The sequence below is a fragment of the Enterococcus aquimarinus genome (assembly GCF_001885765.1).
Taxonomy (GTDB): domain Bacteria; phylum Bacillota; class Bacilli; order Lactobacillales; family Enterococcaceae; genus Enterococcus_I; species Enterococcus_I aquimarinus.
Genome location: NZ_JXKD01000004.1, coordinates 57,672 through 115,342, shown reverse-complemented (window position 1 = coordinate 115,342; position 57,671 = coordinate 57,672). Strand labels below are relative to the sequence as shown.

Sequence of the window (57,671 nt, the reverse complement as noted above, 5' to 3'; positions counted from 1 at the left end):
TGAAACAACGGGTGGATTGGAGCTCACAATATTAAAAAAACTAAAAGGAGCGACATTCACAATTCCTTGAGCAGACTGGGTCGTGACCAAAGCAACTGGGCGGGGAATAATCGAACCAATCAATAATTTATAATTTTCTTGTTGCGTCAATGTTGCGGGTACAATTTCTTTCATATTTATCCCCCTATCTTGTCGTATCAAAAGGACGAATAACACTTTCGATGTGCGCACGATTTGGCTCTAAAAATGGTGGTAGCGCTAAGCTTTCTCCTAATGTTTCGTAAGGTTCATCTGTCACAAATCCAGGTTCATCCGTCGCAAACTCTACTAGCACATGACCAATTCGAACATATAATGATTCAAAATAAAAGCGATTCACGTAGCCAGAGTTTGGTAATCCCGCTTGATTTAAACGTGTTATCCATAATTTAATCGAAGCCGCATCTTTTAAGCGTAACGCAAAATGGTGTACTTCTCCATATCCTTGTTGTGCGATATTTTGCGTCGCATCTTCAATTAAAACAACTTGTGCGCCGTTGCCTTTTTCACCTACTTCGAGTAAATAACGGTTGCCTTCTTGTGCGATTTCTTCAAAAGAAAGTAATTCTTCAAAAATTTCTTTAAAATCGTTAAAATAGCTCACGGTTATTTCAACCGGACCTAAACCATAAATCGCAAATTTCTCCGGTACTGGACCTTTTTTCCATGGCGTTCCGGGTTTCATTCCCACATTGTTTTCATCCGAAATCAATTGATACGCTTGCTCGTCAAAATCCCAGAACCGCAATACTTTTTTCCCAAATTCAGTGGTAATCGCTTCATGTTTCACATCAAATTTAGCAAAACGTTCTTGGTAGTATTCTAAGCTCGCATCATTTGGTACGCGGAAACTCGTTCGAGTAATCGCGTTCGTTCCTTTGATCCCTTTTGGATTATTTGGAAAATCAAAAAACGTCATGGCTGTACCAGGTGATCCGGTATCATCACCGTAATAGGTATGATAGGTATGAATATCATCTTGGTTGACCGTTTTTTTAACAAGGCGCATACCTAATACTTCAGTAAAAAATTCATAGTTCTTAACAACATCACTCGTCATTGCCGTCACATGGTGAATGCCTAGTGGTAAGTCTCTTTCATTCATTGTGATTTCCTCTTTTCATTTATCTTACTTTTTTGAGTAGTTCCTTCAGTTGGACTAATTCATCTTCCGTTAACTTCCCAAAACAGGTCTCAATTTTCTTGGCGTGTAGGGGGAAAATTTCATCCATCAAGGCTTTCCCTGATTCCGTGATTTCAACATAGGTTACACGCTTATCTTCTTGGCAAATATCTCGGCGGACATGTTCTTTTTTCTCTAATTGATCGACCACGTAAGTTGTACTACTGCTCGCAATTAAAATTTTATTTTTAATTGTTTGTGTTGTTTGGCGTCCTTTATGGTAAAGTAATTCTAGAACAGAAAATTCCGTCATGTTTAATCCGTAGCAGGCCACATCTTTTCGAACAATTTGTTCTAAGGTGCTACTCGTGCGTAAAATACCGATCAATGCTTGTAAACTTTTTTCTTTCCTATTCATTTCGTCACCTCTTTTTATTTCGAATTCGAGATAATTGTACCCGATTTTTTCGGTTTCTACAACCTTAATGCTCAAACCCCTTAAGAAAGTTCCTGTTTTTCTTTCTTAAGGAGTTTGATTTATCCAGATATTTCATTCACTATGGTATCCTTCAACAGTTTTGCTTCATTTTAAATAATAGATGAACCATTTGTCTTCATTGCGCTGACAAAAGAATCATTTCGTATGAGACAAAAAAATAAATATGGCTCACTAACGACACACGGAACCACCCACACTTGATTTTAACGTTTGATTAGCAAAAGACGACTGCGCTCATAGCGGTACTTATGCACCAAGACTAACCACTCCCCTTTTAGTTTCACCAATCGTTTGACACCTCCTATAAAAAGAAAACGCTTTCTAATAAGTATTTTACTATAAAAAAAAGAAAATACTAGCTCTTTTTAAGCAGAACTAGTATTTCAAAGTGTCTTATATTTTTTTTCGTTTCAAAACGTTAATACTCATGACAATTAACACAATAGTCAGCAGCAACGTAACAAGAATACTCGGAAGATACTCCGATAATCGATCCGTACCTTGTAAAATAGCCAGATTTTGTCCAATTAAAGAGACGGGATTCCAGGTCGTCAAGGATTCGAAGACGCCTCCGATATAACCGAGGATCATCACGAAAATGGTTAACAATAATCCTTCGAAGGAACTTCTTGCAACTGTTGAAGTAAAAATAATCAGACTACAAAAAAACAAGCCAAAAATCAAAAGAGGAAAAAAGGCGAGCCAAGGATGAGCGGAGGCGTTATCTGGAAAATAAAAATACGTATAACCAAAAGTAATGACAAATGAAAGACTGAGAATCAACGTCCATTGTAAATAGAGAATGAACCATTTACTTCCGATAATCACCGAACGATTTAACCCTTTCGTCACCAAATGAACGAGCGTCCCTTTTTGAATTTCTTGACTGACCACGCCACTAAAGACAATGGCAAAAAGATAGAGACCGATTTGACTTAGATTTTTATAATATTGCATCCAAGAATCAAGTGACGTTGGCGCGACAATAGGGAACTCCTCACCAAAACTCATTTTTAGAATTTCTGGTGTTAGTTTAGCCACCAATGGACTCATTAAGCCAAATATCATAAAAATGACAAAAAGCAAAACAAGTTTTTTCGTACGCCACGTTTCTAAAAGTTCTTTTTTACTAAAGGCTAGGAATTGAGTCATTTTGTCACCTCCAAATATATTTGCTCAAGAGAAGGGGCGATATGAGAAATACTTTTAGCGGTAAATGCTTCTTGAAGTAAAATCTCTACTACGTCATGAAAGGCTTGTGAATAGGTTCCTTCATAAGACCACAATACTTGCGAATCGATACATTGAATCTTTTTATCTGATAACTTTGCCGCAAATTGTTGCGCCTCTATTTGCGTTTCAAAATTCAATTCAATTTGAGGCTTCGCGTAGCGTTCTTTTAAAGACTCCAGCGTGCCTACCACTTGTAAGGCACCTTGGTCCAAGATTCCCACGTAATCACAAATTCGTTCGACATCACTTAAGATATGTGTCGAAAATAAAATCGTCACTTCGTCCTTTAAAGAGGCTAATAACGCCAAAAATTCATTACGCCCGGTAGGATCAAGCGCGGAAGTAGGTTCATCGCAAATTAAAAAGGCTGGTTTGTTTAATAATGCTTGCGCAATTCCCAATCGTTGTTTCATTCCTCTAGAGAAGCCTTTAATTTTTCTTTTATCTTGGGTTAATCCAACTAATTGCAACATTTTTGCTACACGATTTACCCGCTCATTTTTGGGAATAGCGGTAATCTCACTACAAAAAAGTAGGTATTCACGTGCAGTCATATAATCATAAAATTCTGGAACATCCGGTAAGTATCCGACCGAATGATTTGTCGCCGGTTTCCCGAAGGTTACTTTTTGACCATTGAGATAAATCTCCCCTTCATCGACTGTCTCCAGACCTAAAATCAATTTCATCGTCGTTGTTTTTCCAGCACCATTTTTCCCAACAAACCCAAATATACTGCCTTGTGGAATTGAAAAAGTGAGATTGTTTAAGACAACATTTGACCCGAACTGTTTCTTGACTTGTCTGACTTCTAAAAGATTCATTCTTCGTCTCCTTTACCAAAAACGAAATACAGAACGGGACCAAAAAATTGGAAAAACACTACGACAATCAGCCAAAACACCTGATTACCAAAACGATATTTAGGATGTTTTAACACATGGATCACGGCTGTAATCATTAAACCAAGATTTAAGAGGATTAATGGAATAAACAAGGGTAAATTGTTAAAAAATAATTCAGAATTATTCATGTTGAGACTCCTTTACTTCTTTTAGTTTTTTTATAATCGTTTCATTTTGATACGGTTTTAATAAGGGATTGTCTACTACTAGCGTCAGAAACTCGTATTTCATATTCTTCGTTGTTCTTGGCATTTGCGGACCTAAATCAAGTTGTGCAAGCCACTCATCAATTTGATCAAAATAGGCATCGCCATGAAGTTCGAGTTCAAAGTCGGTGTGACGCAGCGTGCTTTCAAATGCCTCTAACACTTCAATCGTTTGGGTATGTTTCCCTAATTGCGCGAAACCAAAAATAGCGGATAGTTGGAAATTCATCAAAATAATCGGATGAAGGGTCGTTAATTCAAACGTCTCGGCAATCTTTTTTCCTCGTTCGTACGTCATTTGAAATTTTTCTTCATCGGCCAATAAAAATTGTAAATAATTCGTAAACCCACTCATCAGCACAAAAATATATTGCGCAATACTACTTTGTAAAGTTGCAATTCCCCGTTGGCCTTCTCCTTGTTGCTGAAAAGCACCCGCGATTAAGGTTTCAGTTGGAAAATAAGCAGGAACATATTCACCTAATAACGCGAGGACTTGGTCGGGTTGTTGCAATAACAACAACGTATAGGCTTCTAGATTTCTTGCTTGATTGACAAGTGCGACTTCCTTAGTTGCGTTTTTTACGTGTAAAAACCATTCTCTGGCTTCATTCATATACTTTTGTTGTTTGTTTTCACCTTCCATTGCAGGGAAATAATCAAAATGATTCATGAGAAATAAGCCCATCTGTAACACGAACGGATAACAAGAATAATATCGACGCACCAAGCGACGAAGATTCGTTAAGACAACTTCACCAGAGTCTTTTTCTAATGATTTTTTGAGCATGGTATAGAGTCGCTGAATTTCTTTGGCTGAAAGCTGCGAATGATAGTCTAATAGCTGATCCATTGAAACATCAAAGTAGGCCGCAAGCAAGGGCAGTAAGGTGATATCAGGATAGGTTAAGCCCGTTTCCCATTTCGAGACAGCTGCTTTTGAGACACCGACAAATTCGGCTAATTCTTGTTGAGTAATGCCTTTTTCTTTGCGTTTTTCGCTAATGATTTGACCAATTTTCATCTAATCCCCTCCACGCTTCTTAGTATAAGAGTAAATATAAAAAACATCAAAGGATTACTTGTTAACTTTTGTTGATAAAAGTATCTCTTTAAGATATTTTATAAAGCGAAATATTTTTTTGGAATTGCACCATTCATTCCCAAATACATCTGATTTTATGAGGCAGGCGTTTAGAAAAAGCCATCGTGATGTTTTGGGGTGCTTGTGAGACCACAAAAAAAGGCTGTGAGATATCCCCAGCCCTTTTCTGTTATATGAACGTTTAATTGTAATAAAAGGAGGACAACCGTCTGCTCTGTCACCTGAGCGCCACTCGCGCAATGAAAAGAGCCAATTATGCGAGTGGATCTGTATTTTCTCAGAGCAAAACAACTTTTTTCCTCCCTTCTTCACTATTTGATTTATTTTGTACCAAAAAATTTCTTACTAGGAGTCCCATCTGTATAGCTCACACCTATTCCAGTAATGGCACTAAGCATGGAAAAGATGGGCGAAAGCAGGCTAAAGAAAACAAATGGTAAATAGGTCATGGTTGGAATACCAAAGGTTCCCGCCACAAAGCTACCCGCAATCCCCCACGGAATCAAGTAATTCATCACCGTTCCGCCATCTTCTAATGAGCGACTTAAGACGACTAAATCGATGTGGTTTTCTTTGTAGACTTGCTTGAAGGCATTACCGGGTAGAATAACCGATAAAAATTGCTCGCCAATAAATAAATTCACTCCAATTGATGTCAACAGACTCGCAATAATGACTCCTGATGTCCTTTTTAATTGATGAGCCACAACATTCATCACTGCCCCAATCAAATTGGTTTCCATTAACAATCCGCCTAAAGATAATGTTAACAGAATCAGAGAAACGGTCGGCATCATACTGGCTATTCCTCCACGCGACAGCAGTAGATCAATGGCTCGATTCCCCGTATCGGAGACAAAACCTGATTCGATAAAACTAGCAATTTGAATAATCGGCGTTTCGGGCGTTTGAACAAGAATAAAAATAATGCCTATGCCGATATTCAATAAAAGCGTTAAAATGGCTGGTATTCGACGCCACGCACAGACAAACATCATCACGATTGGGAGTAACGCCCACAATGAAATCGTAAAGTGACTTTCTAATACTTGAACAACAAGCTCGATTTCTGCCAAATCAACGGTACTTTCAGAAATCCCTAGAACTGAAAACAAGAGTAATGAGACAATAAATGCAGGAATCGTAGACCACATCATATTTCGAATATGTTTAAATAAATCAACTTCTGCAATCGCAGCAGCTAAGTTGGTCGATTCAGAGAGCGGCGACATTTTATCACCAAAAATAGCACCCGAGGCAATGGCACCGACAATCAGTGGCGGATGAATGCCTAAGGTTATCCCGATTCCAAAAAAGGCAATCCCGATGGTCGACATTACCGTAAAGGCGCTACCGACCGCACTTCCGACAATCGCACACACAATAAAGATTGAGGGAACAAACCATTTGACGCTAATCATTTTAAAACCGTAGACCATTAATGTTGGAATAATTCCAGCTTGAATCCACACGGAGATTAAGGCACCGACTAATAAAAAGATAAAAATAGGGATAATACCGGGTTTAATGCCATTCACAATTCCTTCGTTGACACGGTCAAACGGGATGCGTTTGATGACCACATAAAGCAACACGAGTGCAATGGAAAATAAAATGGCAATATTCGGCGTCACTTTTAAAACAATGACACTCAGGGCAATACTGGCAATAATGAAGGTTAAGACTAGACTAGCTTCTACAATACTTGGTTGATTTTTTTTATTCATTTCTTTCTGCTCCTTTTAGTTGGTTGTTTATTCTGCAATCAAAAGGCGATAACGAATCATTCTCCCACAGTTCACTGCGAAAACACCTCCTTGAAATCTTTTTTTACAACGTACTCTTCTTAGAGAACGACTTTCTAACTTTAACAGTTTCGATTCTTTCAAAAAAACAAAAAACGCCCTCGGCTATCGCTAGCTAAGGACGAAAGATACTTTCGTGGTACCACCTTTATTCAAAAACAAAAAAACTGTTTTCCTCTGATTGGTATTTAATTGTAATTACGATGTTGTGTAATTCAGTCATTAAGTATTCATCGATTCACAGCAACATCGACTTTCTGGGCAAGGGACTTAACGCTTACTAAAACAAAGACACAAAAAATGTGTAGAAAACGTGATAACTTCCCTACTATACCAATTCCATAAATAAAAGGCTAGTCTTTTCAACGATTTTGTTCCAATCTTCTTTCGATAAGTATCATTGTAAGGATTCGACACTCCTTTTCTATTTTTTAAACTTGTTCGCCGAATGAATTTGTCTATTTTATCACGATTAAAAATAGCGACTTCAACTTATAAAACGGTTTGTTCTTTTTAAAAAAAGATATCAAGAATTACTATTATTATGCTAAAATAGGATTGTTTCATGTTATTTTTAGAAGAAAGAAGGAAAATAAATGCCCGATCACACGATGATCCCCTTAAATTTATACAGCAATTATGAAGAGTATGCTCAATTTTTCCCTAATTCCGAGCTCATTTTTGATGAAATCTTAGTCGCTTTTCCAGAATTAGCATTACGTAGCACTTACCAGAACAGCCTAGAAGTTATTTTACAACGTGCCTATCAATTATCTGCGCTTGGTGTCAAAAAAGGCGATAAAGTGATTATCTTTAAAAGTCCTAAATTTGATACGTACTTACTTGCCGTTGCCGTTTCCTATTTAGGCGCTGTCCCAGCGATGATTTCGTATCATTTCCCAGCTAAAACAATGGAAATTTTTGGCGAGCGACTTGCTCAGCCATTTATTATTTACGATCAACAAACCGAGCCAGTCATTGCGCAATTAGCCAATTATCCAACTGAGAAACAAATCAGTGTCGCACAGTTATTAGCGACTTCATACGAACCCGTTCCTCAAGAAAAGCTCGCATTAGAGGAGATTTCTTATATTACTCATACTTCAGGCACGACAGGCGTACCTAAACTTATTTGTCATTCTGCCCAGTCGATGGGTTGGCGGACAACCTGGCAACGGGAAGTCTTCGGGAAAATCAAAGAAAAAGGACTACTCGCCTTTCATATTTCTCCCGTGCACTCACGTTTTAATATTGGGATTTCTTCGGCAATGGCGTTTGGTTTTTCTTTGATGCCTTTAGCCAGTCCTAAAGTTGATTCTTTAATTACGATGCTCGAAAAAGAACAACCATTAGCGTTAGAAACCCATCCCAATAATTTTGTTCAGTGGCAAGAAGCAACGAGAAAAGCACCGCATGCGTTTTCTTCGATTCGTTATTATCATTCCACTTTCGATGCCATTAACAATCAAACGATGGCAGCCTTTTTAACGGCTAGTGCCGCAAATGATCCTGTTTTCTTACAAGTCTACGGTCAAAGTGAATGCGGACCAATGATCTTAAAGAGCCACCGCCTGTCGACTATTCACGAAAATAACGCACGCGATATGGGATTTGGTTTGGGAGAGTTAACGAAAGCACGGATTGCCGATGAGAATGGACACCCCCTTCCTGCCAACACTCCGGGAAATATTCATTTCCGCTCAAAAGGTCGGGCCTTAACCTATTTCAAAGAAGATGAACGCTTTACAGAAAATTGCTACGATATTTGGTGGGACAGCGGAGATTATGGCGTAATGAATGTAGAAGGCGCACTTTTCTTAAAAGACCGCCAAGTTGATTTAATCCAATCCATTGATAGTAGCTTAGCGTTAGAAGATTTGTTATTAGACAAACTGGACTTCTTATCAGAAGTCGTGATTGTGAAAGATAAAGAACATTACCCACAACCGATTTTGGCACTCGCTGCTGACGCCGAAATGGATTGGGATGCTTGGTGGCAAGCGGTCGAAGATTTGCCTCATTTAAACAAAGCGATTCTTTTAGACTTTGACGCAATTCCCCGGACAGCTACCATGAAAGTCCAACGCCGTAAATTAGAAGCAATGCTTGCGAATTCACTCATTTAAAGAATACAAAAAGAAGCTATGACAGCCGTCACAGCTTCTTTTTGTGATTTCCTGAATCTCGTACAGATATCTTAAAATAATGTGATTCTAGTTACTTCAGTTCCGATTTTTTTTAAAATAAGGCTATGTTAAAGAACTCTGTTGATATTTGATAAAAGAGAACGTTTGTTCTATAATATAAGAAAAGAGTGAGAGCGAGTGGGTTCCGAATGTCATTGAAGGAGATTATCGAAGAGATTCGAAAGTTAAATACAGCCGACCAACATAGATTGAAACAGTTCTTTGTGAACTCGCTTGCATCTTATTCGGCAAGCGAACCTGTCTTCAAAGAAGTGTCTGAACGAAAGCATAAAGAAGGTTATACGTGTACCCATTGCCATTCGACGAAGGTTGTCCGTTTCGGGAAATACTCAGTGAAAATGGATATGCGACTGATTGAACGTCAACGTTATCGCTGTAAAGATTGCGGAAAGACCTTCACCGATGTTACGAATACCCCACTTCATCGAACTCACTTGCCTCACAAATGGTTAGGGTTCATCCAATGTATGATAGAAGGCTACTCCCTTCGAAAAGCCTCTGAATTGATTGAGGTTCATTATGTCACTCTCTTCTATTGGCGACATAAACTGCTTTCTGCGATGAAGCAGATGGACTTTGAGAAGATCGAAGGTATTGTCGAGATGGATGAAACCTATTTCCTGTATTCTGAGAAAGGAAAGCGTAATCTCAAAGGTCGTAAACCAAGAAAACGTGGCGGCTCCTCGAAGAAACGGGGCATTAGTAAAGACCAAGTGTGCGTTCTTGTCGCAAGAGACCGCCAAAAGATGACGTATTCAAAAATCATCGGTCAAGGACGTATCGTAAAGACTCGACTTGATGATGCCATCGGCTCCAAACTTTCTTCAACGAATGTTCTCTGTACAGACGCTTGGAGAGCCTTTAAGACCTATGCGACCGATAAAGGTTTGGAACATTACCGATTCAAATCAGATGGATATCAACGTGTGAAAGGTGTTTATCACATCCAGAACGTTAATAGTTATCATAGCCGACTCAAAGGCTGGATTGACCGTTTCAATGGCGTCGCTACAAAGTACCTCGACCATTATTTGAGTTGGTTCCGATTCCTCGATAGCATCAGACATCGCAACAACGATGCAACCGTCAGCAAAATGATAATAGAAAGTTGTTTATTCTCAACAGTAGAAACCTATGATAAACTTAGATTATCAGAATTTTCCAAATGATAATCTAAGTTGTTCAAGAATAGGGGCTGTATGATTTGGTCTATAAATTATGACCATTTAGGAAGTTTTAATCATATCAAAAGTAGAGAAAAAATATTCAAAGCTATATTTTCTTAAAATTTCCATTAGTCAAAGAGAGGAGATTAACTATGATAGACAAAAATGAGAAAGAGATTTTATTATTGAATAGCGAGAAAAATTTCAAAGAACTACTTGAAATAATTGAATCAGTACCGAAAAGTAAAAGAGGAATTTCTATTGAAACTCCAGAGAGAGATAAAAATTTTAGAGATGTTTTAATGCATCTTTATGAATGGCACGCAATGCTTGAGAGATGGTATAGAGAGGGTATGGATGGGGATATTCCTTTTATGCCAGCACCTGGTTATAAGTGGAGTAGTATTAAACTCCTGAATATACGGATTTGGGAGAACTATCAAGATGTGACATTAAATCAAGCTATAAAAAAATTGAAGTTAAGTCACCAAAGAGTAACAGACTTAATTAAAATACATACGAATGAAGAAATCGTGACAAAAAAATATTATAAGTGGACGAAAACAAGTAATTTGTTCAGTTATTTTACAGCGAACACATCTAATCATTACATTTGGGCTGTGAAAAAATGTGAAGTTATCGCAAAGGCTTTAAAAGAAATAGAAAATGAAAATTTTGTAAAAACGTCTACTTAAACGAACGAGGACTTTAATAGAGTAAACAAAAGGGAACTTCTAAAAATGGAAGTTCCCTTAATTCTCGTAAAAAATCAACAATATAATTTAACATAGCCTAAAATAAAAAAGAACGAAGGCAATAACTTAGCCTTCGTTCTGTAAAATCTATCTATTCAATTAGACAATCTCAAACGTTACTTTCACATTATTACGAACGGCTTTTGAATAGGGACACACTTCATCCGCTAATTTCACAAGTTCTAATGCGCGTGCCTCTTCTACGCCATCGATTTTAACTTCAAGAACCACTTCAATATGGAATCCTTCGACGTCGTCTGCAAACAAGCTGACCCGAGCGGATACTTCACTTGGATGAACGTCATTTTCTCGTTCCATGACGAGTTCTAATGCACCATTAAAACAGGCACTATAAGCAGCTGCAAATAACTGTTCTGGATTCGTCGCATTTTCGACCTTTTTGCCAGGGGAAGTCACCTTGTGTTCAAAGAGATGATCCGGTGAATACACTTCACCTTCGCGTCCGCCAGTGTTCGTGATCTTTGTTTCATAAACTTTTTTCATTGCTGATTCCTCCTACTTTTTTTGCTAACTGATTGATTTGATTCAGTAAGTCAAAATAATTTTCCTCATCTTCAGTGACAACAGCCAAACAACTTGTTACCTTCGACAAAATGGCCTCTTTTGACTCCTTTGCCTTAGACGTTAAGCTAACGACGACTTTTCGTTCGTCTGTTTGACTTCGTGCCCGCGTAACAAAACCGTTTTGTTCCATGCGTTTGATCATGGGCGTCAACGTCCCACTATCTAATGATAACGCCTCGCCAATTTCTGTAATACTTCGCTGATCATTTTCCCACAATACGAGTAATGCTAAGTATTGCGTATAAGTCAGATGGTACGGTTCTAACGCTGCGGTATACATTCTCGAAAATTCTTTTTGAGCATTGTAAATCGCAAAACACAATTGTTCACTTACAACTTGTCGAATCATTTCTCTCACCACATCTCCTCTATTTATATTTTACACAATTTAATTTTATAAAACAAGAATTTCGTCTTTTCGACGTAAGAATGAATCAAAAAAATTTTTCTCGCATCCCCACATTGCATTTCTAAATAAAAAACTCACGATAATCCTACCGTGAGTTTCACCCGTTAAATCATGACGGTCATCGTTGCCGCTAGAATAATGAACCCTAACCCTAATAACGTCACTTTCATTTCTTTGTTCGTCTTCTTTTGTCCAAGGAAATAAATACCCGTTAATGTTCCGACAACCACTGACGTTTGCGATAAGATAAAACCCGTTGCCAAGCCGTTCATGTTGGGTTGTGCGGAGATGAGATACGTGAGGGCTGCAAAAGCAAAAAAGAAACCAGAGATCATTTGCAAATAAGAAACTTTTTCTTTAAAAGGAGAGGTTTCATTTTTTTGCGTTACTGTTAAAAATAGACTATAAAGAGAGGCCACCAAAAGCATTCCAATCGCTTGTGGTAAAAAAGAAGTCATCCCATCGACATTCGTAGCTTGTGGCGCAGCGGAATACGCCCAGTACCCAATCCCACCAATTATTAATAAGAAGACCGCACGTTTTAACCTTGCGCTATCTTGCGCATCTTTCTTTTCTGTCCAGACAGACATTCTCGCACCAATCACAATTAAGACTAAGGCAAAGATGCCAATCAATTTATTCGTCACGCCTGGCCAATTTCCTAGAAAAAAAGCACCCCACAATGACGTCACGAGTAACTGAACAGCAGTCGTAATCGGTAACGCTTTTGAAGTACTGACTAACTCAAAGGATTTAAACGTAATAATTTGTGCCGAGGCCCAGCCAATCCCAGACAACAACGAGAATAGCAAATCTTTTCCTTCAGGCAATGCGGTTTTTGTTGCAAATGAAAAAATCAATGCAAAGACAAAAGTTCCCAATGTCGTCCCTAAAATTTGATTGACTGGACGTCCACCAATTTTTGCTGCCACCGTTGGGAATAATCCCCATCCAATCACTGGACATAATCCAATCAATAATGCTATTGTATTCACAATCATTTCTCCTCTTTATGGGGGAAACCCCATCCATTCTTCTTTTCTCAAAAAAGAAGTTCCAATTGAAAAATATAACACATTTTATCACACTTCTCAATATGAAACAGACGGACTCAAGCGTCATTATTTCTTGACAACCAACGAGGTTTTCTGAGTGTTTCATTGATGGAAACTTCGCACACTTTCTCATAAAAAAAAAACGACCCTCTCCATATTAAAGAGGACCGTTTAAAGTACGATGAAATAGGGTTGGTTACTCGTGGCGTAACGCTTCGACAGGATCGAGACGGGACGCGCAAACCGATGGCAAGAGTCCCGCAATCACACTTAGTAAAATACTGATCACCATTCCCATCACGATGAACTGATATTCCACTAAAAAGATAGTCGTACCAAATTGTTGTTCGACTACTCGATTGCCAATAATTGACAAGATGTAAGCAAAGCCGACACCAAAACTACCGCTAAAAACACCAATTAAAAAGGATTCCGAAACAAAAATCCGACGAATATCTTTCTTTCTTCCACCTGTCGCTTTGATCACACCAATTTCTTGCGTCCGCTCAACCACGCTGATGTAAAGAACGGTTAAAATCATAATCGCTGAAACAAACAATGATAAGCCAGCAACTCCCGCTAAAATATACGTGAAAATATCGATCATATCCGTAAATAATTTCGCAATGGATTCCATCGCAGATCCCTGATAACCCAATGTCTTGATTTCTTCTTTAACACGAGCATTGGCTTGCGCATCTTCTGCTACCAGGTACACAACATTAGGCTGTAACTCGATGTCATTGGCTTGCGCGATGGCTTCAACATCCGCATAATTCATATAAATCGAGTCAAAGACAGCCGTTGGACCGACGGCATCGCTAGAAGCAAAAATCCCACTAATTACCATATCTGTTTCTGTAATGACGCCATCCATCATTAACGTAACGGTGACTTCTTTGCCGATACTGTCTTCACCAATACTATCGGCAATTCCTTGCGTGATTAAGATTTCGCCTTCTTGCGGGAACTCTCCTTCACTCAAGTTTGCCGTCGTAATCATCGAGGACATCGTTATAAAATTCATAAAGGAGCGATAGCGATCGTTATACATAATCGAATTATTTCCTAGTGAAAAAGTCGAATAACCTTTTTCAAGCGATGCTACTCCATCAATGTTCTCTAGGGTTTCTAAATCTGATTGTTCAAAAGGAACGTTATCATTTCGCATCACAGGACTATTTTGAGCGGGATCCATTGGCATACCTGTTGGATCCCCTGTGATTTCGCTCGTTGAAGAATTACTTGTCTCTTGTTCTTCTGGTTCCGGCATTCGAACTTCACTGACGACGGGATTCACTTGCTCTTGCATGAGATTCGTTAAATAGGCATTCACACCCGAACCTAAAGAGAGCATCAAAATAATACTCATAATGCCGATACTACCGCCAAGGGCAATGAGGACACTTCTTGAAAATTTCTCCTTCATATTTAAAAAGGCTAATTTCATCGCGGCGAAAAATGATAAGTTCCGATTTTTTGGACGACTCGTTAAACTAAAGCGACTAAGATGTTCTTTTGAATGATACACTTGATTTTCAGGATATTCTTGATCAGAAATGATCGAGCCATCTGCTATCGTCACAATGCGACTCGAACGTGCCGCGACTCTTTCTGAGTGGGTCACCAGTAACACTAACTTGCCGCTAGCCGCAATTTCGCTAAAGATTTGCAGGACTTGATCAGCCGTTTCAGAATCTAGCGCGCCTGTCGGTTCATCTGCAATAATAATTTCTGGATCATTCACAAGCGATCGTGCAATCGCGACACGTTGTTTTTGTCCTCCCGATAATTGATTCGGTTTTTTATAGTAATGTTTTTCTAAGCCAACCTCAGCGAGAATTTTCTTCGCTCGTTCAACGCGAATCTTTTTACTGACGTTGGATAAGGTCATGGCTAACGCCACATTTTCCAACACATTTAAATGGGGAATCAGATTAAAACTTTGAAACACAAATCCTATCTTCTCTTTATTGTACATCACTCGTTGGTTTTCATTATACGTTCCAATATTTACACCATCGACGAGTATTTCTCCTTCAAAATCGCGATCCAAACCACCAATCAGATTCATTAAGGTCGATTTCCCACTACCCGATTCTCCGATAATGGAGACCAATTCGCCTTTATTAAACGATAAATTAATATTTTTTAGTGCATGAAAACGCAAATCACTACCCGAAAGATAGTACTTATTTACATTTTTTAATGTCATTAAAGCCATGATAACCACTCCTACTCATTCTAAAAAAGCCTGGATTGCTTCCTTCTTATTTTCATGGTGCGTCTTGTTTGAACTTTTATCAAATGAAAAAGAACCTCATATAGACAATTTTATGATTTGAAGCACTTGTGTTGCAATACTCACTGCGCACTAAAAAACTGATTAGATGTTCACTTAATCGATTGGAGATCACAACTGTATTACCTTTTGTACTAAAATCGATTTTTGTACAGACGTGGTCTCATTCCTAGTATGCCAATCCTACTGTTTCATTGTGGTAGTCTCCACTTTCGATGGTTTCTAATAAAAAATGTGCTAAATCTTGTCTTGAAATATTTTTCCCACCTTTTGGAACACCAATCGTCATTTTTCGATAGCTTTTCGTAAGACCCCCATCTGTTAATGAGAGCGGTCGCGCGAGTGTATAATCTAACCCACTTGTCATAATGACCTGTGCTGCCAATCGATGATCATTGATCACGTGTTTATAAAAAAGAGTAAGAATGAAGTTTGTCACCCATGAGAATTCGTTATGAATGCCTGCCGATGAGATGGCTGCAATCCTAGATACATTGCTTTCTTTCATGCTAGCTACGATTACCTCCGTAAGCTTTTGGATTACGTTCGATTGATCATTATCATTGCCACCTAGACAAGATACGACAACATCGTGATCACGCATCGCCGCAGACATTTGGGGGATTGATTCTAAGTTTTCTTGAATAATAGTCAGATTTTCAGCTATTGTTAGCTTTTCCGGTGACCTCACATACGCAGTAATATGATGTCCCTTTGCTAGCGCCATATTTAGAAAGACAGTACCTGTTTTTCCGGTTGCTCCTAAAAGAAAGATTCTCATGTCATTCTCCTTCCATCATACTCAATCACTTTTTCTAATAATGAATGTATCTCATTTTGCCACTGAGCATCTTGATTGGGCCAATAGTTGGCCTCATTCATTCGTTTTGCCACTGTTTCGATTATCATCTGTTTTATTTCCCCTCACCTTTTACTGGTATTATACTTCGAAATGTACCGTCATGAGCAGTTTATTTTGTATTAATAGTATATAGAAGTTTCTCAGCAACACATTCCTGTCAAAAATAATAATGCTCAAGCGGAAAATGACATGCATACGACAATAAACAAAAAAGGCATGTCAGTACACGATACGAATGAGTGATAGAACTAAAAGTATCGTTATTGACATGCCTAACCATGACTAACATTCGCAAAAAATTACAGACCTAGAGAATGATTACACGATCAAGCGCTATTGGAAGTTTTTTTGAGCGACGGAAGGCCCGAGTAATTGTCTTGCTGCATTTGAGAAAAAAAGAATAGAAGTGATGGTTGATTGATTAAATAATTTTAATTGTTAACAATATGCCATTTTGTATCAATAATTAAAGTTTTTCTTAAAAAAGTGCCTATACAAATCTACTATTTAATACTTGGCAAGCCATGACAGAATAATCGCAAGTTGCTTATTATTCATCCTCGAAACTTTGATAAGCAGTTGAGGCACGTGCATCCCCATATTTGTCAATTAACCCACCTACTCTTATAAATCATCTATCGTATATTCAGAATACCCCTCGTAGAAATAGCTGACGTCGATTCCTTTCATATATAACTCGCGATCATCAATCTTATCGGTTAGGGCGTTCGAAATCAAATAGCGTATCTCCAAATCATTAATCGGACTGCGTTCCATTGCCGAAAGATAATCTGATTTATCAATCAAGTTCCAATCGACAACTTTTTGTAATTCCTCTTTTAAAATGATATCCAACCAAATTCTAGTACTCCGGCCGTTTCCTTCTCGAAACGGGTGCGCGATATTCATCTCGACATATTTCTTAATAATTTCTTCAAAAGATGACTGTGGCATTTGATCGATATGCTTCAACGAATGTTCTAGATACATAACCGGCGCAAATCGAAAATTCCCTTTTGCGATATTGACGGATCGAATATTTCCGGCAAACTCGTAAATCTCTGAAAAGAGAAATTCATGAATTTCAGATAAGCCTTTAAAAGTACCAACTTCTATTTCATTTATTTTTCCAGAATCATATAATTCCTTCGCTTTTTGTTTGCTGAGTTTTTCTTCAGTTTTGGCCAACTCGACTTGACTGGTTAAACCCAATTTATTCTCGATAATCATGCGAAATCTCCTTCAATTTTTGACATCAGTTTATGCAACACTCGTAAATCTATTGTACCGCGAATGTAAAAATGCGTCAAAAACGATTAAGTTTCTGACACATTTATTAATAGAGAAGTTCTAAAATTCGTATAGCAAATTTTTGAGTGATTAATGATTTATCGACGAGTTTGTGGAGGGTAAATCGGAAAATGACAAGCGTACGAGAATAAAAAAATCATGTCAATACATGATCAAGCGCCACTAGACGTCTTTTTGAGTAATGGAAAGAACGAGCAATTGTCTGGCTTCATTTGATAAAAAATCTATTGTTACTACTTTTTCCCGTAATAATACACAGGAATCCCTAACAGGGTCAGGCCAATTCCTGAAAGGACAAGTATTGGTTGGGTAACTGTCGTCATGATTAAAATAAATAGTCCACCAAACATCGCAATCAGCGGGGTAATCGGATATAACGGAACTTTATAAGGCCGGATTAAATCAGGTTGCGTTTTGCGTAAAATAAAGACAGCCGCAAAAATTAATATACTAAAGAACCACATGACAAAGACAAGCATATCGGTTAATAAATCAAAACTACCGATCAGAATCATGCCACAGCCAATACCTAACTGTAAAAAAGCAGGCAACAGAGGAACGTAGGTTTTACGGGTTAATTTAATGAACGCCGGACTAAAACGAAAATCATTTTGCATCGCTAACGCATAAGGAACACGGATGCCGGTCATCGTATAACCATTTAGCGCTCCATAAACGGAAATCAAAATACCAATTGTAATGACTTTCCCACCAATGGTACCAAATAATACTGCCGCAGCTTCTGACGACGCGTTTAGATTCCCTGCAATTTGATCGACAGGTAGGACTTTTAGAAAAACAAAGTTAATCGCCCAATATATTAACGTGACAAAGCTCAACCCTAAAATAATTGCTTTGGGTAGGTCTCTAACCGGGTTTTTCATTTCTCCTGCGACATTCCCAACATTTAACCAACCATCATAAGCAAACAACGTCGCTAACAAGGCGCTACTAAAGCCCGCCAACCATGACTTGTCTCCACCGATTTCTAGATTGACTAAAGAGACAGTCACTTCTCCCGGTATGAAAAGACCGACAAGGACAATCGCAATAATCGGTAACAATTTAACGACTAAGGTAAACGACTGAACACGAGCAGCCACCCGGGTGCCTAAGAGATTAATCACCGTCACACTGATTGCAGTCATCATAGCTAGAGGAATTAAGAGCTCATTACTTAAACGCAATAAATTAATCAGTTGGGTCGCAAAAATAATACTTAAAGCGGCAATATTAGCTGGAAAGTAAATAATCGACTGGGCCCAACCAAGTAAAAACGCCGGTAATTTTCCATAGGTGACTTCAATGTATTGAATGGCACCGCCCGTTTTTGGAATAGCTGTCGCCAGTTCTGCTACAGTCAAACCACCACAAATGGTTAAAAAGCCTGCAAGTAACCAAGCAAATAATGCTAGTCCTGCTGATTGCGTGTGGGCAACGACAGCCGCTGCCTTGAAGAACACGCCTGCGCCAATTACGGTCCCCATTACCGTCGATAACGCACCCATCAAGGTAATTTCTCGTTTTAGTTTTTTCGTTTCCAACAAATCCCACTTCCTTTTCTTGTTAAAGAGTTAGCAAGAGTATACTTAATATTTCAGAAAATTTCCATTAAAATATTAACAATTCATCCTAAAAGAAAGATTTTCTACCATAATTTGAAGCGAATTATCAAAAAAACACAACAAATCGTTGATGGGGAGTATCAGACAATTCATTTGAGGCACGTCCTTGGTATTCCGTTTATTGGATCGGAAGTCTCTTTGTCCGGCTCATTACTTTCACTAAAATAAAATCACTTCCGCTGCTTATTTTCCATTAAAATCGTTTGTTTAGAGGAAAAAAGAAAAGAGCGATGACCGTTAACGTCACCACTCCTTTTCTGGATAATTGGAAGAAGGCCAAAAATGGCGCTTCTTATTGATTCGTTACTCGCGAGTATTTTACGCGTTAGTCGATTTTCTCTTCGTTCTGTGATTATACGTATAAATGAATCGGATACGTTAAATAGCTCGCTGTTTCTAATTTTTCGGCAGTCACAAAACCTGCAGGTGCGTGGATTAAAGATGGGATACGGTTAACAATCGTTGCACACGTATGCGCGACAGTATCTGGTTTCTCTAGAGAAAAGACCATGTTTGGTTCACCCATAATTTCCCAATCACACATATCTCCTTCATTTTCGCGGTACACTTTTCCAATACATTCAACCTCTAGTTCAATTCCTTGATAAGTCTGAATCGTAGTCACCGCAGACATGCCAATCGCATCTCCTGCTGGAATGGTTCTTCCTAACGTTTCGGAGTAGACATCTTCTTCTAAAACGAAAGGAACGCTCTTTTGACTAATCGCTTGAATGGTCCAATTCATTTTTGCACAAATTCCTTCAGCGGCATTCCACATGTACGAAGGTAGACTTTCGGCTTGGGCAATCTCAGCTTCGAATTTTGCCAAATCATAGCCTGCTCCATGCGCCTCTGCCAGTGCTAAACCATAATCTTCTACGTTATAACTCACGGCACCTTTGACTTTTTGAATCTGATTCATTCCCGCCATCATCAACGTTGGCATATTAATCCAATACAAGTCTTGCATGCCACTTCCTGTAATCGTTACACCGTTTTCTTTAGCTAATCGATCTAAACGATTGGTCACAGCTGGTGATGTATTCCAAGAATAGATTGCTTCTTCACAAGTAGTGATGACATTGACCTTATTTACCAAACAAGTTTCAAATATTTTTTCCATTTCAGGCATATAACTAAAGACCGTTACAATGGCAACATCCGCATCACAGTTCGCAAAAACTTCTTCCGCATTATCTGAAATCTTAACGCCCGTTTGGTAACCCAGTTCAGCAAATTCACCGATATCTTTCCCTACAACCGCTGGATTATTATCAATCGCCCCAACTACTTCTGCTCCGTGTTGCACTAAGTATTGAATAATTGTTTTTGACATCTTTCCACAACCATACTGCACGACACGTACTTTTTCTTTAAACATTGTTTATTCCTCCGATATAATTGTATTTTACTTCACAATTGAAGTATAATCTCTATAGTAACTATAGAGTCAAGGGAGAGTTATGAAAATGTTTACAAAAATGAAGATTGGTGATTTCGCCAAATACAATCAGATTTCGGTACAAGCTTTACGTTATTACGAATCCATTGATCTGATCCATCCGATTGAAATTGACCCGTTCACGAATTATCGTTATTACCACATTAAACAATCTGCGGTCATTGATAATATTCAATTCTTTCAACAATTAGACTTTAGTTTAACGGAAATTAAGCAAATCATGAACGATACAAAAACACCGACGGAATTAAACCAAGTCATCGAAAACAAAAAAGCAACTCTCCAAGCAGAATTAAAAAGTATTCAGCATCAATTAGCAGAAATTAAAGTCTTTCAAGAAGGGGCTCTCATTTTCCAAGAGAAACAATTTAACAAAGCGATTGAGTTTGTTGATTTCCCTGCTCGTTGGGTCTTTACTTATCCAACAAGACAAAATATTTACCAGATGACCGAAGAAGAATACGAGTTTTCTCTACGTGAATTCAAATCTGACTTAACCGATTTACGCAAATTTAATTGTGTCGGCTCGATTATGCCTCGGACCTCTTTTGTTGATCAGTCTTTTTTATCAAAGGAATTTTTTATTTTTTCTGATCAAAAAACAACGGAGACACGTCTCTTACCAAAAGGAACTTATGCCACTTATTATTGTCACTCCTTCCAAGAAGAGATTAAAATGTTGCCTCTTTTTCAACATGAACTGGCCGATCAAGGCTATCAAATTATCGGAGATTATATTTGTGAAGTCCTCTATGAAAAGAATAAAACCTCTGATGTGAACCGCTCCATGTTTATTCGGATGCAAGTCCCTGTTAGTCGTTCCTAAACGTGCAAAAGGACTGTGACAAAAGCCACAGTCCTTTTTGCGTTCGTTCAGGAAGCCATTCTTTGGTTAGGTATTCTTGGTTCCTGGTCCTTCTCTTCTTTTGCGTGCTGCTTTATCCAATGCCTTGTGGGCTTTCTTTGATCCTCGCAACAAATCTCGTTCTTCTTTTCTTACATGGTAATCGGTAAAGAGTTGGTCTAAGTCATAATCAAGCGGATAGAGTTCCGTAGCGGGTGCCAATAGTTTTACTCGTTTTCTTAAAACCTCAATCACTTCTCCCTTGACAAAGACAGCTATTTTCTCTTGTTGGTGATCATGATAGATCAATCCAATTTGTTTTGTTTCAGTTAATTCAACGCGATCACCTTTTTGAAAGTCAAAATAAGATTCCTTCGGTTCGCTCTTCATTTTGACTATTTGGTTAAAAACTTTTCGTGTTGTCGTAAAAGCTTCTTTATCAATATATTTTTGGGCTTGGTCGATGACTTTTTTCGAAATGGCCATTTTTTGCGCAATCCATAAGGCTTGACTTTCTCCCACTTCACCCACAATTAAGCGATACAAGGGCTTGAGATTTTCTTGATCAAAGGCCATCGCCGCTGTCACAAAATCCTCGTGTTCTTGAGAGAAGCGTTTGACCTCACCGTAATGAGTCGTTGCAACCACAATCCCACCCTTTTGATAAATCTCTTCCATGATAGCAACCGCTAAAGCAGCCCCCTCATTTGGTTCTGTACCGCTCCCTATTTCGTCAAATAAGACGAGCGTGTGTCGCTTAATCTGTGGCAATAGTTCACTGATATTTTTTAGATGACCTGAGAAGGTACTTAAGGCATCTTCCATATTTTGTTGATCACCGATGTCGACAAAAAGTTGGTCAAAGACGGCAAGTTCCGTGCCTTCTTTCGCAGGCACTTGTAGTCCAATCATTGCCATCAACGTGAGTAATCCAACGGTTTTTAACACTACCGTCTTGCCTCCTGCGTTTGCTCCTGTGATGACTAAACCTCGATACGTTTCTCCTAAATGAAAATCTAAAGGAACCACCTCTCCCGGTAGGAACGGATGACGTCCTGCCAGAAGATGGATACGCTCTTCTTTATTCATTAAAGGTGTGACGCCATTCAATTCGCGACTGTATTTAGCTCGCGCAAAGATGCAATCAAACACTGTGATGGTTTCAATCGCTTGGTCAATCACTCGTTCATTCTCAGCTAAATATCCTGTTAGTTCCGCTAAAACTTGATATTCTTCGATGGTTTCTTCCATTGTTAGTCCATTCAACTGCTCATTTAATTTTGCGACAGCACTGGGTTCGATAAAGACCGTTTGTCCTTTACTTGATTCTTCGATTAACGTTCCTGCTACCTTATTCTTATAGCTCGCCTTAATCGGAACGGTATAATGCTCGCCTTTTTTGACGATCATCGCTTCTTGAATCATTTCTTTATTTTTCCCATGGCGAATGAACTTCATTAGTTTATCTTGAATTTCTTTTTGGATTTCCATTTTTCTTCTACGAATTTTAGCTAATTGCGTAGTTGCTGTATCACGTATTTTCTGATTGCTAATTTTGCGATCAATCGCTTCTTCCACTTCAAGCAATTCAGGTAAATAACAACTATAGTTATACAGCAAAGGCGTTTGATATTGATTTTTTTCAAAAAACTTGCGAATGAGACGACTACTTCGTAAAAAATCACCGCATTCGATTAAGTCTCCTGGAGGTAAAATCAACCCTTTCTTGACTTGTTCAGTGAGCAAAGTAATCCGACTCAGCCCCATAAAGGGAACATGTTGCTGACTATCTAAAATCAAGCGTGCTTCTTTCGTTTCCGCTTGGCGTTTATTCACTGTTGCAAGATTATTTTGGGGAAGCCATTCTTCAATGATTGCTTGACTATGCTTGCCAATGGCTTTTTCTTTTATTTTTTGAATCATTTCATTGTACTGTAGTTTCGTTAACGTCGTTTGATTCATTTTTTCTCTTTCCTTTCAAATAAAAAAGAGATACCTCTTTCAAACATCGATTGACTTGTATTTAACCTAGAAAACACAAAAAAAACGATCGTCTACACCATCGCTTGAGCAGTCTATCATCTCATTTGTCGACAGGTATCTTGATAAGCTCGCCAAATAAACCTGCCATTTGCAGTTTTTTTCGACGATTCAACTTATAATTTAGATACCGCTGACACTCACAAATTCGTCCCCGTTTCACTAGGTTACATTTTTATTCCCTCACAATTTATCAAGTTTTCACGCCTTTGTCAAATCATCCGAGAGAAACCTTCCCTAAATAAATCAGACAAGGTACAATTAGAGTATCAATGTTTTAAGAAAGGAACGATTATGACTGCTTTATTAACCATTCATCAACTTTCCTATCAAGTAGGAAAACAACACATTTTATCAAACGTCAACTTAACGGTAGAAGCAGGCGATTGGCTGACCATTGGTGGCCCTTCTGGTAGTGGAAAAAGTAGCTTGCTGAAACTGATTGCCTCCTTACAAACACCCACTTCAGGAGCAATTTTATATCAAGGAAAAGCGCAGGATACTTATGAAATCACCACTTACCGGCAAGAAGTTTCCTATTGTTTTCAAAATCCGACCTTATTTGGTGAGACGGTTTATGATAACTTGCTCTTCCCTTTTACGATCCGTCACTTACCGTTTGATCAAAAGAAAGCCGAAGAAGCCCTTCAATTAGTCGCTTTAAAACCTGATTTTTTACATAAAAATATCAATGATCTTTCTGGTGGTGAACGTCAAAGAGTCGCTCTTTTGCGAAACTTACTTTTTTTACCTAAACTATTATTGCTCGACGAAGTGACGGTCGGATTGGATAGTGAAAACAAGCAAATTGTGCTAGATTTTCTTGAGAAGATTCACCAAAAAGGCGTAACGTTATTACAAATCACTCATGATGAAAGTGAATTAGCCCACAGTAAAAAAACAATTTGGATTCAAAATGGAGGGATTGTCGATGAACGAGTTAGCCGTTAATAATGCATCTTTGTTTTTTTCCTTTGCGCTGGTTTTAATCGCAGTTTTGATTAGTCAAAAGGAAAAATTAACCTTAAGTAAAGACATTCTCTTGAGTATTTTACGAGCAGTCATTCAATTAACGATTGTCGGTTATGTCTTAAAATATTTGTTCCAAGTTAATAACGTAGTACTGACGGCTTTAATGAGCTTCTTTATTGTCGTGAATGCCGCTTGGAATGCCCATAAGCGTAATCCCCATCCAATCAAAAGCTATTGGAATTCGTTATTCGCAATTTTTATCAGCACGTATGTCACGATGGGGGTGCTTGTCTTATCTGGCGCCATTAAATTTATCCCATCTCAAGTGATTCCAATTAGTGGAATGATTGCGAGTAACTCAATGGTCGCGATTGGTCTTTGCTACCGTCATCTCTTTTCAAAATTCCAAGACCAACGGCAACAAGTCTTAGAAAAACTCGCTTTAGGGGCGCCAATCAAACTTGCTTCTCTCCCGATTTTACGAGAGAGTATTAAAACGGCGATGCAACCGACAATTGATTCTGCAAAAACAGTCGGACTTGTCAGTTTGCCCGGCATGATGTCTGGTTTAATCTTTGCAGGAGTTGATCCTGTCCATGCGATTAAATATCAAATCATGGTGACCTTTATGCTGCTTTCAACGACCAGTCTCGGATCGATTATTGCCGGTTATCTTGCCTATAAACACTATTTCAACTCGCACTTACAATTAATTGATACGACTAAAAAAGAGGAGGCATAAAATGAAGATTTTTCTAATCGAAGATGATAAGGCATTAGCCAACTTAATCAGTGCAACGATTGAAAAATATGGCTTTGACGTGATCATCGGAAAAGACTTTCAACATCTTGATCAAGAGTTTCTAGCGATCCAACCTCATTTAGTATTAATGGATGTGAATTTACCTTATTTTGATGGCTTTTATTGGACAAAAATGATTCGCAAACATGCCAATGTGCCCATTATTTTCTTGTCTGCTCGCGATCACCCGATGGATCAAGTCATGGCGATGGAATATGGGGGGGATGATTACTTAGTGAAACCCTTCGTAAATGAAATTCTAATGGCTAAAATTAAAAGTCAATTCCGACGGGTCTACGGAGAATATGCGATTGCCAAAGAGCGAACTGTCGTTTTTCGTGAATTAACCTATTATCCCGAACGGTCAGAAGTCCACTACCATCAGCAAAAAGAACTACTTACTAAAAAAGAAGGGGAGCTATTAGAATTACTGATCGAGGAAGCCCCGAAAATCGTTCCAAGAGAAACGTTACTCATGAAATTATGGGATGATGTCCGCTTTGTGGATGATAATACGCTCTCTGTGAATATGGGACGGTTACGTAAAAAACTAGAAGATTTAGGATTGGTCAATAGCATTGTGACGATTCGCGGCATTGGGTATCAACTGGATTGGCAGGTGGCGTAAATGGCTTATTATATTAAAACGCATTGGATTCCTTTCACTGCTTGTTTGACAATCATTGCTTTTGTCGCGCTAATTACTGGTTTAAGTGACACTTTAGGTTGGCGTTTATCTTTGTATTTTTTAGGCTTAAGTGCCTTCTTATTCCTAGGTTTATTTGCTTATGATTATTATACCAAACGCCATTTATATCGATTTTTATCGGGTCACACGAATCAACTACTACCGGGTGACAGTAGCCCCGTTAGCCAGAAGATTCAAGTCTCATTTGATCACGTTCGAAAAAAAGAAGAGCAACAACTTTTACTCCAAACGAAACGACAAGAACAACAAATTACCTTTATGAATTTATGGGTTCATCAGATGAAAACCCCCTTGAGTGTGCTCGAAATGATGGCTCAAAACAAACAATTGACGCCATCAGCTGTCTTAACAGAAACACAACGATTAAAAAACGGACTGAATATTGCCCTCAATGAAGCCCGGTTAAGTGCTGGATTCCAGACCGACTTCGTACTGAAAAAACTCTCTTTAATCCATGTCGTCTCGAGTGCGATTAATACGCAAAAAACAGCTTTTATTCAGCGAAACATTTATCCTGCTATTTCAATTCCGGAAGAAATGATGATCATTAGCGATGAAAAATGGTTGGCCTTTATGATTGAACAGCTCTTAACGAATAGTTTGAAATATTCTTATTCCGAGGGGAAAATCGATGTGACAGCTATCGCACACGAGGAGACGATTCAACTGACGATAACCGATTATGGTGTTGGAATCCCCGCTTCCGATTTACCTCGGGTGAAACGACCTTTTTTCACGGGCGAAAATGGGCGAACATTTGGTGAAGCCACGGGGATGGGTCTTTATTTAGTCAATCAAGTCGCCGAAGGATTAGATATTCAGCTACAGATTGACTCTATTTTTGGTCAAGGTACAACGGTTACGCTTGTTTTCCCTAAAATCAAACAGTAGTGTGGCAGCTTTTTTCTGTCACACTTTTTATTTTCTTACAACTTTGTAAGGATTTTGTCAGCTTCAGCCATAGGTAAGCCAGATTTTTCTTGCTAAACTAGCTGTATGATAACACTTAGGAGGACACATCTATGTCATTACTATCAATTAAGCAATTAACGAAAAATTATACTGGCGAAGTCACAGTTGAAGTCTTAAAAGGAATTGATTTAACGGTCGAAAAAGGCGAAATGGTCGCAATCATGGGACCTTCCGGCAGTGGGAAAACGACCTTGCTCAACTGCATCGCAACGTTGGATCAACCAACAACTGGAGAAGTCTTACTTGAAAATGAAAATCCGCATCTTTACAACAAAAATCGTTTAGCGGATTTTCGCCGGCACAAACTTGGTTTTGTCTTTCAACAATACAATTTACTTGCCCCACTAACCGTGATTGAAAATATTGTCTTACCGCTGACGTTAGATGGCGAAAAACCGGCATTCATGTTAAAAAAAGCGGAAGACTTGTTAGATGAACTTGGTATTTCTGCTTTAAGAGATAAGCGTATCTATCAATTATCCGGTGGTGAAATGCAGCGAGTCGCTATTTGCCGCGCGTTAATTCATGATCCTGCTTTGATTTTAGCGGACGAACCGACAGGGAATCTCGATTCAAAATCTGCGGATGATGTGATGGCTCTGCTGAGTCAATTGAACTTCGAACGCCACGTCACTACGTTAATGGTGACACATGATCCCTTTGCTGCAAGTTACTGTCATCGGGTAGTCTTTATTAAAGACGGGCGTTTCTACAATGAAATTTACTTAGGGGAAAATCGCGATGAGTTTTATCAAAAGATTTTAACCGTTTTAAGTCACTTAGGAGGTCGTAGTCGTGAACTTCTTCAAGCTGATTACTAATAACGTTATCCGTTCTTCTCGCATTTATGGAGGTTACTTTCTCAGTAGTAGCTTTTCTGTTTTTGTTTTCTTTTTATTTTCCATTTTAAATTTTCATCCTCAACTAAAGTCTGGTCTGGGTGGTAGTAATGGCAACATCGCCACATTAGCTGCGATGGGAATGACTGTCAGTCAAGTGCTGATTGTGGCACTTTCTTTTATCTTTTTATGGTATTCGTTTGGTATTTTCTCAAAAGCTAGAAAACGTGAATTGAGTATCTATGTCATGCTAGGGATTCAGCCTAAAGATCTGCGCAAATTACTGTTCGGTGAAAACATGGTCATTGGCATCGGCGCCATTATCTCTGGGATTACGATTGGATTAGTCTTTATGAAAGCCATCTTAATTATTGTGCAAAACATTTTAAGTTTGACTACGGGACTCGATTTTTACTTTCCAACAGTGGGGATTGTGTTAACCATTGGGGTTTATATCATCTTATTTTTATTCGTTAGTTTCTTTTTGACTTTAAAAATTGAAACCGCCAATTTAACACAACTAGGGAAAAGTGAGGAAATGCCTGACAAAACTCCCAGAGCCAATCCTGTTTTAGTCCTATTGGCGTTTATCAGTTTAGGTATCGGCTATGGTTCTCTTGTTTACTTTGTAAAAAGCCTTTACAACAATAATATTCTTGTCTTACTTTCTTGTGTCATGTTTACCGTTATCGCAACCTTTCTCTTTTTCCATCAAGTGAGTGTTTATTACTACTTATGGCGAAAAAAAAGGGCGGATTATTGGCAAGGAAAACAGTTACTCTTAACTGCAACTAGTATTTATCGTGGGAAAGAAAATGCTAATTTGTTTGCTCTTATTACTTGTACCGCAGCCGTTGCTCTGGTCGGTGTCTCTGTGACCGCCAGTTTAGGCAGTACCGAAGCCAATACAAGAAATAACCTTCCCGCAGCGTTGGTAATCAATCATTCTTTTGATCCGACTCAAATAAGCGAAGCGGAACACCCGATTTTACAATTGGGCCAAGAAATTTTTGAGCAATTAGCAAAAGCAGGCTATGAACCGACTTATGAAAAAATCCAACCAATCCCCTTTGAATATACCCTTAAAGAAGAGAACGTTTCTAATTATACCGGCGTTATTTCGATTAGCGACTATAATCGACTCGCGAAACAATTAGGAATGGAAACCTTGGTAACGAAAGAAAATGAATTACTGCTTCCAGCTTTCGATTTAGAAGAAGCAACCTATTTCAAAAAATTCGGACAATCCTATCCCATTTCAATTGTTGATTTGGAAGGGGATTTTACCTTAACAGAGGTCCCGATTCCTTTTCGTCTTTCGGTTTATAATCAAATTCTGATTGCACCGGATTCTCTTGTGGGATTGATTAAGGGAAAAATGCAAACAGAAGACATGCCTTACAGCGAAATCTATCAATTCATTCATTATCAAAACTGGGACGATGGTAGTGCCTTGAATAAGCAAATACTCACTCGATTAACTCAAAAAGTCGTTGATTTTGAAACGGCAATGGAAGAATACCACTCGATCGATAACGAAGAAACTTCTATCGAAAAATGGGATGACATTATCAATACAAAATACCTGGAATTCGATTCTCTTTATCATAATCTCATTCAAAAGCGCCAAGCAAATGGCTTTATTTTAATGATTGGGTTGCTGATTGGTGGGGTTTTCTTCCTCTTTGCTTCTTCTATTCTTTATTTCCGTCTCTTTGGGGATTTAGATAAAGAAGGACGCTTGCATCGCAGTCTCTATCAAATTGGCTTAACGCCAAAAATGCGTCACCAAATCGTGACACGCCAACTACTAACCATGTATTTCTTACCAATGATTGTCGCGACGTGTCACTCTGCTGTGGCTTTCTGGGGAATTGTTCAATTAGCTGAAGTGAATTTATGGCACTATTTCTTCATTATCATCGCGGTCTACTTTCTTTTACAATTCCTACTCTTTTGGATTTCTCGTTGGCGTTATCTGACTCATCTCGATTTACGGGCAGAAAACCCCCAAGCTTTTTAGACAAAGAGGAACTGTGAGCAAACTCGCAGTTCCTTTTTGCCTTTAAGAACATTGCTCGATAAACGGACCACAACAATCTGCACGTTCTTATCTCTACCCTTGATAAGCGAAATCCATTTCTTTCAACAATCGGTAGGTCTTTTGATACCCTTGACACCCATCTTCTGGTGGTGTGTAATTTGCTGTAATGGTTCGCAATCGTTCGAGTTGCAGAGCTAGCGTTTTTTTATCAAGCATAGCCTCTTGGACATTGGCCTGAATCGCTAAAAATAATTGACGGACTTCCCGTAGCTCTGGATGGTTTTTGCCGTGTACCTTTTCAATCGTCCGCGTCAATTTATCTAAATCTTCCAGCTTATTCGTGACATCGTAATCAGTTTTTTTCATCTTTTTTCCCTCTTTCTTCATTGGATACTCTCATTATACGAAGATTTTCTATGGGATAACTTGATTTATATCAAGAAAGAATCACTTTACTTTGTTTTTTCGGTACTTCCTTGTAAAATAAAACAAAAAGGAGTGACTAATGATGACTCGATCACGAAAAATAATCATAACAAGCGTTTTGATGATGCTGATTACGATTGCTTTATTTATCTTTTTTCTAACTAGAAAACCTTATTTTCATAGAGGATTTGAAGCTCGGTACCCCGAAATCGTACCAGCGCTGTTAACCAATGCTCCTTTCGATCAATATCTGATTCCAGACTTAGAAAATACCGAAACGATTCATACGAAAAGCGGAGAAGTCGAAATCGGGCAAGGAATGGTTCCCCAAGGACTTGCTTTAGCAGAAGATTGGCTCATTATTTCGGCTTATAGTGAAGAAAAAAAATATCATTCCGTGTTATATGTTTTAGAAAAAGCAACAGGTGAACACGTTAAAACCATCGTATTGCCTGACACCCCACACTTAGGGGGCCTCGCGTATGATCCAACCGCGCAAAATCTCTGGTTAACGACTGAAACGCCTGATGATACCGCGCAACTTTCAGCCATTTCTTTGAAACAAATCGCGGAAGATCAATTTGAGAAAACAAAAGAACCAATCCAATATTTAGAAGAAATTGCCCTTTTTGATCTAGAAAAAGCTTCTTTTATGACCTATCATAAAAATAACTTAGTCGTCGGTCGTTTTAAAGAAGAACACGACGGCACACTCGTCAGCTATCCACTTGACAAACAGGGACTTCCTATCCAAGAAAAAGTCAGTGCGCCACAAGAAGTTCGCGGAGCCGATCCAGTTAAAGAAGTTGTTGAAATCACCAAGGAATTACAAGGTGTCACATTCCACGAAGATCAGATTTTATTTTCTCAATCTTACGGAGACAAGTCTTCTAAGCTTTTATTTGCACCAAATAACCTAGCCGCTGACCCTTATGATGTCGATGAAGAAGACTATACGAAAGAAATAACCTTTCCACCTTACATGGAGCAAATTGTCGCAGCTGATGACCGTCTCTATGTTTTGTTTGAATCAAGTGCCGCCCCTTACCGGTTAAAAGAAAATGCTTTTCCCATTGACCGCGTCCTTGTTTTTGATTTGCCAAAACTGATGAAACTAAAATAACAATAAAATCCGCACTGTCCTCATGAATCCTATCATGCGGGTAGTGCGGATTTTGTAGTAGTCGTGTCTATTTATTTTTCCATTAATTTGACTAAAATTGCTTTTTGAACATGAAGGCGATTTTCTGCTTCATCAAAGATGACGTTTGCATACTTCTCAAACACTTCGGTCGTGATTTCTTCTTCACGGTGAGCAGGTAAACAGTGTAAAACAATCGCATCGCTCTTGGCATTCGCCATGACCTCATTGTTGATTTGATAGCCCACGAAATCTTGTTGGCGTTTTTGCTCTTCTGCTTCGTCTCCCATTGACGCCCAAACATCGGTAACCACGACATCCGCCTCTTTGGCAGCCGCTAAAACGTCCGTTGTCTGTTCAAAATTAGGATTGTCTTTCACAAAAGCAGCTATTTCTGGATGTAATACATAACCGGCAGGAGAAGCAAGCGTAAATTTCATGCCAACTTTCAAGGCACCCACAAGAAATGAATTCGCCATATTATTTGTATCGCCAATAAAACAAACTTTTAACCCTTCAAACGAACCTTTGTATTCACGTATCGTCAGTAAATCGGCAAAAATTTGGCACGGATGAGCGAAATCTGTTAACGCATTAGTCACTGGAATCGTACTGTATTTTGCAAATTCTTCCACTTCGGCTTGTTCAAAAGTCCGAATCATGATGCCGTCACAATAGCGAGACATGACACGTGCGGTATCAGCTGTCGGTTCTCCTCGTCCGATTTGCAAATCATTCGCACTTAAAAATAGTGGATGCCCACCTAGTTGGTACATGCCGACTTCAAAAGAAACCCGCGTTCTCGTGGAGGATTTTTGAAAAATCATCCCCAGTGTTTTGCCTGCTAGACGAGGATGGGGAATATTATTTTTCAGTTCATATTTCAATTGATCCGATAAATTTAAAATCTCCGTAATTTCCTCTGTTGATAAATCGATTAATTTCAGTAAATGCTTCATACTTTCACTCCTTATTTGGTTGGTTTAACACGTTTAACAAGATTTCCAAACCGGTTTTTAATTCGGTCTCACTAATCGTTAATGGAGGCAACAAGCGAATTTTATCTTTGGCCGTTAACACAATTAATCCTTCCGCTAAACATTCATCCACTACTGTGACAGCTTGTTTCTGTTGCAACTGAATCCCGAGCATCAGCCCCATGCCATCGATTTGCATGACTTCTGGCGTATGTGCGAATGTTTCCCGAATCAGGGCTTCTTTTGCTCGAACTGCTTCAAGTAAGCCGTCATCAACCTTCTCGAGTACGACGTTCGCACCTGCACAAACAACAGGATTGCCGCCAAAAGTCGTTCCATGATCGCCATACTGCAAACAATTTGCTAAGCGTTCATTACATAAAAAGGCTCCAATTGGCAAGCCACCGCCGAGTCCTTTGGCTAACGTGGTGATATCCGGTTGAATGCCATAGTGCTGGCTGGCTAAAAATTGACCCGTTCGTCCGACTCCTGTTTGAACTTCATCGGCGATTAGCAACAAATCCTTCTCTTGGCAGACAGCAGACAATGCTTTTGCATACTCAGGATCAAGCGGATTGACGCCACCTTCTCCTTGAATCCATTCAATCATGACGGCACAAACCGTATCATCTAATTTCGCAAGCAAATCATCAATGTTATTTGCTTGCGCATAGTCAAATCCTTCTGTAAAAGGATGGAACGACTGATGGAAGACATCTTGACCGGTTGCAGCGAGCGTCGTAATCGTGCGACCATGAAAAGAATTCACTAAACTAATAATTTTATACCTTTTTTTGGCGGCACCGTATTTATCAAAGCTATATTTACGCGCGAGTTTAATCGCCCCTTCATTGGCCTCTGCTCCGGAATTCGCATAGAAAACCTTGGCATAACCCGTCTTTAAACACAACTTTTCAGCAAGAATTGCCATTGGTTGGGTCACATATAAATTGGATGTATGTTGTAAGGTCTGACTTTGCTTGGCAATCGCGGCACTCCAATCATCGTCACAAAATCCCAGTGAATTAACGCCAATGCCACTACTAAAATCAATGTACTGCTTGCCATTTTCGTCATAACACGTGGCATTTTCTCCGGAAACGATGCAAAGCGGTTTGCGCGCATAAGTCTTCATCACATATTTTTCTACGAGTTCTTGACTCTTCATTCAATCCCTCCTTCTTCAATTCTTCTTTTGGATACGACGTCATCTATTAATAAAACATCGTGCCAATTCCTTCTTTAGAAAGTAGTTCAATTAAAATCGAATGAGGGGTACGACCGTCGATAATAATCGACCGTTTAACACCACGGCGAATCGCTTCAACACAACATTCAATTTTAGGAATCATGCCATCGCTAATCATCCCTTGTTTAATCATACTTGGAACTTCACTCACATGAACGGCTGAAATCAACGTCTGTTCATCATTTTTATCCCGTAAGACACCTTTAATATCAGACATTAAAATTAAATTTTCCGCATTTAACGTAGCCGCAATTTTGGCTGCCGCGGTATCGGCATTAATGTTGTAGGTCTGCATATCCTCCCCAATCCCAATCGTTGAAACGACCGGGATGACACCTTGTTCTAAAGCGTTTAAAATCGGAGTTGGATCGACATGAGTGACTGTTCCGACAAATCCCAAATCAATGTCCGATTCTTTTTTCTTCGCTTTTAACATCGAGCCATCAATCCCACATAGGCCTAACGCCTTTCCACCACTTTTTTCTAAGTGCGCGACGAGGCTTTTATTTACTTTGCCGGCTAAGACCATTTGAACGACATCCATCGTTTCTTGATCGGTATAGCGTAATCCTTCGATAAACTGACTTTCTTTCCCAATTTTTTGTAATTGCTCATTAATTTCGGGTCCTCCGCCATGAACGAGCACGACTTTGACCCCAATTAACGAAAGTAAGACAAGATCTGCCATCACACCATCTTTTAAGACGTCACTGGTCATGGCATTGCCGCCGTATTTCACCACGACGATTTTCCCGTTATATTTTTGGATGTAAGGAAGAGCATCCATTAATACTTCGGCTCTTAATGTATCTGATATCGATTTTCCCATCGGTTACTCCTTTCTTACGTATGATAGTCGGCATTAATTTTGACATAATCATACGTTAAATCACAGCCCCAAGCCGTCGCTTCTGCCGTGCCTTCCCCTAAATCTACGAGAATAAAAATTTCATCGGCGGTTAAAATTTGTGTTAATTCTTGGACCTTTAAGTCGGCACGAGTACCACGTAGACAAACCGTCGCTCGGCCAAACTGCGAAGCTAAATCGACACGGACTTTTTCGATTGCAAAGTCGCCTTCTGCATAGCCAATCGCACATAAAATACGGCCCCAATTCGGGTCTTGACCAAACATCGCACTTTTCACCAAACTAGACGTGATAATACTTTTCGCAACAGCTTTCGCAATCCTTTTTTCTTTTGCACCGGTGACGTGACATTCTAATAATTTGGAAGCTCCTTCACCATCTTGCGCAATTTTACGCGATAAATGCATTAAGACAAGATAGAGTCCCTGAAGGAACGCCTGATAAGCCGGCGAATCTTCTTCTGTAATTTGCGGATTACCAGCTAAACCAGACGCTAGTACCGTCACCATATCATTCGTTGAGGTATCGCCATCAACCGAAATCATATTAAAGGTTCCTTCTGTGACATCTTTCAAGGCTTTTTGTAATAAGCTCGCTTCAATCGCCACATCTGTTGTGACAAAACAAAGCATCGTTGCCATATTTGGATGGATCATCCCACTACCTTTTGAGATTCCGCCAATTTTCACTTCAGTCCCCTCTAAGTCAAAAGACAACGCATATTCCTTTTCACAAGTATCGGTCGTTAAAATCGCCGCGGCTGCATTGGCATTACCTGTGCGACTTAGTTGAGTCTTTAAGGTTGGACAAGCATCGACAATCAAGTCAATCGGCAACGATTCCCCAATAATCCCGGTAGAAGCGACTAGCATGTTCTCACTGGCTATCCCTAATTCTTCGGCAATCGAAGTACACATTTTCGCTGCGTTTTCTTCGCCGTCTGGATTACACGTATTGGCATTGCCGCTGTTGATGATAATCCCTTGCGCCACAGGATTGATCAAATGCCGTTGGGTCACATAAATCGGTGCCCCTTTGACTTTATTTTGCGTATAGACCGCGGCCGCCTGACAAAGAACATCGCTATAAATCAGCGCTAAATCAGGCTTATTTTTATTTTTTCGTAACCCACAATGCACACCTGCTGCTAGGAATCCTTCTGCCGCACAAACTCCCTGACTGATGACGTGATGTGGAAATTCTTTTACTCTCACGTTTACTTCTCTCCTTTTAAAATGAATCGATCAAAGAGGTTCTTTCATCCATTCCCATCATAATATTTAAACACTGAACAGCAGCTCCTGAAGCGCCTTTTCCTAAATTATCTAAGCGTGCCACGAGTAAGATTTGATCTTCATGGCCGGAAACAATGATTTCCATTTTATTCGTATCAACTAGTGCGTTTGCGGCTAAAAATTCATTCGTCGCAAACGGTTGAACGTCAATAAAAGTCGTCTTTTGGTAATATTTTTCCAATAATTGATGAATCTCTTGGGCCGTTCGTTGCTCGGTTAAAAAGCGTGTATGTAAAGGAATTGATACGAGCATCCCTTGATAAAAGTCCGCAATACTTGGATTAAAGATTGGTGGATAGGCTAAATTGGAGACAGCTTGCATCTCTTTTAAGTGTTTGTGTTTTTGATTTAAACCATAGAGTCTTGGCGCATCGTATGCCGTGGATCGACTTTGCGCTTCATACGCTTGAATGGTTGACTTTCCGCCGCCACTATAACCGCTCACCGCATGGCAAGTCACCGGATAGTCTTTTGGCAAAATCCCGACCGCTACGAGCGGATAAACTAAGGCCGCAAATCCACTGGCGTAACATCCCGGGACAGCGACTCTTTTTGAGCCTTCAATTTTCGCCCGATGACTCGCCGATAATTCAGGAAAGCCATACGCCCAATCCGGATGCGTCCGATGGGCCGTTGAAGCGTCAATTACTTTTACTTGTTCATTATCGATTAAGGAGACAGCTTCTCGCGCCGCTTCGTCGGGCAAACAAAGAAACGTATAATCCGATTGATTCATTAATTTTTTCCGTTCATTCACCTCTTTACGTAAATGCTCCTCAATTTTAATGAGTTCTAAATCGTCACGTTTTTCTAATCGTTGAACGATTTTTAGTCCGGTTGTTCCTTCCTGTCCATCTATATAAACGGTTTTCTTCACGAAAGATTCCCTCCAGTTTTCTTTTATAGTGCAGCTAGTGCTTCTTTTATTTGCTTTTCAACAGCTAGTTTTGCGGGTCCGCCAATGACATTGCGTTCGTTAACACACGTAATCAAATCGATGGCTTCGTAGATGTCTGCGGTGAACAATTCGCTTAATTGTTGGTACTCCGAAAGTGGTAATGCTTCTAAAACCGTTTGCTTTTCAATACAAAGCGCGACTAGCTTGCCAGTAATATGATAAGCATCCCGAAAGGCCATGCCTTTTTTCACTAAATAATCAGCGCAGTCGGTCGCATTAATAAAGCCTTTTGCGGCGGCTTGACGCATATTGTCTTTTAAAACGGTCATCGTCTCAACCATTGGTGCTAAAGTCGTTAAACAAAGCTTCACCGTGTCTACGGCATCAAAAATCGCTTCTTTGTCTTCTTGCATGTCTTTGTTATAGGCCAGTGATAAACCTTTCATCATCGTTAGTAAGGTGACTAAATCGCCAATCACCCGGCCCGTTTTCCCACGAATGAGTTCCGCAATATCGGGATTTTTCTTTTGTGGCATAATACTTGAACCGGTCGCATACGCATCATCTAGTTCAATAAACTTGAATTCCCACGAACACCACAAAATAATTTCTTCGCAAAAACGAGAAAGATGCATCATTAAAATCGCTAAGTCACTCGTCAACTCAATACAAAAATCGCGATCCGAAACGCCGTCTAAACTATTTTTCGTGATATCTGAAAATCCTAGAATTTCAGCGACACGGTACCGATTAATCTCATAGGTCGTACCAGCTAGGGCACCACTTCCTAATGGCATGACATCTAAGCGTTTTTGACTATCTTCTAAGCGCTCAACATCGCGTAAGAACATTTGAACGTACGCCATTAAATGATGCGCAAACGTAATCGGTTGAGCGCGTTGGAGATGGGTGTACCCACTCATAACGGTCTCCGTGTGTTCCTCCGCAAGTTCACAAAAAACTTGAATTAACGCTTTCGTTAAGCCAATTAGCTCATTTGTTTCATCTTTTAAATAATACCGTAAGTCGAGTGCCACTTGATCATTCCGACTTCTGGCGGTATGGAGTCTTTTGCCTGTTTCACCTAATTTTTTGGTTAACTCCGATTCGATAAACATATGAATATCTTCGGCTTCTTCATCAAAAATCAATTTTCCTGTTTCAATTTCGGCTAAGATTTCTTCCAAACCGCAAACAATCTTGCGAGATTCTGCTAACGGAATAATTCCTTGTTCGCCTAACATCGTCGCATGAGCGATACTGCCGTAGATATCATGTTGATACATCCGAAAGTCAAAACGAATCGAGCTATTAAAATCATTCACTTTTTGATCGACTTCTTTTTTAAAGCGTCCCGCCCAAAGTTTTGCCATTACTGACCACCCTTTTCATCAAGCAAGGCTTTTACTGTAATTGGTAGACCAAACAAGTTAATGAAACCTTCAGCATCTTGGTGGTCATAAACATCGTCTTCTCCAAAAGAAGCAAACTCTTCGCTATACAATGAGTACGGTGATGTTAAGCTGACGTTCGTGATATTTCCTTTGTATAATTTTAATTTCACTTCCCCAGTCACTGTTTTTTGTGTTTCATCAACAAAAGCACTCAACGCTTCTCGCAAAGGGGTGTACCATAACCCGTTGTAAACCAGTTCTGCGAATTTTATCGCGACACTTTGTTTATAATGTTGCGTGTCTTTATCTAAACAAAGAGTCTCAAGTGCTTGGTGTGCATGATACAAAATCGTTCCGCCTGGTGTTTCATAAACGCCTCTTGATTTCATCCCGACTAAACGATTCTCGACAATATCGATAATGCCAATCCCATTTTGTCCGCCAATTTTATTTAAGGTTTTAATCAACGTCACACCAGTCATTTTTTCGCCGTTTAATGCAACAGGAATCCCTTTTTCAAAAGATAACTCAAGATAAGTGGGCTCGTCCGGTGCTTGCTCAGGCGTCACACTCAATTCTAAAATTTGTTCATATTTTGGCTCATTAGCTGGATCTTCTAGATCAAGTCCTTCATGGGATAAGTGCCATAAGTTCATGTCTTTAGAGTAGTTTGTTTCTCTTGTAATTTTCAACGGAATGTTGTGTTTTTCTGCATAGGCAATCTCATCTTCCCGTGATTTCAATTCCCATGTTCTCCAAGGTGCAATGATTTTCATATTAGGTGCGAACGCTTTGACTGCGAGTTCAAAACGAACTTGATCATTTCCTTTTCCAGTACATCCATGACAAATCGCATCCGCACCTTCTGCTTTTGCGATTTCCACTAACCGTTTGCCGATGATCGGACGTGCAAAAGAAGTTCCTAATAAATAACCATTTTCATAAACAGCACCCGCTTTTAGCGATGGAAAAATATAATTTTCGACAAACTCATCTTGTAAATCTTCTATATAAAGTTTTGATGCCCCTGTTTTCAAGGCTTTTTCTTCTAGTCCTTCGAGTTCAGCGTCTTGCCCGACATTTCCTGTGACCGCAACGACCTCACAATTATTGTAATTTTCTTTTAACCAAGTAATCATAATGGAAGTATCTAGCCCACCTGAATACGCTAGTACTACTTTCTTAATGTCATCTGCTTGTTTCGCCATTTTATCTTCCTCCTGTTTTGTTTGTTACTGTATACTATACGTATATTTTTTCTAAAATCAAGGTTTTATTGTATATTTATTCATTATTTTTCGGTTAATGTTTGTATTTTCGTATATTGTCAATTATTTTATTCACCTTTTATCTTTCGTAAAATAACAAAAAGAAGCAGTCACTTTTTTGCAGTGACTGCTTCTTTTTCTACGTTATTTCCCGAGTTGTTCAAAGGTTCCCCAAACTTTTACTTCTTTTTCTGCGACCATGACTTGGCCTTTTGCAATAACAGTTCGAAGCTCTAACGTCTCTTTATCTAGTAAACATAAATCGGCATCTTTTCCAACGGCTAAGACGCCTTTATTTTCAAGTTTTAAAATCTTGGCAGGATTACACGTAATCGCTCGAAGGGCAATTTCTAATGGAATCTCTTCTTTAAAAACGGCTTCTTTGATTCCTACCATTAATGATTTCGCACTACCAACGCCCATACCAATAAATTGGTTTTGCTCATTAAAGTAAGGTAAACTTCCTTGACCATCTGAAGTCATCGTAAAGTTATCGAGACTAATATCTTCGGCTAAGAAACGTTTTAATGCTTTACTAAAGCGAACTTCACCATCTGTTTTTTCCCAGAAATCCGGATTTTCACTACCGGTAAAATCAATCACGCCACCTTTTTTAGCGAATTCTAAACACGCTTCAAAGACTTCTTGGGTGCGATTGGCATGCGTTGGTAAAAATTGGGTAATTGGAATTTCTGTTTCTTCGATCGTTTGGTTGATAAGTTTTAATCGATCGCTACCATCACCTAAATGGACATTCACAATGCCCGCTTTACCTGATAACATCCCACCGACACGAGCATCCGCGACAGTCCGAGTAAATTCAGCGAAGGTTGGTTGCGACGAACGATGGTCAGAAATTGCAATTTCTCCCACGCCAATAATCTTATCAATCGTTAGCAAATCTTTGATAATGGAATCTGTCACTGGTTCAATCGGCAAACGATACGAACCATCGTAAACGTACGTTGTAATCCCTTCTGTTTCAAGACCATGTGCTTTGCTTAAAAGTGCCACCATGTCTCTGCCGACGCCATCGGTCCCAAGACAACCCACAACGGTCGTGACGCCTGCTGTCGTTAATTGGCTTAATGTCACTTCCGGCGTCCGATTGTGATAGCCATTTTCGCCACCGCCACCTAAAATGTGGAAGTGGCAATCGATAAAGCCTGGGGTTAAGATCTGTCCGCTCCCATCAATTTCTTCAATAGTTAGTCCTTCAAAGCCACCCGTGATTTCGTCTTCAATTGCGACGATTTTATCATTTACAATGAATACATCCATCGTCCCTAAAAAATCAGGCGCATAGATTTCTGCTTGTCGAATGATTTTCATAATTCGTTCCTTCTTTCTATTAAAAAAGCTGAGATGGCGTTGACCATCTCAGCACCTTATTCTATTTTATTGTAAGCCAATCCCAATAGCAATCATAATGAAAATCGTTCCTAAAACAAATAAGAACCCTTGCATCTTGATTTGGAATTTTGCCCATTTTACCCACTCAATTCGTGCAACACCTAGCACACCAATCAGACTAGCGGAAACAGGTGTGAAAGCATCCATGAAACCAGAACCTAATTGATAAGCAAGAACGGCAACTTGACGGGATACCCCAACGATATCCGCTAAAGGTGCCATAATTGGCATCGTCAATGCGGCTTGACCAGAGTTAGACGTTACAACTAAATTGAATAAACTTTGGAAGATATACATCACCCAAGCACCTAACCAAGCAGGTGCGCCTACTAATAATTCTCCAATACTATGAAGAACGGTATTTAATGCAGATGCAACGTTCGCATCTGATCCACCTAAGACAAGAAGAATTCCTTTTGCCATCCCGACCACAATAGCCGTTCCTGCTAAATCAGAAGCCCCTGACTGAAAAGAAGAAGCAACATCATTGATGCTCATTCCCTCTAGATTAAAGAATACAGCTGTAATCCCTGCAGCTAATCCCATTACGAAAAATTGAGAAGCAATTTCTGGAATATAGTAGCCTTTTTGGGTTACACCCCAGATAATCCAGATTAAGACCAATAACATTTCAACGAGAACTAATTTATGACCCAATAAGAAAGGTTTATTTTCATCGTTTGTTTTTTGAATATGTTCACGGAAATAATTATCCGATTTATAACTGAGTGATTTTTCCGGATTTTTGCGAATTTTCTCGGCATAAATCATTAAATAAATAGCAGATAAACTTGTCACCACAAACCACATGATGAGACGGAATGTCGCACCGGAAAGCACTGGCACACCAGCGATTCCTTGAGCCACTGCTACACTAAAAGGACTCATCCAAGAAGTCCCATTCCCAATTTGCGAAGCCACATACGTTACCGTCACTGCCACGATGGAGTCATAACCTAACGCAATAACGAAAGGCACCATAATCATCGCAAAAGGAATGACTTCTTCGGCCATCCCAAAGGTTGCACCACCAAACGAAAAGGCGAAAAAGAGCAATGGTAACGCGAGACGTTCTAAGCCTTTTGTTTTACTGATGAAAGCAAAAATCCCGGCTTCAATCGCTCCCGTGCGCATAATAATACCAAATGCGCCACCCACGACTAAAATCAACGCGGCAATCCCGACAGCTGATCCGTATTTATCACCTGAAGTTAATCCTTCAAAAACAAAATTTAAAAAACCAAAACCGCCAGTGTCATCGGTTCCCCATACACGAGCTGTCCGATGAAGTTTTTTACTCGTATCATAGATTTCCATGCCATACATCTCATATAACACGTCATCTGTTAGCGATACTTCATCCAGTTCTTCTTGCGTGAGCGCTTCTTCTCCAGCCGCTAAAACTTCTTCCAATCCTTCTTCCGGAACTTCGAGTGCTTCCATTTCAGTTGGATTATTTTGTAATGCTTCTAATTGCTCAAAGACAAATGCTTGATCGAGTGGATGCGCGTACCGGAAAGAATCTTGACGTAAGACCGTTCGCGTACTGACTCCTCCATTACCATCATCGTATTCAATCTCTTCTGTACTAAATTTCCCTGCAGGTACTAGGAATGTTAACAACCAAGAAAAAAGTACAACCCCAAAAATAATCACATAAATATGGGGTGTCTTCATTTTGGTAAAGTCACGTTTTTTCTTTTTTATTTCTTTATTTTTTTCCACTTTTATCTTCCTTCCATTAATATTTATGAATAAATGACCTATTAGCCTTGAATATTATACATGATTTTATCCAAAAGGACATTGGGAAAACATGAGAAAACAAAAAAAAGAGATGAATTAGCGCCAAGCTTTTTCATCTCTGATTCTTTCTTTCTCTTTTTCCACGATTTTGCCGTGCCTGACGACGTTTTTGGGTCGTTTTAATATTGTGCACAACCATAACTACTGCAATGATCATTAAGATACCGACACCTGAAAAAATTGCTAAACGACTTTTCCTACTCAAAGAAGGAGTCGCCATTTTTTGAGTCACTTTTTTAACACGTTTTTCCGGTGAACTCACCATGATTATCCCTTGTGTTCTTTGTGGAATCACTTCTGAAACGGTTGGTAGCGCATGCTTCAACCTCACAACATCCTCCGTTACTTGCAAACTTAGATCGCTATCTTTTCGAACCGTATCGTATAAATCATTTGCTAAAGCTACTTTTTGCCCATTGATTTCATGTTCTCCAGCTTTTAACACGACTTGATACTCAAATTGGCTAAAGCCATATTCTAAGGCTGCATTGGCAAACGGCTGACGTAGATACTCTCCCTCTTGATTCGCCCAGTCTCCGACACCAAGAACGACCGTAATTAACCGTAAATCATCACGTTGAGCCGTCATAGAAATATTGAATCCTCCCGTTTGACTCGATCCTGTTTTCAATCCATCAACCCCTGCATACGCATAACGCAGTCCCGGTAAAGAATAGTTATACGTATCGAAAGTTTCTTCGTAAGGAGTGCCTGCCATCACTGTGTATTGCGCGGTAGCGGTGTATGCTAGAATTTCTGAATATTTTTGCAATAAATGATAGATTAATATAGAAAGATCTCTTGCTGTTGTCACATTATCTTCCCATGGATTCAAAGCGCTACTATCCATTTCAGCCGGAACGTATAATTCTTGAAAAGCGGAGATTTGGGCTCCTGTCGCATTTTGAATCCTCGTTTGAGTCATTCCTAATTCTTGAGCTTTCGTATTCATCATTTGTAAAAAAGCAACAGGACTCGGTTCAACCAATTCAGCTAGCATCAGCGTTGCCACATTGGATGAGGGCACCAGTACCATTGGGATCAACTCTCGTACTGGATATTCGACTCCAGTCACAATGGGTGCGTTACTTAAGGCATAAATTTGCGAAATCGCTTGATACCGTTGGGTTGCTACAACTGTCGTATCCAAGCTAAATTTCCCTTCCGCCATCGCTTCATACACCATATACAATGTCATTAATTTCATAATACTCGCTGGATTTCTCGGAACATCAGGATTTTCTCCCCATAAATACTTCCCGGTATTGGCGTCAATTAAAATCACGGAAGCCGGACGATCATATTCACTTACCTCATAACCTGCTTGTTGAATTAAATCCATCATTGACGGTTCTGTTTCTTCACTATAAACGGTTACAGTCACTCCTAAGAAAATGAGTCCCAACGTTAGCAAGAGTCCCATTTTTTGTCTCACAACTTTCACGCTTTGATATCCTCCTATAAAAATTACCATCACTATATTGCACGATCATAGTAGAACGAATTTTGTATTTTTACTGATTATCACTCGCTAAAAAAATACTCCCTTGAGTTTACTCCTTTATTTGACTTCCTAATAGAGAACAATCTCAGAAAAAGCGTCATTTTCCATTAGCTCTTGTTTAAAATCTTCCAAGGCTTTCAACTCGATCATATTTTTATTAATTTTGGCATACGCTTTCGTACTATAGTATAAATCCATAATCTCGTAACAATCTTTATTTTGCGCTACCGCGTTCTTTGCCAATTGGAACGTCATACGAGCCAAGTAATACGTCACGTGATTATCCGAACAGATTTCAACGCCATGGGTTAATAGCGCGTCACTTGTTTGGTAATCTTCAATATTCGCGTAAAAAGAACCACAGTAGTACATGATATTTAATAAACGCCAGATATCATGCGTTTCTTTAATCGGATACCGATAGACATCCGTAATCGCTTTATTAAAAAAGTATTCCGCTTTTTGGATTTCCCCAATATTTTCATAGAGAATTCCCATCCCGGTATATGCCAGTAACACCAGAATTTCCATTTCTTCCTTTGGTGCTTCGTCAATAATACGATTAAAATAAAAGAAGGCCTCTGCGGTTGTCCCTTTCTTTAAGGCAATAACGTAGCCTTTTAAATAGTCGTAATACCAATGTTGTCTGGGCTCAATTAATAACGTACTATCGATTTTGTCTAAGATTTCTTCCGCCTTTTGATACTCGCGAAGGATAAAATTAAACTCAGCTTGGGCAAGTTGACGATTCAATTCGTTTTCTTCCACGCCGACTTCCGGAAATAATTCCCCTAACCCTAAATTTAACCGATGGCATAATTGAATTAATATTTTTACGGTTGGAATTTGTCCATTATTCTCAAAGCGACTTAAGGTCGTTTGCGTACAAATCCCCTCACTTAATTCTTTTTGAGAATACCCGAGCGCTTTTCTAGCAGAAATAAAACGTTGAATATCCATCTTCAGCCTCCTCTACTCACTGTTTAGTGTATTATATCACATTGTTTTCTTCTGAACCTGGAGAATCGCACACGCCTAGAGATTTTTTTGTTGAATGCTTTCGACAAAAAGACGGACTGCTTGTGAGAGTGAGACATTTTTTAAATAACAAATGCCGATTTCTCTTTTGGGGATCATCTCTTTTAATCGCACTTCAAAGACCTCACCGGACTCTAAAGCTGCCTGAGAGAATTCTCTGATGACACACGCAATTCCTAAGTTTATCTTCGCAAATTCTAAGACTAAATCATACGAACCTAATTCAAAATCAGGCGCTAAAGTATACCCTTTTTGGGTCACATATTTCTCGACGTAGACGCGGGAATTGGATTTGTCTTCTAAAAAAATGAGCGATTGGGCGACTAAGGTTTCTAGCGAGATCGGTGTTTTGGCTAATTTAGCATAACGCTCACCACCAACAAACGTATCTTGCACTTCAAAACACGGCAATACCGTTAGCTGGTCATCTTTTAACGGCAAATTACAAACACCCATATCGACTTTTCCTGATTTTATGAAGCCAATAATTTCTGAAGTTGTCCCATTTAAAATCGTCAACTTTACCCCAGGATATTTTTCATGGAATGCTTCTAAATACGGTAATAAATAATAACGAGAAATCGTATCGCCTACACCAATTCGTAAACGTCCTGTTTCTAACGTTTTAAATTCAAGCAACTTTTCTTCTCCGACTTGAATCATGCCGAGTGCTGTTCGAATGTGCTCATTTAACAACTTGCCTTCGTTCGTTAAAATCACCCCTTTTGATGTACGGTAAAAAAGTTGAATATCTAATTCATTTTCTAATTTCATCATCGCTTGGCTGACTGCCGACTGTGTCATATACAATTCCTTCGCCGCTTGCGAAAAACTATTATTTTGACAGACCACATTAAAAATACGATATAAATCTAAATTCCCAATCATATAAGCTCTCCTTATCAAAGATATTACTAGCATTAATTTTATTTATACCACTCTCTTATGGTATAGTAAATAAGTAATGAATAGCAAACAAAAAATTTACTCATTAGAGGAGAGATTCATTTGACAAGAGCTGTTGGAACTGTCGTACGTGGACTTCGTAGTCCAATTATCAACGAAGGGGACGATATCGAACAAATTACGGTTGAAACGGTACTCGAAGCTGCTAAAGCAGAAGGATATACCATCGAAGATCGCGATATCATTTCAATTACAGAATCAATCGTTGCACGTGCGCAAGGAAACTATGCAAGTATTGATGCAATCGCAACGGATATCAAAACAAAATTCGAAAAAGGCACGATTGGTGTTATCTTCCCTATTCTTAGTCGCAATCGTTTTTCAACTCTTTTACAAGCAATTGCTCGTGGCTCAAAAAAAATCGTCTTAATGCTAAGCTACCCATCTGATGAAGTGGGAAATCATTTAGTCGATATTGAAGACCTAGATAATAAAGGAATTAACCCTTGGACCGACGTCTTATCTGAAGCTGATTTTCGTAAACACTTTGGAATCATTGAACATGCCTTTACTGGAGTGGATTATATTGAATATTATAAATCACTTATTCAAGCAGAAGGAACAGAATGTGAAGTAATCTTTTCAAATAACGCGAAAACAATCTTAGATTACACGAAAGATGTCTTAACATGTGACATTCACTCACGTTTCCGCACAAAACGCATTTTAAAAGCAAACGGTGGCGAAACGGTTTATGGTTTAGATGATATTTTAACCCAATCAATTGATGGTAGTGGCTTTAACGAATCATACGGCCTACTCGGCTCAAACAAAGCAACGGACACAAGCGTTAAACTCTTCCCGAACAATTGCCAACCGATTGTGGATTCTATTCAAGAAAAAATTAAAGCAGCCACTGGAAAAACAGTGGAAGTGATGGTCTATGGTGACGGTGCCTTTAAAGATCCAGTTGGACAAATTTGGGAACTTGCTGATCCAGTAGTATCACCAGGTTACACGAGCGGTTTAGACGGTGTGCCTAACGAAATCAAACTAAAATATTTAGCTGATAATAACTTCGCCCATTTAAAAGGGGAAGAATTAAAAGCTGCTATTTCAGAACATATCAAAAACAAACAAGTCGATCTTGTCGGTAAAATGGAAGCACAAGGTACGACACCTCGTAAATTAACCGATTTAATCGGATCTCTGTGTGATTTGACTTCTGGTAGTGGTGACAAAGGAACGCCAATGGTTTACATCCAAGGTTACTTTGATAACTTTACAGACTAATCGAAAAAAAGGGCTCTTCGGTAAATAGTGTTGATGGAACCTCGCGCTACCCTACGAAAAACCGCCTTGTGGATGGTGCTGCGAGACCGCTTCGAGCCTGTAGTCTCTCAGCTCGAAAGCTTCAAACTCTAGGTAAGTGCTAAAGCACGAACCTAGAGTAATTCACATTTCGTCTTTTAACGCAGCTGACACAAGGTATTTTTCTCCGGTCCGCTAGTGTCGACTCTCCTTTTGATGTGCATTTTTTCAAAAAATGAAAAAAATGATACAAGAAAATAGTATAGTGATGTATCCATCGACACTAAAAATGATATACCTAGAAAAAGTGTTGAAAAATGATACGAATGTCCGTCATCAACACTAAAAGTTATACAAGCAAAAAAAGATCTTGGTAAACTCTTATGAGTTACCAAGATCTTTTTTTGCTTGTTTCAGTACCACTTTTTTAGGATGGAATTTAAGGTACCACGTTAACCCAATAACGTGTGCTATATAAATAAAGCCCAACATCATCTTCAAGAACAGCGATTGAACTAACACAATCGGTAATGCAAAGACAACTCCCATCATAGCAAACATCGAGAGCATTCCTTTAACGGAAATATTCTTTTTCACTAAGATATCCACAATATACGTTTGATAATAGCTTGATTGAATAAAGCGTTGGTACATTTTGTCTGAACTTCGCAACCACAAAAAACTTGTTGCTAAATAAAAACCTGTAGTCGGTACGAATGGTACAAATATCCCAATCGTCCCGAGTGTAAAGGTGATCCCACCTAAAACAAGAAAAAGTATTTTTTTCAACTTCATCCATCCGTCCTTCCTCATTGCACTATCATACCATCCTTTAGAAAAATCAGATAGTGAATGATTCACTTCTTCTGTTTTTTCATCATTCTTTAATATTTAGTAGACGCACTCGATACGCCATCGACTTCGCCATGATCACTGACAGAAGCACTTGAGACAGCATCAACTGTTTCGCTACCAACGAGTGTTTGACCGGTTTGTTTTAAATACCATTCAATCGTCGGTTTTAAATCCCAGATGTATTCATTGATGCCCATGTAGTTTCCATCTTGATCATGCATCGCCTGATAGTTATGAACAATGTATTTTTCAGGGACTTGTTTTGGTACATGAACTTGAACGATATCGGTCGCGCCAGAACGTAATTGTTGAATCACCCACTCGACGTTTTTATACGCAGCTTCTGGATGACAATTGGCTAAGGGATTACCGACTTGTCCAGGCGTCCGCGCAGCTAACATTTCGCCTGCTTCTTGTGTTTTATTGTAATATAAAAATTGATTGTTGTGGTCGGCGTAGGTTAATTCCATCGGCATTGACGCTAAGAAGTAATTTAATTGATCCACCGTTAAGAGACCGCGGTCCAATTTGACGTAGTCGCTTCCTTCTGCGGCATTCGTTTGTTTGGCAGCTTGTTCTAACCAATCTTCAGCGGCCATCTCAATTCCCTCAACCGTTGTCGCAACTTTACCTGTTGCATGCAAATCTTCAGCAGGCAGTGCTGGTTTTGGCGCTTGTATAACCGTCACCATCTCGACGAACTTCATAAATTTCTCTAGGCAAACCGTTAAAAAATCAATCGTCCGTTGTTCTTTGAGATGACCATTTTCATCAAAAGCTTGCTTCACATTTCCTAATAAAAATTCATTTCCTGGCATCACCATCGCATTCACACCGGGTGCATCTAGAATTTGGCGTAGATGCAACTGCGCACGGGAAGAGCCTTGGTTATAGTAGGACGCCCCAACAATCATTACAGGTTTATTTTCTAAAGGATGAATATTAAATGATAGCCATTCTAACGCACTTTTTAAGGCAGCCGGAATCGTGTGATTATGTTCCGGGGTCGCAATAATTACACCATCAGCCATTTTAATTTTTTGATTGATATATTGCACTTCTGGACTATTCGTTTGGTCATCGCTTTGGTTAAATAGCGGCAAATCTTTAATTTCTAAAATGTCTAATGTAAACTGTTTTTTGTAGTTTTTGGCAATGAATGCTAATAATAAACGATTGTATGACATTTCTGCATTTGATCCGACAATTCCAACTAATTTCATTTTTCGATTCCTCTATTCTTATTTATTGTCTTCCCATGAGAAGTTTTCAGCTGCTTTTTTATTGGCTTCGTGTGCGTGATTGAGTTGTTTCATAATCGCCATAAAGGTCGTGAAGTCGCTAAATAATCCTTCTAATTCGGCTACTTGATTTTGATCTTTTAAATTTCCTTCTTCATCAAATGCTTGTAAGGAATGACCTAATAAAAATTCTGAACTTGGCATGATACGAGCTTTTAGTTCAGGAGCATTTAAAATTTGACGTAAATGAGCTTGAGCTCTCGAAGAACCTAATGTGCCATAAGACGCCCCGGTAATCATGACCGGTTTATCGACAAAAGGATAAATACCATACGATAACCAACTTAAGGCGTTCATCAAAGATGCCGTAACAGCATGGTCATACTCCGGAGTACTAATAATGACCCCATCCGCCGCTTCAATTTTTGCAGCTAATGCGAGGGCCTCTTTTGGAACTTCCATGTTACTTGGTTTATTAAACATTGGGATATCCTTAATTTCAACGACTTCAATCGTCGCGTCTTTCGCAAAATGACGTGCCATAAACGTCAATAACGTCCGGTTGGTCGATTGTTCTGAGTTTGTGCCAATAATTCCAATAATATGATTCATTTTTTTCTTCCTTTCCAGTGATCGTTCGTTTTGTAACAAGTATTTTTATTCCTTTACTCGCTTTTCGATATTTTCCTTTTATCTTCTTAATCGATTGCCAACACGAGACATCATCGTTCTATCAATGACATCTCCACTAAAACACGCAATAAACAAACGCAAAAAACAAAAATTAATTCCTATAAAAAATAAGCGAGAATATTTTTTATTGTTTTTGTGCTAAAATTCACATTTGAATATAAAGTGATTATACATTCTTTATTTTTAATCGTCAATAATATATATAAAAAAATATATATTTTAGTCAATAAATAAGGATATAACCACTAAAAACGTTAAATAGTAGTTATATCCTTTAATCAATATGTAAAATATTATATAAAAAATTTTGCTTGCACATTATCGTCGAGTCATTACGCCTTAAAACCAAATAGTCCTGGAACAAAGTAGGTCAAGAGTAACATTAGCAGACAGGCAACCATAATTCCTAAGGCGATTGGCAGTATTGACTTTCTGGGTGGTAAGCCTAGTAAGGCCGCAATTAACGCGCCTGTCCAAGCACCTGTTCCTGGCAAAGGAATCGCGACAAATAAAAACAACCCTAACATCAACTGGTTAGGATATTTTTCTAACATCTTTTCGCCACCCGCTCTTCCTTTTTGAATCAGCTTACTGGCAATTTTTTGAATCGGTCCACGAATAGCTAAAAAGTTCAAAATAGATTCAATAAAATAAATAATAAATGGGACCGGTAATAAATTCCCAACAACCGCAAGAGGCGCGGCTACTTGCCATGGAACCCCCAATAAACTCGCCGCAATTAAGGCGCCTCGAAGCTCTAAAATTGGCAAGAGTGAAATCAAAAAAACAAGTACTTTGGGATTTACACTCTCTTGAAAAAAGGAAAGGACAGTTTCTAACATTGTTGTTTACTCCTTGAAAGATAGTTACTGATTTTTTTCAGCTAAAAATAATCGTACCAAACGAAGTTAAACAATGCCTTTGTTTCTTGAGAAATTATGAAAAAATTAAAGACAATAAAAAATCAAGGTGTGATCAAAGTCCGCTCTTTGATCACACCTTGATTCGTTTATTTGTATTTTTCTTCTAAGCGACTCATCCAAGCACCTAGCGCAATTCCTGCTAGTAGTAATAAAAAGGAAGCAACATAGTTCATTCCAGTAAAACCGGCATAATCTGTTGGGATAATCATAACGGTTGATGCAAAGACAATCCCTAGAATAAAATGAAACAGTTGCGCATACGCTTTGCTGAAGATATAGTCCATAATTTTGGATAATCCTAAAACAGTGACGATACCACCAATTCCAATCGGTACAATAACACTAAAATTCAGTTCCTTGATTCCATCAGACATCGCTTTATACATTCCCATGTAAATTAAAAAATTAGAAGGACTGAGACCTGGAACAATCATTCCTAAACCAATTAAGCCACCTGCAATCAGCCACGTCCAAAAGTTTTGTTGAACTTCTGAAAACAAAGAAGAACCTTGCCATAAGAATAAATAACCGGCAACAAAGCTCCCAATTAAAATCATGATATCGCGATTCGAGCGACCCTCACGGCCAGCTTCTTTCCAAAGTGCTGGAACCGTTCCTACAATACAGCCTACAAAAAACCACATAATCATCACTTCGTACGTACCTAATAAAAAACTCACACCAAACGATAACAGAAAAACGCCCGTTACGCCTCCTAAACCAATCGGTAAGAAAAAGCGCACGTTTTCTTTAAAATCTTTCGTAATGTGGGCTAAAAATGAAATAATTCGCTCATAAATTCCAAATATAGCCGCTAATGCGCCACCACTAACTCCTGGCAAAATAAACCCAGATCCAATAAACATGCCTTTTACAAAGCGCAAAAACCATTCTCGTGTTCCTTTTTCCATAACTTCCTCCTATAGACGTGCTCTTTCAAATAACTCACAGCACACCATTCCTATCACTCTTACTTCACTAATCTCAATGAATGTAAAAAAATTCAGTTATCTTATATATTAACAAAATCAATTTTAGTTTACAAATGAATTTGGGCTCTTTTAAAAAGCTATTTATTCGTATAAAACATCCCTAAAGTTGAAATTTTCACTCTAGCTTTAAGGGTTCAGTACTAAATCAACTTAATAATTTTATGTTTTTATCTTCAAATAGTAATTGAGAAACTGGACTATTCCATTTACTTATCGTTGTTGGCCCAAAATTATTAGCTATTACTACAATCCCAAGCTCATGCTGAACAGCCCGAATAAGACTGAAGATGGTCGGTCATACTTTACAACCACCTTCAGGAACTGATTCAAAACCTGATAATAACAATTAAGTCATTAAGTTGTGACAACTTATATTTTTGATTTATTTTAGTATTAATTATTTTATAAATATGATACGGTCTAATCGAATCAATATTTATAAATTGTGGGAGGTTAAGCTCTTGAAGAAAAAACTATTTTATTTATTTCTTTTTTTACTTTTGACTGGATGCGCCTCAGAGCCAAAAAAATTGAGTAAAGCTGAAGCCATTCGGTTAGGTGATTTTAAATATTCAAAACCTGTATACGATACACGATTCACAACAGATAAAGATTTTTATCGGAATAATGAACAGGGAATTATATATGAGGATGGCGAGCCATTGATTGGCTTAACATTTAAAAAACTTTCTACTGAAAGTACTGAAGCAATGAAAGAATATTATACGGAGTCTCAGCTAAGGGAATATCAAAAACAAAATCATAACATTAAGCTAGAATTAGAAGTTCAAAATTTCAATCACGATAACCCTATAAAACTAACTCCTATGGTTGGTCAAACAGCTTTTATTACAGATAGAGGGGAACAGCCTTATGTTGTTTCGTCTCTCCCCCAAGAACCAATAGAAAAAGGTGAGATTGGAACTTATATTTTCTCCATTAAGCTTGATGAACGTCCCGTAAAGGATGTAGATACACTGTACATTCGTTATTATTATATGGAAAGCTTGTTCAAACTTAACGCAAGAAATCATTCAAATCATCTGGAATTTGATCTTAAAGTGACTCATGAGGCTGAAGACTGGGAGGAATAATATTTGAAGCTTATTTTAAATAAATAACAAGAAAAGCTATTCGATTTAATATATCAAATAGTTTTTCTTTTCTAGACATAATGATGCATCATCACCAAATCTTGTTTTTTCACTTTTTTTCTTTGTTGATGAGAATATTTACTAGTCTATAAATCCCTTTATTTATTATATTGGTTACTCTCGTTTCAGGTAAGATTAAAACAATTGTCTGAATCTCAACCAAAATCTGCAAAGTAAGTATCCATCTGAAAAAAGATAGATTCACAAAAACAGAATATTCCTGAACAGTAGTATCTATTATAACTATTAGTATAAGAACTATTATGTGACTAATTTCTATCATCATTTTATTTTTTATTACAGCTTGCATTAAAACCAACAATATATATTTCTCTTTGAATATAAAAACAACTCTTTCTTTTAGCTATGCTCTTTTATATTGAAGTCCCTATAAATGTGCAAGCAAATTAAGAATACTGGAATTCAAGGAGTTATGGTAAAAGTAACCGAAGGGACTACCTGCATAGATCCCTTTGCATACTCCAAATACAAAAAAGGTCAACGCTAACCGTAATGATTAGCGTTGACCTTTTTTATTGTGTAATTTATGATTCGAAACCTGCTTCGTGAATATTCTAATATCTACAATCTATTACTTAGCTGTAATTCTTCAAAAACAGCCTCCTGCAATTCCCCTGTCATTTGGGAAAGCAACGCCATTTTTGTTTCAGTTGCTGTAAGGTTATTTAGCAAAATCACTAAGTTTTTTGCATCTTCAACTTTGGAATCAGCAATCATCCTTGAAGCATTATTAATAATAATAACTTGTCCTAAAATGGCTTCTAGTGACTGCTCCATCATTGTAATCCACGAATCTTCTTGGTATTCAAACATTTGTTCAAACGACTTTTCTAGCTTCTCGATATCAAGCTGAGTCAGGTCTTTTTTCAAAACTAATTTTTGATTGAAGACTCCCTGATTAATTGCTGTACCATCAATAAATAACTGATTGATTTCCTCTTGAAACTCAAAGCGTTGACGAAGTAAACTTAACCTTTCTTCTAAACGTTCAACGTGACGTACCGCATTGGATTTTAACTTGTATTTAGCAATCAATTGATTATTTTCAGATTTCACGGCTGCCAATTGTGCTTCTAACTGGGTAAAATCATTTTCTTTTATGTTCATCTTCAAATAACCTGAAGCATCTTCCAATCTTTCAACAGCCAACGTCAAATCTCCATCTTTACCGACTAATTGTTGATTACTTTTAAGCTCTTCTTGAGCCTCCGCGACTTCGTTTTCTTTTACTTCTTGATAAAACCAACCGCCAATTGCAACTGCTATAACACCAACCAAAACAACCCATTTTTTCTTTTTCATCTTCACCCTTCTTCCTTAAATTCGATTCAAATGATAGGAAAGTAAAAACTATGAAAATCAACTTTAGCTTGAATCCCCGATATTACATAATATCTAAACTTACGATTTAGTAATGTGGGAATTAGGATCTAATCTATTTAAAATATAATATGAAATAATAGAGCTCTACTCCAAATGTGCGGAATAACGCTCTATTTTGTAGAGAAATTCAAAGGTTTAAATATAGACTATGATACACCAAATATAAAAACGCTTTGACTTACTATACATCAACTGTTAATTAGAGCACTTACTCATGCTATGGAGACCTTTATATTGAAGAAAACTTATAGATATATCTTATTATTTTAGGATAGGATTCTTAATAGACTGATAGTCATTATACTCAAGGTCTGTGTGCTCGTGCGAATCCAAGATCCATTCGAATATTTTTCTCTAACAAACTGAACCAATGGTACTTCAGCCCATTGAATTTGTGGTTGAATTTCAGAGGTATCCTTATTCAAATTTGAAAGTACACCTTCATGATCAATTGTTGATATCACCATATTGTCACCGGTATAAGCAAAGGACGCGCAAAAAATCAAAGAGCCAAACAATGTAAACAACAACAGTCTAGTTTGCTACATCATGTTAAAATCTACTATTAATAATATTGATACATTACATATATTTAACGTCTAACCTCCCTCACAAATGTAACGGGAGATTGTCTCATTTCTAATAAAGGATGTATATTATCCATTCCAAACTCACCTGTCATTCATCGAAATAGTGAATCATTTACAAATTAAATTATACACGCTAAAATAAATAAAAGTTAATTATGATCGAAAATGCGTCAAAAAGGGAGGGTTTTACTTCAATGAAGCAAGGAGATTTATTAAAAAAGCTACGAAAAGAAAGAAATCTTTCACAAAAATCTTTATCACAGGGACTTTCATCGAGAAGCACACTCTCGTCATTCGAGAATCGCAATACTCATCTTTCATCTGAACTGCTATTTAATTATTTAGATCGATTAAATATCACACCGAATGAATTTCGACTATTACTTAACGAGGGCGATTCTACTAAAAAACAAAAATATTCAGCCGAATATCATTATCGACACTACGAGCAAACTTTAACAAGTGAGTTTTTAGAATTACTTCAAACGGAATATAAACAAACGAATGATGTCTTTTATTTGTTGCTCTACCTACAAGGTTATCTTGAAAACGCCCGTCAAGCAGGCGATTTCGATTCGGACTTATTCAAAAAACATGCCAAAATGGCACAAGACTACCTCTTCCGCATTGAAACATGGGGGAATTTTGAGTTTTCTTTTTTTATTAATCTCTTGTTCATTTTTGACGAATCGATACTGCAACATCATATTGAATCTATTTTAAATAAAATCACGGTGCATTCGGATGATTATCTATACTCGAATATTATCAGTATTGCACTATTAAATGGTTGTCACTACGCAGCCATTAAAAGAAACAAGTCACTATTGCAAGAGTTCTTACAAAAAATCATTGATTTACCTGATTCAATCCATTATTTTTATTTGAAATCTCATCAAGCTTTTTACCAAATGATTTATACATATCTCTTAACTAAGGAGATCGATATGGACAAAATGAACAAGCAGTTAGAGGTGTTCAAACAAATCGGCTATCAAACACATGGAGAACGTTTACGTTTGATAATTGATAAATTAATCACCCCTAATTAAGAAAATAAAGCTCCGTTTTAGATTGGTTAATTGTGAGTTTTTAAAAATAATCATATAATTGTTTTAATTAACCGATAGAAAACAAGAAAGAGGCGATTTTGTTGACATTTTATTCCTTTATTCTGAGTTATCTCTTATGCATCAATAGCCTTGCAGTCTTTTTGATGTACCGCGACAAAGCCAAAGCCATCAAAGGTGCTTGGCGGATTCAAGAGAAAACATTATTTATCGTGGCCCTGTGTGGTGGTGCGATTGGCATTTTTATTGGCAGTCACCTCTTCCGCCACAAAACTCAGAAGAAACGATTTAAGTATGGCATTCCTTTGATTCTATTGTTGCAATTGATTATCGTCAGCGCGATGTTTTTTTATTCATAAATACTCGTGACAACAAGCGATTTTTAATACTTAAAGCATAAAAAAACAAAAAGAAAGTCCCATTGCAGACTTTCTTTTTGTTTTTTTGGGGTTATCGAACTTCTAGAATTGATTTAGAAAAACATCTCTCATTATTCAAAGCACGAAAACCAGGCACTACATTAGACGTAAAACAAGTTTTTAGATGGGAAGTTTGGATCACAAGTGAATGAAATTCCCAAACTTCTTAAAATTTGCTCATCATCTTTATTTAAAATGACCGTTGAATGTGCTTGTGTCTCTTTTAGCTCCCATAGCTTGCTGTAAGCGATTTGAGCGGTTGGATTGGTTACAGCACTAATAGATAAGGCAATCAGTATCTCAGAAACATTTAGCGAGGTAATACGACCGGATAGTTCATTGGCTTTTAATTGCTGAATCGGCTCTAAAATATTAGGCGATAATAACAAGATATCATCGCTAATATTGGCTAACGACTTAATGGCATTGAGCACAGCAGAAGCGCTGGCATCCATTAATTCAGATCCTCTTCCAGTAATAATCTGGCCATCCGTTAATTCTAAGGCCATGACAGGCGGTGTGAATTCTTGATCCCATTCCTTGCTTTGTTTTAAGCGCTCAGAATACTCACGCGCAGGTTTAACACAAACGCGATGCTCAGGACGCAAATCTAATTCTTCCATAATCATTTGAATGCGATTCACGGGGTCAATATCAGTTAATCCTTTTTTATAATTGCTTTCGGTTTCAAAATAACGACGAATGATTTCTTGTCTGGACGCTTCTTGAATCACTTCATCATCAATAATCCCAAAGCCAATGCGGTTCACACCCATATCGGTTGGTGAATGAAACTCAGATTCTCTTCCAGTAATCCGTTCAATTGTCCGTTTAATAATCGGGAACGTCTCAATGTCTCGATTATAATTAATCGCCACTTCTCCGTAATAATCATAGTGAAACGAGTCAATCATATTGACATCTTTTAAATCGACCGTTGCGGCTTCATATGCAATGTTC

Annotated in this window: 53 protein-coding genes (2 of these 53 cut by a window edge); 15 read left to right on the top strand and 38 right to left on the bottom strand. The window is 38.4% G+C overall.

Annotation, left to right across the window (positions count from 1 at the left end):
- The 8 genes from RU93_RS04520 to nhaC form a co-directional block, all read right to left on the bottom strand.
- Window positions 1–174: the start of a flavin reductase family protein gene (locus tag RU93_RS04520; protein WP_071874420.1), read on the bottom strand. The gene continues 435 nt to the left of window position 1, outside the view; the window shows 174 of its 609 coding nt (coding positions 1–174); it begins with the start codon at window positions 172–174; its stop codon lies beyond the left edge, outside the window.
- Between the two features lie 10 nt (window positions 175–184).
- Entirely contained in the window at window positions 185–1,144 is a 960-nt protein-coding gene (locus RU93_RS04515; protein ID WP_071874419.1) for a ring-cleaving dioxygenase, read from the bottom strand.
- A gap of 19 nt (window positions 1,145–1,163) precedes the next feature.
- On the bottom strand, window positions 1,164–1,580 hold the full coding sequence (locus RU93_RS04510) for a MarR family winged helix-turn-helix transcriptional regulator (RefSeq protein WP_071874418.1): 417 nt from the start codon (window positions 1,578–1,580) through the stop codon (window positions 1,164–1,166).
- A 474-nt stretch (window positions 1,581–2,054) separates the two neighbouring features.
- Window positions 2,055–2,813 (bottom strand): ABC transporter permease, encoded by a 759-nt coding sequence (locus tag RU93_RS04505; RefSeq protein WP_071874417.1) that lies wholly within the window; start codon window positions 2,811–2,813, stop codon window positions 2,055–2,057.
- The gene (locus tag RU93_RS04500; RefSeq protein WP_071874416.1) at window positions 2,810–3,718 is read right to left on the bottom strand and encodes an ABC transporter ATP-binding protein; all 909 of its coding nucleotides are present in this window, start codon (window positions 3,716–3,718) and stop codon (window positions 2,810–2,812) included. The genes RU93_RS04505 and RU93_RS04500 overlap by 4 nt, the downstream gene beginning before the upstream one ends.
- Window positions 3,715–3,927 (bottom strand): PLD nuclease N-terminal domain-containing protein, encoded by a 213-nt coding sequence (locus RU93_RS04495; protein ID WP_071874415.1) that lies wholly within the window; start codon window positions 3,925–3,927, stop codon window positions 3,715–3,717. The genes RU93_RS04500 and RU93_RS04495 overlap by 4 nt, the downstream gene beginning before the upstream one ends.
- The gene (locus RU93_RS04490; RefSeq protein ID WP_071874414.1) at window positions 3,920–5,029 is read right to left on the bottom strand and encodes a helix-turn-helix domain-containing protein; all 1,110 of its coding nucleotides are present in this window, start codon (window positions 5,027–5,029) and stop codon (window positions 3,920–3,922) included. The genes RU93_RS04495 and RU93_RS04490 overlap by 8 nt, the downstream gene beginning before the upstream one ends.
- A 401-nt stretch (window positions 5,030–5,430) precedes the next feature.
- Window positions 5,431–6,837 carry a Na+/H+ antiporter NhaC gene (nhaC, locus tag RU93_RS04485; protein WP_071874413.1) on the bottom strand — a complete coding sequence of 469 codons (1,407 nt, stop codon included), beginning with the start codon at window positions 6,835–6,837 and terminating at the stop codon, window positions 5,431–5,433.
- A gap of 674 nt (window positions 6,838–7,511) precedes the next feature.
- Between nhaC and RU93_RS04480 the strand changes: the two genes are divergently transcribed.
- The 3 genes from RU93_RS04480 (at window position 7,512) to RU93_RS04470 (ending at window position 10,983) form a co-directional block, all read left to right on the top strand.
- Window positions 7,512–9,041 (top strand): AMP-binding protein, encoded by a 1,530-nt coding sequence (locus RU93_RS04480; protein ID WP_071874412.1) that lies wholly within the window; start codon window positions 7,512–7,514, stop codon window positions 9,039–9,041.
- A gap of 209 nt (window positions 9,042–9,250) precedes the next feature.
- Window positions 9,251–10,291 carry an IS1595-like element ISLca5 family transposase gene (locus RU93_RS04475; RefSeq protein WP_071874411.1) on the top strand — a complete coding sequence of 347 codons (1,041 nt, stop codon included), beginning with the start codon at window positions 9,251–9,253 and terminating at the stop codon, window positions 10,289–10,291.
- Window positions 10,292–10,440: 149 nt separating this feature from the next.
- Window positions 10,441–10,983: a ClbS/DfsB family four-helix bundle protein gene (locus tag RU93_RS04470; protein WP_071874410.1), complete on the top strand. Its 543-nt coding sequence runs from the start codon at window positions 10,441–10,443 to the stop codon at window positions 10,981–10,983.
- A gap of 159 nt (window positions 10,984–11,142) precedes the next feature.
- On the opposite strand, the gene RU93_RS04465 is transcribed toward RU93_RS04470, so the two are convergent.
- From RU93_RS04465 to RU93_RS04430, 9 genes are all read right to left on the bottom strand, one after another.
- Window positions 11,143–11,547, bottom strand: coding sequence for an Ohr family peroxiredoxin (locus RU93_RS04465; RefSeq protein ID WP_071874409.1), 405 nt, complete (start codon window positions 11,545–11,547; stop codon window positions 11,143–11,145).
- Window positions 11,531–11,977 carry a MarR family winged helix-turn-helix transcriptional regulator gene (locus tag RU93_RS04460; RefSeq protein WP_071874408.1) on the bottom strand — a complete coding sequence of 149 codons (447 nt, stop codon included), beginning with the start codon at window positions 11,975–11,977 and terminating at the stop codon, window positions 11,531–11,533. The genes RU93_RS04465 and RU93_RS04460 overlap by 17 nt, the downstream gene beginning before the upstream one ends.
- 164 nt (window positions 11,978–12,141) lie before the next feature.
- The gene (gene rbsU / locus RU93_RS04455; protein ID WP_071874498.1) at window positions 12,142–13,032 is read right to left on the bottom strand and encodes a ribose/proton symporter RbsU; all 891 of its coding nucleotides are present in this window, start codon (window positions 13,030–13,032) and stop codon (window positions 12,142–12,144) included.
- A 256-nt stretch (window positions 13,033–13,288) separates the two neighbouring features.
- Window positions 13,289–15,316 carry an ABC transporter ATP-binding protein/permease gene (locus RU93_RS04450; protein ID WP_071874407.1) on the bottom strand — a complete coding sequence of 676 codons (2,028 nt, stop codon included), beginning with the start codon at window positions 15,314–15,316 and terminating at the stop codon, window positions 13,289–13,291.
- A 247-nt stretch (window positions 15,317–15,563) separates the two neighbouring features.
- Window positions 15,564–16,175: an NAD(P)-dependent oxidoreductase gene (locus RU93_RS04445; protein WP_071874406.1), complete on the bottom strand. Its 612-nt coding sequence runs from the start codon at window positions 16,173–16,175 to the stop codon at window positions 15,564–15,566.
- A complete protein-coding gene (locus RU93_RS12350) occupies window positions 16,172–16,303 on the bottom strand; it encodes a hypothetical protein (protein ID WP_281246332.1) in 132 nt (43 codons plus the stop codon). Before RU93_RS12350 ends, RU93_RS04445 begins: the two co-directional genes overlap by 4 nt.
- 577 nt (window positions 16,304–16,880) lie before the next feature.
- Window positions 16,881–17,486 (bottom strand): protein adenylyltransferase Fic, encoded by a 606-nt coding sequence (gene fic / locus RU93_RS04440; RefSeq protein ID WP_071874405.1) that lies wholly within the window; start codon window positions 17,484–17,486, stop codon window positions 16,881–16,883.
- A 314-nt stretch (window positions 17,487–17,800) separates the two neighbouring features.
- On the bottom strand, window positions 17,801–19,111 hold the full coding sequence (locus RU93_RS04435; RefSeq protein ID WP_379952843.1) for an APC family permease: 1,311 nt from the start codon (window positions 19,109–19,111) through the stop codon (window positions 17,801–17,803).
- 433 nt (window positions 19,112–19,544) lie between these two features.
- Window positions 19,545–20,573, bottom strand: a complete 1,029-nt coding sequence (locus RU93_RS04430; protein ID WP_071874404.1) for an NAD(P)H-dependent amine dehydrogenase family protein — start codon at window positions 20,571–20,573, stop codon at window positions 19,545–19,547.
- Between the two features lie 88 nt (window positions 20,574–20,661).
- Here RU93_RS04430 and RU93_RS04425 point away from each other — a divergent pair, with 88 nt between their 5' ends.
- Complete coding sequence (locus RU93_RS04425) at window positions 20,662–21,480, top strand: MerR family transcriptional regulator (RefSeq protein ID WP_071874403.1); 819 nt, start codon at window positions 20,662–20,664, stop codon at window positions 21,478–21,480.
- Window positions 21,481–21,546: 66 nt separating this feature from the next.
- On the opposite strand, the gene RU93_RS04420 is transcribed toward RU93_RS04425, so the two are convergent.
- Complete coding sequence (locus tag RU93_RS04420) at window positions 21,547–23,460, bottom strand: endonuclease MutS2 (RefSeq protein WP_071874402.1); 1,914 nt, start codon at window positions 23,458–23,460, stop codon at window positions 21,547–21,549.
- Between the two features lie 372 nt (window positions 23,461–23,832).
- Here RU93_RS04420 and RU93_RS04415 point away from each other — a divergent pair, with 372 nt between their 5' ends.
- From RU93_RS04415 to RU93_RS04390, 6 genes are all read left to right on the top strand, one after another.
- Entirely contained in the window at window positions 23,833–24,489 is a 657-nt protein-coding gene (locus RU93_RS04415) for an ABC transporter ATP-binding protein (RefSeq protein WP_071874401.1), read from the top strand.
- Complete coding sequence (locus tag RU93_RS04410; RefSeq protein WP_071874400.1) at window positions 24,470–25,252, top strand: ABC transporter permease; 783 nt, start codon at window positions 24,470–24,472, stop codon at window positions 25,250–25,252. The genes RU93_RS04415 and RU93_RS04410 overlap by 20 nt, the downstream gene beginning before the upstream one ends.
- Window position 25,253: 1 nt before the next feature.
- Window positions 25,254–25,940: a response regulator transcription factor gene (locus tag RU93_RS04405; RefSeq protein ID WP_071874399.1), complete on the top strand. Its 687-nt coding sequence runs from the start codon at window positions 25,254–25,256 to the stop codon at window positions 25,938–25,940.
- Window positions 25,941–26,912: a sensor histidine kinase gene (locus tag RU93_RS04400; RefSeq protein WP_071874398.1), complete on the top strand. Its 972-nt coding sequence runs from the start codon at window positions 25,941–25,943 to the stop codon at window positions 26,910–26,912.
- Window positions 26,913–27,043: 131 nt separating this feature from the next.
- Entirely contained in the window at window positions 27,044–27,814 is a 771-nt protein-coding gene (locus RU93_RS04395) for an ABC transporter ATP-binding protein (protein WP_071874397.1), read from the top strand.
- Window positions 27,789–29,855, top strand: coding sequence for an ABC transporter permease (locus tag RU93_RS04390; protein WP_071874396.1), 2,067 nt, complete (start codon window positions 27,789–27,791; stop codon window positions 29,853–29,855). The genes RU93_RS04395 and RU93_RS04390 overlap by 26 nt, the downstream gene beginning before the upstream one ends.
- A 93-nt stretch (window positions 29,856–29,948) precedes the next feature.
- Here RU93_RS04390 and RU93_RS04385 read toward each other — a convergent pair whose 3' ends face one another.
- Entirely contained in the window at window positions 29,949–30,242 is a 294-nt protein-coding gene (locus RU93_RS04385; RefSeq protein ID WP_071874395.1) for a hypothetical protein, read from the bottom strand.
- A gap of 142 nt (window positions 30,243–30,384) precedes the next feature.
- Between RU93_RS04385 and RU93_RS04380 the strand changes: the two genes are divergently transcribed.
- Window positions 30,385–31,425 (top strand): YncE family protein, encoded by a 1,041-nt coding sequence (locus tag RU93_RS04380; protein WP_071874394.1) that lies wholly within the window; start codon window positions 30,385–30,387, stop codon window positions 31,423–31,425.
- A gap of 71 nt (window positions 31,426–31,496) precedes the next feature.
- Here the strand turns inward: RU93_RS04380 and argF are convergent, their stop codons facing one another.
- The 12 genes from argF to RU93_RS04320 form a co-directional block, all read right to left on the bottom strand.
- Window positions 31,497–32,402: an ornithine carbamoyltransferase gene (gene argF / locus RU93_RS04375; protein WP_071874393.1), complete on the bottom strand. Its 906-nt coding sequence runs from the start codon at window positions 32,400–32,402 to the stop codon at window positions 31,497–31,499.
- Between the two features lie 4 nt (window positions 32,403–32,406).
- Window positions 32,407–33,588: an aspartate aminotransferase family protein gene (locus RU93_RS04370; RefSeq protein ID WP_071874392.1), complete on the bottom strand. Its 1,182-nt coding sequence runs from the start codon at window positions 33,586–33,588 to the stop codon at window positions 32,407–32,409.
- A 46-nt stretch (window positions 33,589–33,634) separates the two neighbouring features.
- The gene (gene argB / locus RU93_RS04365) at window positions 33,635–34,498 is read right to left on the bottom strand and encodes an acetylglutamate kinase (protein ID WP_071874391.1); all 864 of its coding nucleotides are present in this window, start codon (window positions 34,496–34,498) and stop codon (window positions 33,635–33,637) included.
- A 14-nt stretch (window positions 34,499–34,512) separates the two neighbouring features.
- The gene (gene argJ / locus RU93_RS04360; RefSeq protein ID WP_071874390.1) at window positions 34,513–35,751 is read right to left on the bottom strand and encodes a bifunctional glutamate N-acetyltransferase/amino-acid acetyltransferase ArgJ; all 1,239 of its coding nucleotides are present in this window, start codon (window positions 35,749–35,751) and stop codon (window positions 34,513–34,515) included.
- A gap of 16 nt (window positions 35,752–35,767) precedes the next feature.
- Window positions 35,768–36,709 carry an N-acetyl-gamma-glutamyl-phosphate reductase gene (gene argC, locus RU93_RS04355; RefSeq protein ID WP_071874389.1) on the bottom strand — a complete coding sequence of 314 codons (942 nt, stop codon included), beginning with the start codon at window positions 36,707–36,709 and terminating at the stop codon, window positions 35,768–35,770.
- Between the two features lie 23 nt (window positions 36,710–36,732).
- Window positions 36,733–38,103, bottom strand: a complete 1,371-nt coding sequence (gene argH, locus RU93_RS04350; protein ID WP_071874388.1) for an argininosuccinate lyase — start codon at window positions 38,101–38,103, stop codon at window positions 36,733–36,735.
- Entirely contained in the window at window positions 38,103–39,332 is a 1,230-nt protein-coding gene (locus RU93_RS04345) for an argininosuccinate synthase (RefSeq protein WP_071874387.1), read from the bottom strand. The genes argH and RU93_RS04345 overlap by 1 nt, the downstream gene beginning before the upstream one ends.
- Before the next feature lie 204 nt (window positions 39,333–39,536).
- Entirely contained in the window at window positions 39,537–40,724 is a 1,188-nt protein-coding gene (gene iadA / locus RU93_RS04340) for a beta-aspartyl-peptidase (protein ID WP_071874386.1), read from the bottom strand.
- Between the two features lie 66 nt (window positions 40,725–40,790).
- Entirely contained in the window at window positions 40,791–42,482 is a 1,692-nt protein-coding gene (gene yfcC / locus RU93_RS04335) for a putative basic amino acid antiporter YfcC (protein ID WP_084131188.1), read from the bottom strand.
- 181 nt (window positions 42,483–42,663) lie between these two features.
- Window positions 42,664–44,055 carry a DUF1958 domain-containing protein gene (locus tag RU93_RS04330; RefSeq protein ID WP_169818088.1) on the bottom strand — a complete coding sequence of 464 codons (1,392 nt, stop codon included), beginning with the start codon at window positions 44,053–44,055 and terminating at the stop codon, window positions 42,664–42,666.
- A 129-nt stretch (window positions 44,056–44,184) separates the two neighbouring features.
- On the bottom strand, window positions 44,185–45,075 hold the full coding sequence (locus RU93_RS04325) for a helix-turn-helix domain-containing protein (RefSeq protein WP_071874384.1): 891 nt from the start codon (window positions 45,073–45,075) through the stop codon (window positions 44,185–44,187).
- Window positions 45,076–45,150: 75 nt separating this feature from the next.
- Window positions 45,151–46,041, bottom strand: a complete 891-nt coding sequence (locus RU93_RS04320; protein ID WP_071874383.1) for a LysR family transcriptional regulator — start codon at window positions 46,039–46,041, stop codon at window positions 45,151–45,153.
- 120 nt (window positions 46,042–46,161) lie between these two features.
- Between RU93_RS04320 and RU93_RS04315 the strand changes: the two genes are divergently transcribed.
- Window positions 46,162–47,352 carry a coenzyme F420-0:L-glutamate ligase gene (locus RU93_RS04315; protein ID WP_071874382.1) on the top strand — a complete coding sequence of 397 codons (1,191 nt, stop codon included), beginning with the start codon at window positions 46,162–46,164 and terminating at the stop codon, window positions 47,350–47,352.
- A gap of 399 nt (window positions 47,353–47,751) precedes the next feature.
- On the opposite strand, the gene RU93_RS04310 is transcribed toward RU93_RS04315, so the two are convergent.
- The 5 genes from RU93_RS04310 to RU93_RS04290 all read right to left on the bottom strand — a co-directional run bounded on the left by RU93_RS04310 (window position 47,752) and on the right by RU93_RS04290 (window position 51,993).
- A complete protein-coding gene (locus RU93_RS04310) occupies window positions 47,752–48,159 on the bottom strand; it encodes a YbaN family protein (protein WP_071874495.1) in 408 nt (135 codons plus the stop codon).
- Window positions 48,160–48,254: 95 nt separating this feature from the next.
- Window positions 48,255–49,448 (bottom strand): NAD(P)H-dependent oxidoreductase, encoded by a 1,194-nt coding sequence (locus tag RU93_RS04305; RefSeq protein WP_071874381.1) that lies wholly within the window; start codon window positions 49,446–49,448, stop codon window positions 48,255–48,257.
- A gap of 18 nt (window positions 49,449–49,466) precedes the next feature.
- Entirely contained in the window at window positions 49,467–50,078 is a 612-nt protein-coding gene (locus tag RU93_RS04300) for an NADPH-dependent FMN reductase (RefSeq protein WP_071874380.1), read from the bottom strand.
- Between the two features lie 413 nt (window positions 50,079–50,491).
- On the bottom strand, window positions 50,492–51,001 hold the full coding sequence (locus RU93_RS04295) for a COG2426 family protein (protein WP_071874379.1): 510 nt from the start codon (window positions 50,999–51,001) through the stop codon (window positions 50,492–50,494).
- A 167-nt stretch (window positions 51,002–51,168) separates the two neighbouring features.
- Window positions 51,169–51,993, bottom strand: coding sequence for a DUF368 domain-containing protein (locus RU93_RS04290; RefSeq protein WP_071874378.1), 825 nt, complete (start codon window positions 51,991–51,993; stop codon window positions 51,169–51,171).
- A gap of 542 nt (window positions 51,994–52,535) precedes the next feature.
- Here RU93_RS04290 and RU93_RS04285 point away from each other — a divergent pair.
- The gene (locus RU93_RS04285) at window positions 52,536–53,168 is read left to right on the top strand and encodes a hypothetical protein (RefSeq protein WP_071874377.1); all 633 of its coding nucleotides are present in this window, start codon (window positions 52,536–52,538) and stop codon (window positions 53,166–53,168) included.
- 642 nt (window positions 53,169–53,810) lie between these two features.
- On the opposite strand, the gene RU93_RS04275 is transcribed toward RU93_RS04285, so the two are convergent.
- Window positions 53,811–54,551: a hypothetical protein gene (locus RU93_RS04275; RefSeq protein ID WP_071874375.1), complete on the bottom strand. Its 741-nt coding sequence runs from the start codon at window positions 54,549–54,551 to the stop codon at window positions 53,811–53,813.
- Between the two features lie 865 nt (window positions 54,552–55,416).
- Here RU93_RS04275 and RU93_RS04270 point away from each other — a divergent pair.
- Together RU93_RS04270 and RU93_RS04265 are read left to right on the top strand one after the other, a co-directional pair.
- The gene (locus RU93_RS04270) at window positions 55,417–56,274 is read left to right on the top strand and encodes an Rgg/GadR/MutR family transcriptional regulator (protein ID WP_071874374.1); all 858 of its coding nucleotides are present in this window, start codon (window positions 55,417–55,419) and stop codon (window positions 56,272–56,274) included.
- Between the two features lie 101 nt (window positions 56,275–56,375).
- On the top strand, window positions 56,376–56,651 hold the full coding sequence (locus RU93_RS04265; protein WP_245785367.1) for a DUF1294 domain-containing protein: 276 nt from the start codon (window positions 56,376–56,378) through the stop codon (window positions 56,649–56,651).
- A gap of 161 nt (window positions 56,652–56,812) precedes the next feature.
- On the opposite strand, the gene RU93_RS04260 is transcribed toward RU93_RS04265, so the two are convergent.
- Window positions 56,813–57,671 carry the 3' portion of a DUF1846 domain-containing protein gene (locus RU93_RS04260; RefSeq protein ID WP_071874372.1) on the bottom strand. Its footprint extends 659 nt past the window's final position, so only the last 859 of its 1,518 coding nucleotides appear in the window; the start codon falls outside the window, past its right edge; the stop codon is at window positions 56,813–56,815.

Excerpts from the sequence above, each read along its gene's own strand:
- RU93_RS04515 (WP_071874419.1), bottom strand. The coding sequence starts at position 1,144 with ATGAATGAAAGAGACTTACCACTAGGCATTCACCATGTGACGGCAATG.
- RU93_RS04510 (WP_071874418.1), bottom strand. The coding sequence starts at position 1,580 with ATGAATAGGAAAGAAAAAAGTTTACAAGCATTGATCGGTATTTTACGC.
- RU93_RS04505 (WP_071874417.1), bottom strand. The coding sequence starts at position 2,813 with ATGACTCAATTCCTAGCCTTTAGTAAAAAAGAACTTTTAGAAACGTGG.
- RU93_RS04500 (WP_071874416.1), bottom strand. The coding sequence starts at position 3,718 with ATGAATCTTTTAGAAGTCAGACAAGTCAAGAAACAGTTCGGGTCAAAT.
- RU93_RS04495 (WP_071874415.1), bottom strand. The coding sequence starts at position 3,927 with ATGAATAATTCTGAATTATTTTTTAACAATTTACCCTTGTTTATTCCA.
- RU93_RS04490 (WP_071874414.1), bottom strand. The coding sequence starts at position 5,029 with ATGAAAATTGGTCAAATCATTAGCGAAAAACGCAAAGAAAAAGGCATT.
- nhaC (WP_071874413.1), bottom strand. The coding sequence starts at position 6,837 with ATGAATAAAAAAAATCAACCAAGTATTGTAGAAGCTAGTCTAGTCTTA.
- RU93_RS04480 (WP_071874412.1), top strand. The coding sequence starts at position 7,512 with ATGCCCGATCACACGATGATCCCCTTAAATTTATACAGCAATTATGAA.
- RU93_RS04475 (WP_071874411.1), top strand. The coding sequence starts at position 9,251 with ATGTCATTGAAGGAGATTATCGAAGAGATTCGAAAGTTAAATACAGCC.
- RU93_RS04470 (WP_071874410.1), top strand. The coding sequence starts at position 10,441 with ATGATAGACAAAAATGAGAAAGAGATTTTATTATTGAATAGCGAGAAA.
- RU93_RS04465 (WP_071874409.1), bottom strand. The coding sequence starts at position 11,547 with ATGAAAAAAGTTTATGAAACAAAGATCACGAACACTGGCGGACGCGAA.
- RU93_RS04460 (WP_071874408.1), bottom strand. The coding sequence starts at position 11,977 with ATGATTCGACAAGTTGTAAGTGAACAATTGTGTTTTGCGATTTACAAT.
- RU93_RS04450 (WP_071874407.1), bottom strand. The coding sequence starts at position 15,316 with ATGGCTTTAATGACATTAAAAAATGTAAATAAGTACTATCTTTCGGGT.
- RU93_RS04445 (WP_071874406.1), bottom strand. The coding sequence starts at position 16,175 with ATGAGAATCTTTCTTTTAGGAGCAACCGGAAAAACAGGTACTGTCTTT.
- RU93_RS12350 (WP_281246332.1), bottom strand. The coding sequence starts at position 16,303 with ATGATAATCGAAACAGTGGCAAAACGAATGAATGAGGCCAACTATTGG.
- fic (WP_071874405.1), bottom strand. The coding sequence starts at position 17,486 with ATGATTATCGAGAATAAATTGGGTTTAACCAGTCAAGTCGAGTTGGCC.
- RU93_RS04430 (WP_071874404.1), bottom strand. The coding sequence starts at position 20,573 with ATGTTTAAAGAAAAAGTACGTGTCGTGCAGTATGGTTGTGGAAAGATG.
- RU93_RS04425 (WP_071874403.1), top strand. The coding sequence starts at position 20,662 with ATGTTTACAAAAATGAAGATTGGTGATTTCGCCAAATACAATCAGATT.
- RU93_RS04420 (WP_071874402.1), bottom strand. The coding sequence starts at position 23,460 with ATGAATCAAACGACGTTAACGAAACTACAGTACAATGAAATGATTCAA.
- RU93_RS04415 (WP_071874401.1), top strand. The coding sequence starts at position 23,833 with ATGACTGCTTTATTAACCATTCATCAACTTTCCTATCAAGTAGGAAAA.
- RU93_RS04410 (WP_071874400.1), top strand. The coding sequence starts at position 24,470 with ATGAACGAGTTAGCCGTTAATAATGCATCTTTGTTTTTTTCCTTTGCG.
- RU93_RS04405 (WP_071874399.1), top strand. The coding sequence starts at position 25,254 with ATGAAGATTTTTCTAATCGAAGATGATAAGGCATTAGCCAACTTAATC.
- RU93_RS04400 (WP_071874398.1), top strand. The coding sequence starts at position 25,941 with ATGGCTTATTATATTAAAACGCATTGGATTCCTTTCACTGCTTGTTTG.
- RU93_RS04395 (WP_071874397.1), top strand. The coding sequence starts at position 27,044 with ATGTCATTACTATCAATTAAGCAATTAACGAAAAATTATACTGGCGAA.
- RU93_RS04385 (WP_071874395.1), bottom strand. The coding sequence starts at position 30,242 with ATGAAAAAAACTGATTACGATGTCACGAATAAGCTGGAAGATTTAGAT.
- RU93_RS04380 (WP_071874394.1), top strand. The coding sequence starts at position 30,385 with ATGACTCGATCACGAAAAATAATCATAACAAGCGTTTTGATGATGCTG.
- argF (WP_071874393.1), bottom strand. The coding sequence starts at position 32,402 with ATGAAGCATTTACTGAAATTAATCGATTTATCAACAGAGGAAATTACG.
- RU93_RS04370 (WP_071874392.1), bottom strand. The coding sequence starts at position 33,588 with ATGAAGAGTCAAGAACTCGTAGAAAAATATGTGATGAAGACTTATGCG.
- argB (WP_071874391.1), bottom strand. The coding sequence starts at position 34,498 with ATGGGAAAATCGATATCAGATACATTAAGAGCCGAAGTATTAATGGAT.
- argH (WP_071874388.1), bottom strand. The coding sequence starts at position 38,103 with ATGGCAAAACTTTGGGCGGGACGCTTTAAAAAAGAAGTCGATCAAAAA.
- RU93_RS04345 (WP_071874387.1), bottom strand. The coding sequence starts at position 39,332 with ATGGCGAAACAAGCAGATGACATTAAGAAAGTAGTACTAGCGTATTCA.
- iadA (WP_071874386.1), bottom strand. The coding sequence starts at position 40,724 with ATGAAAATCATTCGACAAGCAGAAATCTATGCGCCTGATTTTTTAGGG.
- yfcC (WP_084131188.1), bottom strand. The coding sequence starts at position 42,482 with ATGAAGACACCCCATATTTATGTGATTATTTTTGGGGTTGTACTTTTT.
- RU93_RS04325 (WP_071874384.1), bottom strand. The coding sequence starts at position 45,075 with ATGGATATTCAACGTTTTATTTCTGCTAGAAAAGCGCTCGGGTATTCT.
- RU93_RS04320 (WP_071874383.1), bottom strand. The coding sequence starts at position 46,041 with ATGATTGGGAATTTAGATTTATATCGTATTTTTAATGTGGTCTGTCAA.
- RU93_RS04305 (WP_071874381.1), bottom strand. The coding sequence starts at position 49,448 with ATGAAATTAGTTGGAATTGTCGGATCAAATGCAGAAATGTCATACAAT.
- RU93_RS04300 (WP_071874380.1), bottom strand. The coding sequence starts at position 50,078 with ATGAATCATATTATTGGAATTATTGGCACAAACTCAGAACAATCGACC.
- RU93_RS04295 (WP_071874379.1), bottom strand. The coding sequence starts at position 51,001 with ATGTTAGAAACTGTCCTTTCCTTTTTTCAAGAGAGTGTAAATCCCAAA.
- RU93_RS04290 (WP_071874378.1), bottom strand. The coding sequence starts at position 51,993 with ATGGAAAAAGGAACACGAGAATGGTTTTTGCGCTTTGTAAAAGGCATG.
- RU93_RS04275 (WP_071874375.1), bottom strand. The coding sequence starts at position 54,551 with ATGAAAAAGAAAAAATGGGTTGTTTTGGTTGGTGTTATAGCAGTTGCA.
- RU93_RS04270 (WP_071874374.1), top strand. The coding sequence starts at position 55,417 with ATGAAGCAAGGAGATTTATTAAAAAAGCTACGAAAAGAAAGAAATCTT.